The following is a 49,294-nucleotide window of genomic DNA, read 5'->3' on the forward strand; positions in this document are numbered from 1 at the left end:
GGGCCGCTGTGACTGAACGGGATGGGCTGCACGCACCTCCCGAATACGCCTCTGAGTACTGGGTACCGAGTACTGAGTACTGGTGTATTCTGAATCCAGCTCTCCGCGAAGCAGGCCATGGCGCTTTATTCGGATCTTCCCCCAGTCAGTGTCGGCGGACGGAAGTACGTCGGCCGGGTGGTCTTTGCGCTCATGATGCTGGCCGCGGCTGTCCTGGGCGCGGCGGCGGGCCTGCTCATCGTCTACACCACCGACCTGCCCCAGGTCACCGAACTGGAGCGTTACCGCCCCAGCTCCGTGACCGAACTGTACGACGACCAGGGCCGCGTGATCGGCTCGTTCGCGCTCCAGCGGCGCGTCATCGCTTCCTACGAGGATTTTCCCAAGGTCCTGCGCGACGCGGTCATCTCCACCGAAGACAAGGATTTCGAGAAGCACTGGGGCATCAATTTCGGGCGCGTCCTGGGAGCGGCCTACAAGGACATCGTGGCCGGCAGCAAGGCGCAAGGTGCGTCGACGCTGACCATGCAGCTTTCCCGCAACCTGTTCCTCACCGCCGACCGCACCTACGGACGCAAGCTCCAGGAGATCATGCTCTCCATCCAGATCGAGCGGCGCTTCACCAAGCCGCAGATCTTCACTCTGTACTCCAACCAGATCTTCCTCGGGCACGGCGTGTACGGTTTCGAGGCCGGCGCCCAGTACTACTTCAACAAGCACGCCAAGGACCTCAAGCTGGAGGAAGCGGCGATGCTGGCGGCCCTGCCCAAGGCGCCGAGCTACTACTCCCCCATCAACAATCCCGACCGTTGCTTCCGCCGGCGGAACCTGGTGATCGACAACATGGTCGAGGACGGCAAGATCACCAAGCAGGAGGGCGAGCGTGCCAAGAGGGCCCCGCTCAAGCTCAACGTGCAGACGGGTACCAACTGGCTGGCGCCCTACTTCGTCGAGGAAGTCCGCCGGTATCTGGAGAAGAAGTACGGCAGCGACGAGGTGCACAGCGGCGGCCTGCGCGTGTACACGTCACTCAACATGGATCTGCAGAAGGCCGCCAACCAGGCCGTGCTCGACGGCGTAGCCGCCTACGAACGCCGCCACGGATGGAAAAGCCGCCTGAAGAACGTGGTAGCGCTGGGCATCGCACTCGACGCTTACGACAATCCAGACTGGGAACAGCCCATCGAGACCAATGGCTATGTGCACGCGCTCGTCACCGCCGTTAGCGATAAGGCGGCGACGGTGAAGTTGGGACGCTACACCGGCGCCATCACCGCCGCGGAGATGAAGTGGACCGCCCACAAGAGGCCGATCGAGATCCTATCCGTGGGCGACATCGCGTACCTGAAAGTAGTGGCGCTCACGGCGGACGGCGCCGCCAAGGTCCAGTTGGAGCAGGATTCCGGCGCGCAAGGGGCGCTGCTGGCCATCGACAACTCCACCGGCGACATCAAGGCGATGGTCGGCGGGCGCGATTTCGATGAGTCCAAGTTCAACCGCGCCACCCAGGCGCTGCGCCAAGTGGGCTCGTCGTTCAAGCCCTATCTATACACGGCGGTGATGGACAACGGCGGCTCGCCCGACGATGTCGTCCTCGACGCCCCCATCACCTTCTCCACCGCCTCTGGCCCGTACACGCCGCACAACTACGACGGCAAGTTCGAAGGCAACATCACCCTACGGCGCGCCATCGCGTTCTCGCGCAACATTCCCGCGCTGAAGCTGGAGCAAAAGATCGGGATCGACAAGGTCATCGAGTACACACGGCGCTTCGGCATCACCTCACCGCTGCCGCCGGTGCTGCCGCTGGCGCTGGGCGCCGCCGACATCACCTTGTACGAGCAGACCGCCGCCTTCAGCACCTTTCCCAACGACGGCGTCCGCGTCACCCCGCGCTACCTCCGCAAGGTCACCGATTACGACGGGCGCGTGCTGGAGGAGGACTATCCTGAGGTAAAGGACGTCATCAGCGCCCAGACCGCGCGCGTGATGGTGTCGCTGCTGGAGGGGGTGGTGCAGCACGGCACCGGGTACGCGGCCACAGCGCTGAAGCATCCCCTGGGTGGCAAGACGGGCACCACCAACGATTTCACCGACGCTTGGTTCATCGGCTTCTCGCCTTCGATCACCTGCGGCGTATGGGTGGGCTTCGACGAGAAGAAAACGCTGGGCAACAGGGAGACGGGCGCGATGGCCGCGCTGCCCATCTGGATGCAGTTCATGAAGGTCGCCCTGGTCGGCCACGACAAGGAAGACTTCGCCCGGCCGCCGGAGATCCCGCGCAACATCTCCGTCAAGCTCGACACGCCGGATGTTTCTCCCGGAGACGGCGAAGCGCACTGAGTGCGCACCTCACCCTTCACCAGCCGGCCATGCCAACATGTCTGACTAGCGTGCGCCGGCAGTCGCCGGTTCCACCTTGGCGGCAGCCTTCGAACGAGCTGCCTCGACCGCGGCGAATGCCTGGTCGAGCATCCGGTGGGCTTCGTCCACGTCGCCCTTGGTGATGTTCAGCGGCGGCGACATGCGGATGACGTTGCCGTAGAGCCCGCCTTTGCCCACCAGCAGGCCCGCTTTGCGGCACTCCTCGAGCACCGCGTTCGTGCCCGCCGGCGAAGGCTGCTTGGTGTCGCGGTCTTCGACCAGTTCCAGCGCCTGCATCAGCCCCATGCCGCGCACCTCGCCGATGAGCTTGTGTTTCTCCTGGAGTTCTTCCAGTTTCTGGCGGAAGTAGCCGCCGACGATGGCCGCATTGGTGCGCAGGTCGTCCTCTTCCATGACCTCGATCACCGCCTTCGCGGTGGCGCACGTGACCGGGTTTCCGCCGAAGGTGGAGATGGTCAGGCCCTGGAAGGAGTCGGCGATCTCCGGCCGCGCCATGGTCAGGCCGACCGGGTGCCCGTTGGCCAGGCCCTTGGCCGAGGTGAGGATATCGGGCTCGACCTCCCAGTGCTCGATGCCCCACCACTTGTGGCCGGTGCGGCCCCAGGCGGTCTGCACCTCGTCGGCGATGAAGTCGCCGCCGTACTGCTTCACGATGTTGAAGACGATCTTGAAATACTCCTTCGGCGGAGTGATGAACCCGGCCACACCCTGGATGGGCTCGGCCAGGAAGCCCGCGATGCGTCCCGTGGTGGAGGTCTGGATGACGTTCTCCACGTCCTTGGCGCAGGCCACGCCGCAGTCGGGATACTTCAGCCCCATGGGGCAGCGGTAGCAGTACGGGTTCATGGCGTGCACGATGCCGACCTCGAGCGTCGCCTTGCGCCAGGTGTTCATGCCGGTCATGGCGCGCGCCACCGAGGAGCGGCCGCTGTAGCCGTGGCGCAGCACCACCAGCTCGTAGTTGCCGGTGTGCATGCGCGCGATCTGGACGGCGGTCTCGTTGGCTTCGGTGCCGCTGTTGGTGAAGTACGACTTCTTGATGCCGCGGGGAGCGATGGAGGCCAGCTTTTCCGCCAGCGCCACCATCGGCTCGGTGACGAAGCTGGTGGAGACGTGCTGCAGCTTGTCCACCTGCGCCTTCAGCTTGGAAGTGACCCGTGGGTTGCAGTGGCCGACGCTCACGGTCACGATGCCGCCGAAAAAGTCCAGGTACTCCCGGCCGTCGATGTCCCACACGTGCTGCATGTTCCCGCGGTCGAGCACCAGCGGCTCGGAATAAAAGGTCGAGACCGAGGGAAAGATGAATTCCTTCTGCTTGCGGATGAGTTCTTCGCGCTTCGACATGTGAGTGCGTCCTTTCGGCGGCAGGCCGCCGTTGCTGGCAAAGCCTATATGTTAAACCCTGGGTGCGGGCACTGTGGTTAAATCAGAGCGATGCGACGCTTCTTCCGCTACGTGCTGATGGCGCTGGTGCTGCTGACGGTGATGCTGGTGTCGGCCATGACTGCCATGCGCCTGGCCATCCATGGGCGTGAGGTTGCGGTTCCCAAGCTGGTTGGTTTGAGCGTGGAGCAGGCGGAGCGCATCACCTCCGCGAACGGTCTGCTTTTGGAGGCCGAGAGCCGCTTCTACAGCAACACCGTACCGGAGGGGCACATCGTTTCGCAGTTGCCGGCGACGGGCATCCACGTGCGCCGCGGCTGGAAGATGCGCGTCGCGGTCAGCCTGGGGCCGCAGCGCGCCGTGATCCCCGACCTGGTCGGGCAAAGCCCACGCGCCGCCGAGATCAACGTTCGCCGGCGCGGCCTGGACGTGGGCGAGGTCGCGATGGCGCACATCCCCCAGGCCCTGGCGGACGTGGTTGTCGCCCAGTCGCCTCCGCCCAACGCCGCCACCGTCACGTCGCCGAAAATCAACCTGCTGGTCGGCGTGCCCGAGCAAGCCCAAGCCTACGTGATGCCCAACCTTGTCGGCCGGCGTCTGGCCGAGGCGGCGCAGGCCATCCAGCAGGCAGGGCTGAAGCTGGGTACAGTGACTGGCGCCGCGAACGGCGGTGTGCCCACCACCATCCTGAAACAATCGCCTCCGCCCGGACAGCGGGTCACGCCAGGGATGGCGGTCAGCCTCGAAGTGGCGAAGTAGGGGCTTAACCGCCGAGCCGCTCGCCTGGGTTCAGGTGGTATCCGTGAATGAAGTCTTGCGCCGACATGCGCTTCTTGCCCTCGAGTTGAAGCTCGACGATCTCGAGCACCGTACCCGCCCCGCAGCCCACCAGCAGCCGAGCCCGTTCGACATGCAGCTCGCCCGGCGGCACGGGCTTTTCCTGGGCAGCATGCGCCGTGTGCACCACCAGGTTCTTGCCCCGGAAGCTGTTGTAGGCGCCCGGCCAGGGCTGGAAGCCACGCAGCCGGTTCACGATCTCGGCCGCCGGACGCTGGAAATCGATGACCCCGTCCTCTTTCTTCAGGATCGGCGCCAAGGTCGCGCTCGAATCGTCTTGCGGCCGGGGCTGGATGCGTCCGGCCTCGAGGCCGCGCAGCGTCTCCACCACCAACCGGGCGCCGGCGCCGGCCAGCCGGGGCGCCAGCGTGAGGGCAGTGTCCCCAGGCGCGATGGGCATTTCCTCCTGGAGCAGGATGTCCCCTGTGTCCAGGCCCTCGTTGATGCGCATGGTGGTATTGCCGGTCACCGTCTCACCGGAAGCGATGGCCCACTGGATGGGCGCGGCTCCGCGATACTTGGGCAGCAGAGAGGCGTGCAGGTTGATGTTGCCCAGCGGCGGCAGCTCGATCATCCACGTGGGAATGATCCGGCCGTAGCCGACCACTATGATCGCGCGCGGCGCAAGCTGCGCCAATTGAGCCCGGAATTCCTCGTTGTTCTTGATCTTGTCGGGTTGGATCACCGGCAGGCCGAGAGACTGGGCCATCCGCTTGACGGCCGGGGCGGCGATTTCCTGCCCGCGCCCGCTCGGCCGGTCGGGTTGGGTAACGACCAAGCGGACGCGGAATCCTTCCCGGACCAGCGCTTCGAGCGTTGGCACCGCGAACTGCGGTGTGCCGCAAAACACCAGGTCCATCGCCTGCCCGCCGTTTCTACCGGAGTCGAAGGATCACCACTCTCCTGCGCGGACCAGCTTGCGGATCTTGCGCTTCATCAGGTCACGTTTCAAGGCGCTGATGTGCGAGATGTAGAGCCGTCCGTTCAAATGGTCGGTCTCATGTTGAAAGGCCCGTGCCAGCAAGTCCTCGCCCGACCTCTCGAACCAATTGCCTTCCGCGTCCTGCGCTCGAACCGTGGCTCGCCGGGCCCGCGTGACCTGCTCGCGGAACTCGGGAATGCTGAGGCAGCCTTCCTGGCCACGCTGCTTGCCCTCCAGGTGGACGATCTCCGGGTTGACCAGTACGAGTTTAGCGCTTGGATCCTCCTTGAATGTGACGTCGATCACCACCAGGCGCTTCGAGACCCCGATCTGGGGAGCCGCCAGGCCGACGCCGTGCGCCGCGTACATGGATTCGAACATGTCGTCCACCAGCTTGCGCAACTGGTCATCAAAGACGGTGATCGGTTCAGACGGCTTTTCCAGCACCGGATCGCCGAGTTTCACGATGGGGTAGATCATCCTGTTCGATGCTCTGGCTTCCTGCCCAGGTGGTCCCGCGGAGCGCCGGCCGTTTTGCCGGCTTCCGCACCCGGGAATCCAACCCTCCAAACTAAAGCATGCGCCGGAACCATGGCAATGGCGTCGTGAGCCGCTGAGGTGTTCCGGCCCGGGCGCCCGGATGCTACGCTCATGGGGATGAGCGAGGTGTTCTATGCACGCTACGGGTCGCCCATCGGGCCGCTGATCGTGGGCGCGACCTCGCGCGGGCTGGCCGCGCTCGAGTTCGAGCGCGGGCGCCTGCAGCCGCGCCGCCGCCCGGGGGATACCTGGGTGCGATCCAGGAACGAGGTTGAAGCGGCGATCGGCGAGCTGGACGAGTATTTCGCCGGGCGCCGCCGCCGCTTCACCGTGCCCCTGGACCTGCACGGAACCGATTTCCAGCTGCGCTGCTGGCGCGCGCTGCGGGAGATCCCCTACGGCGAAACCATCACCTACGCCGAACTGGCGCGCCGGGTGGGGAGCCCGCGCGGCTTCCGGGCTGTGGGCATGGCGAACCACGACAATCCCGTGGCCATCGTCGTGCCCTGTCATCGCGTGCTGGCCTCGGACGGCTCCCTCGGAGGCTACGGCGGCGGCCTCGACGTCAAGCGCGCCCTGCTCCAGTTGGAAGGCGCCCTGCCTCGCACCCTCGATCTCCTTCCTCCCTGAAGAGAAAGGGCGGCCGAAGCCACCCGCTGCCGGCCACCGGTTGATGCCGAATGGCCGTGAAAGTACACTGGCGTCATGCACGCGCATGCGCATGCCAACCAGGGGACGTCGCGCATCTTGCGTGTCGCGCTGCTGCTCACCTTCGCGTACATCGTGCTGCTGGTCGTCACCGGCATCCGCGCGCATTCCCTGGCGCTGCTGTCCGAGGCCGGACACAATCTCTCCGACTTTCTCGCGCTGCTCCTCTCCTGGGTGGCGCTGTTCTTTCAGGGCCGCCCGCCCAGTTCGACCAAGACCTACGGCTATCAGCGGACGGGGGTGCTGGCGGCGTTCATCAACGCGCTGTCGCTGGTGGTGATCGCGTTCCTTATCTTCTACGAGGCCGGGCGGCGGCTTTACCAGCCTGCGCCGGTGCACGCCAACGTCATGATGGTGGTCGCCGCCGTCGGCATCGCGCTCAACGGCGTGATCGCCGCGCTGCTGTTTCGCAGCCGCGGTGACGTGAACATCCGCAGCTCCTTCATCCATATGCTCGGCGACACGCTATCCACCGCCGCCGTCCTGGTCGGCGGCTGGGCCATCCTGTTGACCGGTCAGAGCTGGATCGACCCGGCGCTTTCCTTCGGCATCGGTGCGCTGATCGTGTGGTCGTCGTTCGGCATCATCAGCGAGACCCTCAACATCCTGCTGGAAGGCACGCCGCGCGGGATGGAAATGGACCACATCGCCCAGGAGATCCGCGCCATCCCCGGCGTGCTCGACGTGCACGACTTGCACGCCTGGAGCCTGGGCTCGGAGAGCCACGCCCTCTCCTGCCACATCCAGATCGCCGACATCCCTCCCTCGGAGAGCGAGAGCATCCTCCGCCAGGTGAACGAGCGCCTGGCGCAAGCTTTCCACATCTTCCATACCACCATCCAGTTCGAGCACGCCGTGTGCGATGTGGCGCACGGCTGCGTCGTGCCTGTCATTGGAGAAGAGCACACCCACTGATCACAGCGCCGGGCTATGTCCCGCATGGACGGCTGAGGCCACCCGACTAAAATGGAATCCCATGAAACGTCTGCTCGCTGCGTTCGCGATCTCCGCGGTCCTCCTGAATGGTTGTAACCAGGAACGACGCGCCGAAAAGAAGCCTTCTGCGAGCGGCGTGATCCTTTCCACCACGGTGGCGCCTGGTTCCGCCTTCCAGATGTCGGTCTCCTTCGATCCGGCCCAGCCCCGGATGTCGACGAAAACAAAGTTCCGCATCACGCTGCTGGACCCCGCGGGCGCGCCGGTTTCCGGTGCGCAGGTGCAAGCCTCCCTGGTCATGCCGCTCATGGATATGGGCAAGAACGGTTTCCCGCTGCCGCAGGCCGGGATCGGCGAGTACGAGGGGACGGGGCAGTTCACCATGTCCGGCGAATGGGAGGCAGTGTTCATCGCGACCGCCGCAGGCAAGACCGGGAAGACGACTTTTAACGTCCGCGTCGAGGACTAGTCACCACAGGACATGTCCAGCAGTAGTACGCCGGTAATGTTCATTTGGCCGTCCGGGTGTCGTACTCTGAGAAGAGCATGGCGTTGAGCACCCTGGTCGTGAGCTGCGATCCGCAGCTCCTTCAGAAGATCATCCCCGTCTTCGAACTGGCCGGGATTGACACCGAAGTGTGCACGCGGGCCGAAGACGCCCAGCGCAAGATCGCAAGCACGCGCTATGACGCCACTGTCATCGACTGCGCCAGCCTTCCCGGGGCGCGTGGCGTGCTCGACGGGGTACGCCGCAGCTCCAACCGTTCCGCCGTGACCTTCGCCATCGTCAGCGAGATCACCAGCCCACGCGACGCCGCCATGCTCGGCGCCAGCTTCGTGCTGGAAAAAAGCTTCACCCAGGACTGGTTGCTGCATAATCTGCGCGCCGCGCAGGGGCTCATGGCTTCGGAGAACCGGCGCTACTACCGCCATCCTGCGGACTTCATCGCTTGGGTGCAGCGCCCCGGCGACCGCAGCGGCGAGATCCCGGTCTCGGCAGAGAACGTGAGCCAGGGAGGCCTGGGCATCCAGACCACAGCGTCGCTCACCGAGCACAGCCTGGTCGAGTTGCGCTTCACCTTGCCAGGAGACTCGTCGGTCGATGCCCAGGCGGAAGTCCTCTGGGCGCGTGACGGCCGCGCCGGCTTGCAGTTCACCCGCATGTCCAGCAAGTCGCGCGCCCGGCTGGTGGCCTGGCTCATGGAACAGTACGATCGCACTCAGCCCCCGCTCCCCTCTCTCCCGCCATCCATGGGTTCCGCGCCGCGGACGGAGTCGTTCGGGCCTCAGGGACGCAGGCTCATGTGCCACGCCTTCGCCCAGAACCTTCCCATCGCCTGGAAGTGCAGTGGCTGCGGCTGGCGCCACTCCATCAAGCTGGAAGAGACGCGCTGGCGCTACGCCAATGAGCCGCCCGAGCCGGTGGTGTCGGCCTTCGAGACCCACGAGTGCGTCCAACACCCCGCCGGGTCCGTCTTCCGCAGCTAGGCAGCGAGTTCGTTTCCCGCTACCGTCTGCCTATGGGAATGGTTTTCGATTCCTGTTGCGTCGCCGATGCCGCCTGCGCCTTTTCCGCCGGGCTCACGATCCCCAGCTTCTTGCGAACGTCAGCTTCGACCTTCGCCAGCACGTCCTTGTTTTCCTTGAGGAATTGCTTGGCGTTCTCGCGGCCCTGCCCGATGCGCTCGCCCTTGTAGCTGAACCAGGCGCCCGACTTCTCGACGATGTCGTTGTTCGCCGCCAGGTCGAGCACGTCGCCTTCCCGCGAGATGCCCTCGCCGTACATGATGTCGAATTCGGCCTCGCGGAACGGCGCCGCCACCTTGTTCTTCACCACTTTCACTCGCGTGCGCGAGCCCAGCACCACGTCGCCTTCCTTGATGGCCGCGATGCGCCGGATGTCGATGCGCACCGAGGAATAGAATTTCAGCGCCCGCCCGCCCGTCGTGGTTTCCGGATTGCCGAACATCACGCCGATCTTCTCCCGGATCTGGTTGATGAAGATCAGGCAGGTGCGCGATTTCGACACCGTGCCGGTCAGCTTGCGCAGCGCCTGCGACATCAGCCGCGCCTGCAATCCGACATGGCTGTCGCCCATCTCGCCGTCCAACTCCGCCTTGGGTACCAGCGCCGCCACCGAGTCCACTACCAGCACGTCGATCGCGCCCGAGCGCACCAGCGCTTCCGTGATCTCCAGCGCCTGCTCCCCGTAGTCCGGCTGCGAGATCAGCAGGTTGTCGGTGTCAACGCCCAGCTTATTGGCGTACTGCGGGTCGAGTGCGTGCTCGGCATCCACGAACGCGGCCATGCCCCCTGTCTTCTGCGCCTCCGCGATCACCTGGAGTGCGATGGTGGTCTTGCCGCTTGCCTCCGGTCCAAAGATCTCCACCACCCGCCCGCGCGGAAAGCCGCCCACGCCCAGCGCCGCATCGAACGAGATCGCCCCCGTCGGGATCACCGCGATGGGCACGATCGCTTCCTTCGTCCCCAGGCGCATGATCGAGCCCTTGCCGAACTGCTTTTCGATCTGCGCTAGCGCCAGATCGATCGCTTTTGCCTTATCGTCTGCCATGATTGCCTCTCCTGCTGAAGTGACGCGCGCCAGTCACCGCTTCGGGGGCGTGCTGACTCGATGATCTGATCACCCGATCACTCGATTATGATCGACGGGCTAGAGTACACGCTTCATCGCCCCGCGTCAGTGTCGTCCCCCGACAAAAATGCAGTATACATGGAAATCTGGAGAAGGCGAACAAAAAGCGAATCTCTGTTGACTTGTGTGGGACAGCCGCCTCGGCTGTCTGCGACCCAGTACAAGGGCCTGTGGGACACCAGCCTCGGCTGTCTTTGACACAGCACCAAGATGTGTGGGACAGCTGCCTCGGCTGTCATTTACCGCCCCGGCCTCTCGGCGCAATACTTCTCCAGGTTCCCCAGGGCCATGGCCCACGCCTTCTGGAAATAAGCGAACGACTCGTCCCACTTCCCGCCCTTGCCGAAGCCATATTCCGCGAGATGCACCGTCGTGCCACCCCCGGCAGCATCCAGCTTCAACTCAACCCAGGTAGCCAGCGGTTTCGCATTACGCTCGGCCGCCGGCAAGGCAGGAGGTCCCCCACTATGAGGCTTGCCGTCATCCAGCGTGAACGAGATCCACTCGAACGCCAGTTCGCGATTGGGCTGGAACTTCAACACACGCGCACCGCCCGTGCCGAATGATCTCGCCTCCGGGTCGGTGTCGGGCGCGAACAGGATCTCGTACCGTCCGCCCGGCCAGGGGTCGATGCGTGCTCCCTCGCTGAAAAAGTGTTTCACACCGTCTGCGCTCGTCCACAGTCTGAATGTGGCCGCCGGATCGCACGCCACCGTCTTCTCCAGTACGATCGAGCGGTCCGTCTTCTCCTTGCCCTTCATCAAGTCTGTGCCGGGTGTCTGGGGAGCGAAATGCTTCACCAGTTGTTGCAGTTCCCACTCGTTTCCCCGCTTAAAGAAGTCGTAGGACGCGTCCCATACCGGCCCGTCGCCCCATCCGACCATGGTCACGGTCACGCGCGTCTCCTGTGGTGACATCGGCTCGAATCGATACACCACCCAGGTTGCCTGTGCCAGTTGGGCGGACAACGGCGCGCCTTCCGGAGCGGTAAACCGGGTCGTCAGCATGCGCTCCGGCTCATAGCTGAGGATGTGGTGCACGATCGTCCCGGCATCGCCGATCCTGGCTTGCGGGTTGTAATTCGTCTTTAGCGTCCCGCCGACGCGCAGTTCGATCTCCGCCACCGGCACCATCCACGACTGCACCCCTTCCTTGGTCGTGAACGCCTTCCAGACTTCCCCGACCGGCGCGCGCACTACCGCCTCGGTCCGGAGGATGCGCTCCTCGGAAAAACCCCTGCCGGACAGCAAAACCGATGCGGCGAGAACGAACAGGACTCTCCGGAATTGGCTGGACATACTCCTCCTCCCACTCTCTCACTTGCGATAGATCAGCGCGGTAGCCATCCCTGCCGCGGCCATCCACACGAACTCGTAACCCATCTGCTTCACCACCAGGTCGCCCTGCCACGGCTGCACCGCGTAGTTGATGAGGTAGTGGTTCACGCTCTCCACCAGCCACATCACCATCCCGTAGAACAGTCCAGCACGTAACGGAGAGCTGTATGCGGGTACCCATACCGCCCAGACCAGCACGAACGCGAAGGCGAATACCGCGAAGGCCGCCAGCAGGAACACCGCATGCTGGTTCGCGTCGGTCTCTGTGCGAAGCAGGTTCGGATACTGCGAATAATCGGCGTGCAGCAGCATGCCGTGGATGACGAAGCTTGTGATCGCCGTCAGCACGAATACCGCCACGAACGCCAGTACGAACCGTTTCCAATTCATCGTTTTCTCCTGAAGTGACGTTGACATCGGGGCCTGAATTCAACGGCGCCGCGGCCTGTCCAGCTCTGCCTGCGCCACCAGCCGCGCCAGATAGTCGCGCAGCACCTCCACGGCGGCATCGAACGGCTCCAGGCTGCGATGCGCCCGCGCCTGCATCACCGCGCCCTCCATGACGGTCAGGACGAAGCGCGCCAGGGCCGCGCGGTCCACCTCCGGCGGGAGGTGCTCCGCGGCCTCATCCAGGCATTTCTTCACCCAGCCCACCCAGCCGTTGAAGTTGGCGGCGATCTTCTGGCGCGCGCTGGGCAGGGCGTCGCCCACCTCCAGCGCCAGGTTGCCGATCGGGCAACCGTGCTTGAAATCGCTCGCCACCAGCCCCTGCCGGTACCCTTCCAGGATGGCGAAGATGCGCACCATGGGGTCGTCCACCGCCTTGAATGCCGGCTCCACCACCCGCGGCCACAGCAGCTCGGTATAACGGTCCAGGACGGCCAGCAGCAGCTCCTCCTTGGTCTTGAAGAAGTAGTAGAGGCTTCCGGGATTGGCCTTGGCCCGTTTAACTACCTCGCCTAGGCTGGTGGCCTCGTAGCCCTTCTCCCAGAAGAGCTCGCGCGCCGCCTCCACCAAGCGCTCCCGTGTAGCCGTCTTTGCCGCAACGCCTGCCATATCAAGTGTTAGTTGGTTAACTACCTAAGATATTTTCCACGCGACAATTGGTCTCGTCAAGTCATTTTTTCCAGGATTCTTTCAGTCGGCCTTGGTCCTGTGCGAGCAGGGTTCTTGGTACTGAGTGTTAAGGCAGAAAGGCTGGCGTTGCCGCCAGCCTTTGGAGGGACTCTAAGTGCGGGTCAGTTTCCGCCCTGGAGGGTCGCTCCCAGCATGCGGGCCGTCTGCACCGACGGCGCGTAATCCCGGGTATAGATGTCCACCACCGCCCGTCCCACGATGCGCGTCTTGGCCACTGAGTGCATGTGCACCGGGAGGGTGAACTCGTTGAAGTCGGCGTAGTCCTGGACGAAGTCGATGTTCTTGATGAAGAACGACGGGTTCTTCACCAGCGTGCCCTCGGCGCGGCGCAGGCTACCGCTGGCCACGTCCACGTAGATCTTCCCCTTGAAGAGCCCGGGGCGCTTCTGCCGCGGCTTGACGGCGTAGACGTGCACCGGGCGGCCGTCGATCTCCTGCACGCCCTTGTAGCTGAACTTGTAATTCGCCGCGGTGATGGCGGTCTGCGCGCCTTCCTGCTTCTCCACGTGCGTGACCTCCGACTGCAGCATGCGCAGGATGACGTTGCTCTTCACGAACTTGTCGCCGGTGAAGCGGATGGCGGTGAACTGCAGCGTCCTGGGAGCGACGTAGTGGCGCGTCAGCTCGTACTCTCCGTGCTGGGAGGTGTCGGGAAGCTGGGCCTGGACGGTGGTGCTGGCGGTGTACCCAGCCAGCAGCTCCGCCTGCCGGGCAGAGCGTTGCTCATAGGTCTCCAGCGCCAGATCCGGCGCCATGCGGGGCGCGGCCGAAACCGGCGACAACGACAGGTCGGGCGCGTGCCGGCTCAGCGCGATGTCCGGAGCGTCCGGGTTCGGCCCGGAAGCCAGGAACGACTGTCCCCACAGCGGGGCCGCCGCCACAACAACCAAGATTGCGAAGATGGCATTGCGAAATCGCATATCGAACAATTCTAAGAGTTTACCCTGTTCTGCCCCGGGCGTGAAGTTACCCCGGTAACATCGGACACCGGGAAGTGCCAAAAGATTCAACACCTTGGATATGCGCCAGCGCCCTGCCGCCGGTTCCGTTCACCTCCGTCCTGCTGGACAACCGGCGATTTTCTGAACGGCCCCAGCGGGGTTTACGTACCCCCGTCTGCTGCTTAGAATTGCAGCGCTCTGCAGGAGGAGTTATGCAACGTAGGTATTTGCCAGTGCTGATCGTTCTCGTACTTTTCCTTGCCCCGGTGATTTGGGCCGGGAGTGAGTCGTCCACCGCTCTGATCCCGCGGCAAATCCTGTTCGGCAACCCCGAGCGGACCAGCCCGCGCATCTCGCCCGATGGCACCCGCCTGGCGTATCTCGCTCCCGACGACAAAGGCGTGCTCAACGTCTGGGTGCGCACCATCGGCAAGACCGACGACCAGGTGGTCACCGCCGACAAGAAACGCGGCATCCGCTTTTTTCTCTGGCAGTTCGACTCCCAGCACGTCCTCTACATCCAGGACCGTGACGGCGATGAGAACTTCCACCTCTACCAGACCAACCTCAAGACCAAGGAAACGCGCGACCTGACTCCCTTCGAGGGTATCCAGGCGCGGCCGGGAGAATACTTCCCCCAGCTTCCCGACACCATGCTGGTCTACATGAACGTGCGCGATAAGCGCTTCCACGACGTCTATCGCGTGGATCTTAAGACCGGCAAGGCCGAGCTCGATACAGAGAATCCGGGCGACGTCGCCGGCTGGACCGCCGACAACAGCCTCCAGGTCCGGGCCGCCGACGTCACCACGCCGGACGGCGGCAACATCATCCGGGTGCGCGATTCGGCGAAATCGCCCTGGCGTGAGCTGATCAAGTGGGGCCCCGACGAGAGCCTCGGAGGCAGCATCGCTTTTTCTCCTGACAACAAGAGTCTCTGGGTCGGCACCAGCGTGGGCGGCAATGCCAAGCGCCTGGTCGAGATCGACCTGGCCACGGGCAAACAAAAAATCGTCGCCGAGGACCCGCAGTACGACGCCGAGGACGTGCTCATCAATCCCAAGACCCACGCGCTGGAAGCGGTCGAGTTCGTCCGCGCCCGCACCGACTGGCAGGTCGTGGATCCCGCCATCAAGGCGGATTTTGCCGCCCTCCACAAGGTCCGGAATGCCGACATCCGCGTGGTCAGCCGCGATCTCGCCGACCGGCACTGGATCGTGGCCTACTCCGCCGATGATGCGCCGATCTACTTCTACGTTTACGACCGCAACACCAAGCAGGCCACGGTGATCTTCAGCGACCGGCCAAAGCTCGAGGGCTACAAGCTGTCCCCCATGAAGCCGATCTCCTTCAAGGCCCGCGACGGCATGGAGATCTACGGCTACCTCACGCTGCCCGCCGGCGCCGAGCCCAAGAATCTGCCCATGGTCGAGTTCGTCCATGGCGGGCCGTGGGGACGAGACGTCTGGGGTTTCAACCGCTACGCGCAATGGCTCTCCAACCGCGGCTATGCCGTCCTCCAGGTGAACTTCCGCGCCTCCACCGGATACGGCAAGCAATACCTCAACGCCGGCGACCGCGAGTGGGGCGGCAAGATGCACACCGATCTGCTCGACGGCAAGCAGTGGGTCCTTCAGCAGGGCTACGTCGATCCCAAGAAAGTCTGCATCATGGGCGGCAGCTACGGCGGATACGCGACTCTCGCCGCAGTGACCTTCACCCCCGACGAGTTCTCCTGCGGCGTGGACATCGTCGGGCCCTCGAACCTGAACACGCTGCTGAAGACCATCCCACCCTACTGGACCACCGTCAAAGCCATCTTCGACAAGCGCATGGGCACGGGAGAAGAGTTCCTCAACTCGCGTTCGCCGCTGTTCAAGGCCGACCAGATCAAGGCCACGCTGCTGATCGGTCAGGGGAAGAACGATCCTCGGGTCAACAAGGCGGAGAGCGACCAGATCGTCGCCGCCATGAAGAAGAACAACAAGCCGGTCGAGTACATCGTCTTCCCGGACGAGGGACACGGTTTTGCCCGCCCGGAGAACAACATGGCCTTCAACGCCGCCACCGAAGGCTTCCTGGCCAAGACCTTGGGCGGGCGGGTCGAACCTCCCTCCGAGGCGGAGGCCAAGCTGCTCACCGAGGTCACGCAGAAGTAGCACTCACGCACCCGGGCGGAGGGCGCGTCCAGCGTCCTCCGCTTTTTCCTGCGCGTTTTCCACGCGCCCTTGCGGTAATCTTCTCTCCGTATGTCCAACGACGGTTCCCCGGGGCCGACCATCGAGGTCTTCGCCGTGTACGGCGTCGAGCCCGAAGTGCAGGCCTACGCCATGGCCAAGTACTCGCGCTCGGCGCTCTCCATGAAGGAATCGCTGAAGCAGATCAGCGAGCAGAAGGCCGAGCAGTTCCTCAATACCTTCTACTTCCAGTACGGACACCGCTCGATCGCCGACCTGGCGCACATCGCGCTGGCCATCGAAAAACTTTCGATTCTGGCTGCCATCGCCGTGGTGGATGAGCAGCGCTGGGACGGCCAGGAGCGCTCCACTCGCTACCAGGACTTCAAGAAAAGCGGCTACCACACGCCCGGCTTCGCCGACGCCGCGGCCGAAAAACTCTACCGCGAGACCTCGGACTTCCTCTTCTCCGAGTACGAATCCTTCTCCCAGGAGATGTTCCGCTACCTGGTCGAGCGCACGCCGCGCCCCGGCGAGATGAAGCAGGCCGACTACGACCGCACGCTGAAGGCGCGGGCGTTCGATCTTTCGCGCTACCTGCTGCCGCTGGCCACCAATACCTCGCTCGGACAGATCGTGAACGCGCGCACCCTGGAGACGCAGATCTCGCGCCTGCTCTCGCACACGCATCCCGAGGTGCGGCGCCTGGGCGAGCTGCTGAAGCAGGCGGCTCGCCAGCCCGCGTACAACGTGGGCGCCGAGGCTGCGCGGCAACTGGTCGAGGACATCCGCAAGGCCGACCCGGCGCTGGGCGAGCGCGCAGCGCAACTCCTGCTGAAAGACGTGAAGGCCGCGCCCACGCTGGTCAAGTACGCCGAGCCCAACCCCTACGAGATCGAGACCCGGCGCGAGCTGCGCCAGGCCGCGGCCGAGCTGCTGCGCGACATCCCGCCCGCCGCGGCCAAGACCGTCGAGCTGTGCGACTACGATCCCTTCGAGGTGGAGCTGGCGGCCACGCTGCTCTATCCGCACTGCCACCACTCCTACCGCCAGATCTCGGCGCTGGTGGACTCGCTCGCGGAGCCACGCCGCCGCGAGATCATCGAGCTGGGCATGCGCCACCGCGGCAAGCACGACGAGCTGCCCCGCGAGTTCGCCGCCGGGCAGCGCTTCCGCTTCGACATCCTGATGGACATCGGCGGCTTCCGCGACATGCACCGCCACCGCCGCTGCGTGCAGATCATGCAGGGCTTCACCACCCAGCACGGCTTCGACACGCCCGACGACATCGCCGCCGCGGGAATGGAGCCGCGCTACACCAGGACCATGCAGCGCGCCGCCGCCGTTTGCGCGAACCTGGCCGCCGCCCCCGGCGAAGACTCCGCCGAGATCGCGCAGTACGTCATCCCGCTCGGCTACCGCAAGCGCACCCTGTTCAAGATGGATTTCGCCGAGGTGGTGTACATCACCGAGCTGCGCACCGGCGTGGCCGGCCACTTCTCCTACCGCAACGTCGCCTGGCAGATGTACGAGGCCGTGGCCAAGCGCTTTCCCGCCCTGGCCAAGTACTTCCGCGTCACCGACGTCCGCGAGCCAGTGGATCTGCTCAAGCGGTAAGAGCTTTACCGCAGAGATCGCAGAGAACGCAGAGAAACGAATTGTCAAAGAGCGATGTGTGGGACAGCCGCCTCGGCTGTCCTGTTGTTATTGCTCCGGCTGCGGCTCGGGGCCGAGCTGGAGGTGTTTCAGGTTCCAGCTTGCGATCTGGAGGCCGTAGAGCAGCAAGGCTGCCTTCTTGTAGTTGAGGTTCCCGCGATACAGACCGTCCATGACGATCATGACGGCGACCTGAATCGCGTTGGCATCCTCGAGAACGGGAAGACGGATGGGGCGCTCGTCGGCGAGCGCCTTGTCGTGGAAGTAGCAGAGGTCCGTGCCGGAAACCGCGGGAGAGCCGCAGCGCTCGCCGTTGGACTTGAGGTGGGCGCAGCGGAGCGCCTGGCGGGCGTTGACGGTGCGGGCGTGGTTGCCGGCAATGGCAGGGACAGATTGCATGGGGGTACCCCCTCCCCCTCGATATGTCGTTCCAAAAGACTTACGAGGGGAGATATGTGAGATATGTGAGGAGGATGGGCGACGACATACTCCTACTTCCAGCATAGCAAGTCGAGAGCATGCAGGGGGCAGGAGGCGGGCGGAGAAGCCATTGCGGATCAGCGGGTTACAGGAGCCGAAAATATTGTTCTTGACATAGCTTAAAGATATACAAATCCAGATTTTGCGCGGTGGTTTGTTTTCAAGCGGTTAGAGGGGCCTCACGCAGTGGACACAATTTCCCGTCTGTCATCCTGAGCGACGTGCGCCCCGGTTTTGGGCACACGAGCGAAGGATCTCGCCGGTGTGGGCATCCACGACGCCAGTCAATCGGTTTCTCCGGAAACCCAGACAGATTGACATCGCGGCTGCCCGAGACTCGCGAGATCGTTTGGGGAGACCTCGGGCTGAAGCCCGGGGCCAAACTCTTACGCCCGCTTCGCGGGCTGGACAGCCGAGGGCGGCTGTCCCACGCCGGGGCTAAAGCCCCGGTTCTTTTTTGCGCTCTGAACCCCGGCCTAAAGGCCGGGGCTTCCACCGGCCCTTCGTTTTTACGCCTGTTGAAGCGGGCTGGACAGCCGAGGGCGGCTGTCCCACACCGGGGCTAAAGCCCCGGTTCCTTGTTGCGCTCTAAACCCCGGCCTAAAGGCCGGGGCTTCCACCGGCCCTTCGTTCTTACGCCTGCTGAAGCGGGCTGTTCCTCGACTGAATGCCCCACCCCTTGTTCGCGGACTGAAGTCCGCGAATCCCGGGTCGCGGAGCGAGTCAGGGCTAAAGCCCTGACCTACCGAGCCCGGGCCCACCGCCCGAGGCTAAGTTCTTACGCGCGCTTCGCGGGCTAGACAGCCGAGGCGGCTGTCCCACACCGGGGCTAAAGCCCCGGTTTCTGTTTGCGCTCTGAACCGCGGCCTAAAGGCCGGGGCTTCCACCGGCCCTTCGCTCTTACGCCCGCTGAAGCGGGCTGTACAGCCGAGGGCGGCTGTCCCACACCGGGGCTAAAGCCCCGGTTCTTTTTTGCGCTCTGAACCCCGGCCTAAAGGCCGGGGCTTCCACCGGCCCTTCGTTTTTACGCCTGTTGAAGCGGGCTGGACAGCCGAGGGCGGCTGTCCCACACCGGGGCTAAAGCCCCGGTTCTTTCTTGCGCTCTGAACCCCGGCCTAAAGGCCGGGGCTTCCACCGGCCCTTCGTTCTTACGCCTGCTGAAGCGGGCTCGACAGCCGAGGGCGGCTGTCCCACACGAGCAAGACGCGGCCGAGGGCGGCCGCGCTACAAGTTCGTTATACGAAGTTTTTCTCGGCGCACTCGGCGATCTCGGCGGTGAAATCCGTCAGCGCCTGAAATCCCAGCGGCATCCGATTTGCAAGGCGGCGCGAGGGCTTTGACCGTAAAATCCGAGTCTCACGGATCTCGCGTATGACGCACACGGCGGAACCATTCTTGCTCGAGCTGTTCTTCATCTTCGTCTGGGCGAAGGTGGCGGGGGAGATTTTCGAGCGGCTGGGCCTGCCCGCGGTGGTGGGCGAGATCCTGGCGGGTGTCGTCCTCGGCCCCTACGCGACCAGGCTGCTGGACCCGAGCGCGACCACGCTCTCCATCGCCGAGATCGGGGCCATCTTCCTGCTGTTCACGGTGGGACTGGAGACCAGCCCCAAGGAGCTGGTCCGGGTGGGGCGCGTATCGCTGAGCGTGGCGGCCGCCGGCATCGTTGCGCCGTTCGTCCTGGGGTTCGCGTACATGCGCTTCCTGCGCGGCCACCCGGCGCACGAGGCGACCTTCGTGGCCGCCGCCATGGTGGCCACCAGCGTGGGCATCACGGCGCGCGTGCTGGGCGACCTGCACGTGCTGCAAACACGGGTCGCGAAGATCATCCTCGGGGCCGCCGTCTTCGACGACATCCTGGGCATGATCCTGCTGGCGGTGGTGGCCGGGGTGGCTTCCAGGGCGGGCGTCCAGTGGACGCAACTGGGGGTCGTGACCGCCGAGGCCGTGATCTTTGCCGTGTTCATGATCTTCCTCGCGCCCCGCCTCGTAGGGCACATCCGGCCGAGCGTGGAGCGCATGTCCACGCGGAACGCGCCGCTGATCCTGTCCCTGGCCCTTTGTCTGGGACTGTCGGTGGCGGCAGAGCGCATCGGGATGGCGGCCATCGTGGGAGCGTTCTTCGCCGGGCTGGCCTTCGCGGAATATTCCCCGGAGTGGAACCTGCAGCCGCGGGTGAATGCGATCAACGAGCTGCTGGCGCCATTCTTCTTTTTCACCATGGGCTCGCGGCTGGACCTGCGGGTGTTCGACGGGAGCATCCTCGTGGCATCGGTGATCGTCACGGCACTGGCCATCGCGGCCAAGCTGGTCGGCTGCGGGTTGCCGGTCCTGAAAGAAGGCTGGCCCAGCGCGCTGAAGGTGGGTGTGGGCATGACGCCGCGCGGGGAAGTGGCCCTGATCGTGGCCCTGATCGGATTGCAGATGAACATGATCTCGCAGCAGGTGTACGGCATCGTGATCTTCATGACGGCGGCGACCACGCTGCTGGCGCCGCCGCTGCTGCGCTACCTGTTCAAGCGCGACCTGGCGAAAGTGCCGGCGCCGGAAGAGGTCGTCACCGAGTAGCGCTGGCTCTATAATCGCGGTTCCATCGAGGAGAGTGAAGATGTCCGACCTGAAAGGGCGAGTGGCGCTGGTGACGGGCGCGTCGCAGGGGATCGGGCGAGCGTGTGCGCTCACGCTGGCGCAGGCGGGCGCGACGGTGGCGCTGGCCGCGCGCAACGAGGCGAAGACCGCCGCCGTCATGAAAGAGATCGCCGGCGCGGGCGGCGCCGCGCGCGCCTTCAAGCTCGACGTGGCCAACGAAGACGAGGTGAAGTCCGTCGTCAAGGCAGTGGTCGAGCAGTACGGGAAGGTCGACATCCTGGTGAACAATGCGGGCATCACCCGCGACCAGCTCGCCATGCGCATGAAGCGCGCCGACTGGGACGCCGTGCTCAACACCAACCTGACCGGGGCCTTCCTCTGCACCCAGGCAGTGATCGCGCCCATGCTGAAACAAAGGTGGGGCAGGATCATCAATATCAGCAGCGTGTTCGGGCGGATGGGGCAGGCGGGGCAGGCGAACTATGCCGCGTCGAAGGCGGGGCTGATCGGGCTGACCATGGCGATGGCGCGCGAGCTGGCGTCGCGCAACATCACGGTCAATGCGGTCGCGCCCGGATTCATCGAGACGGCCATGACCGAGGGCCTGACGCCCGAGTTCCGGGCGGAAGCGCTCAAGCTGATCCCGCTGGGACGCGTGGGGAGCGACATGGACGTGGCCCACGCGGTGCGCTTCCTGGCCTCGGAGGAAGCGGGATACATCACCGGTCACGTGCTGAACGTGAACGGCGGGATGCTGATGGGATGAAACCATCGCAGATCGCAAGAGTCAGATTGCAGAAGTAAGAAGCGAGGGCGAGGCTCCGGCGCTACGTTGGTATGGCGGAAGCAGCAAAGCAGACTGCGATCTCCATCGTTGAGGCAAGCACGCCGGAGCAAGTCGAGCAGGCGCGGGCGCTGTTCCTGGAGTACGCCGACTCGCTGGGGTTCAGCCTGTGCTTCCAATCGTTCGACCAGGAACTGGCGGAGCTGCCGGGGAAGTACGCGCGGCCGGAAGGACGATTGCTGCTTGCGTTTCAGGGCGGGCGGATCGCGGGATGCGTCGCGATGCGCAGACTCGAGGGCGACATCTGCGAGATGAAGCGGCTGTATGTGCGCCCGGACTTCCGCGGGACCGGGGCGGGCCGGACGCTTGCGCAGCGCATCATCGCGGAAGCGAAAGCCGCGGGATACCGGCGGATGCGGTTGGATACCATCACCGGCAAGATGGATCGGGCCATCGCGTTATATCGCGCGCTGGGATTCCGCGAGATCCCGCCCTACGGGATACACCCGATTTCGGGAACATTATTCATGGAATTGACCCTGTAGCAGCAGATCTTCGGGCGCTGCGGCATCGCCCGAGGCCGGCCTCAGGAGAAAAAGATTCTTCTTGCAAGGCGCACCCACTCTGATTACTATGCGGGCACTCCCCAGGACAATATTGCTGTTTTTTTCATTATGAACATCGGCGAAACTATCCGGAATTTCCGCCTCAACAAAGGCATGTCGCAGGGCGACATCGAGAAGCGCACCGGGCTTCTGCGGTGTTACCTGTCCCGGGTAGAGAACGGGCACACCATCCCGTCGCTGGACACGCTGGCCAAGATCGCTTCCGCCATGGAATTGCCGCTGGCGCAATTCTTCACCGATGCCGCCCACGACAACGGGCAGCCCGGGAAGCCCGTCCCGCAGCTCTCGGACGACGAGGTGCGGTTCCTGTCGCAGATCCGGCGCTACTCCGGCAGCTTGAACGACAGCGACCGCAAGCTGGTGCTGGCCATGGTCAAGAAGATGGCCGCCAGCGCCGCGCGGTAGCTGCCAGCCAGTAGCTCCTGACTCTGAGTTCCTCCACTGCCGGCCGAAGTACCTTTGGGAGGACAACCTTAGTGACCTCCCCGGCTTCGTCCGGGAAGGAAAAGCTTGTGCTATATTCCGGCCAAGGGGAGCCCGACCTTGTTTCCCGCGATGGGGGAACCCCGGGCTGCACGAGGTGACCGGTGACGGTCGACGAAGAACTCAATCAGCTCGACGATGCCCTGCGCCGGCTGAAGATCGAATACGACATCTATTTCGGGGGCGGGTCGAAGAAGCCTCCCACCGACCTGGAATGGCGTGTGCAGTCGCTGCTCAAGAAGTACTCCGACAGCCAGAAGATGAGTTTCCCCCAGCGCTTCCGCTACAACACCATCAGCCAGCGCCACGCCCTGTTCAGCGACCTGTGGCGGCAGAAGATGAAGATCAAGGAAGAGGGCTACCGGCGTCCGAGCGACGCGCTGCTGGGGGTGCAGGGAGTGCGCACCGCGGAGGAGCGCGCCGCCGAAGAAGCGCTGGCCGGGGAGCAGCCGGCCGCGGCCGCGGCCGAAGCCAAGCCTTTCACCGTGCACTGTTCGGACGCCGAGGCCGAGCACGACAAGGTGCAGTCGCTGTTCAACGCCATGGTCGAAGCCCGCAAGGCGGCCGGCGATGCCGGCGCGACGAGCGCCAATTTCGACTCCTTCAAGGCCTTCGTCAAGAAAAAGACGGACCAGATCCGCAAGGACTACGGCTGCCATTCCGTGGAGTACTCGGTCGAGCTGGAAGCCGGGCAGGTCCGGCTGAAGGCCAAGGCGAAGACATAGCTGTCAGCCATCAGCTATCAGCCATCAGGAACTTCCCCGACCCATCGCCTATAATCTCTGGTTCGTTTCAACTTCATTGTCGCAACCGAGGCGAGAGTGTCGAAGATCCAGCGGGCGATCATCAGCGTGACCGACAAACGGGGCGTGGAGGAGTTTGCGCGGCGACTGGCGCGGCTGGGCGTGGAGCTGGTCTCCACCGGGGGCACGGCCAAGCTGCTGCGCGACCGTGGCATCAAGGTCCGGGACATCTCCGAGCTCACGGGGTTTCCCGAGATGCTGGATGGGCGGGTGAAGACCCTTCATCCCAAGGTGCACGGCGGCATCCTGCACATGCGCGACAAGGCGGAGCACCTGAGCTCGGTCGCCCAGCATGGCATCCAGCCCATCGACCTGGTGGTGGTCAACCTGTACGCCTTCGAGAAGACCGCGGCCAAAACCGGCGTGCAGTTCGACGAGATCATCGAGAACATCGACATCGGCGGGCCCTCGATGATCCGTTCGGCGGCCAAGAACTTCAAGGACGTTGCCGTGGTGACGTCGCCCGGGGATTACAGCGCGGTCGCCGACGAGATGGAACGCAGCGGCGGTGAGCTTTCGCTGGAGACCAAGTGGCGGCTGGCGCAGAAAGCGTTCGCCACCACGTCGGCGTACGATTCCGCGATCGCTTCCACGCTGGAAGGGATCAGCCTGAGCGGCGGCAGCTTCGAACTGCATGCTGCAGGATTCCCGCAGGACCTGCGGCTGGCCTACCGCAAGGCGATGGACCTGCGCTACGGCGAGAACCCGCACCAGAAGGCCGCCATGTACTCCGACGGCTCGGGCGCGGGCATCGCCAACGGGAAGCAGCTCCAGGGCAAGGAGCTTTCCTACAACAACATCGTCGATCTGCAGGCGGCGTGGGACCTGACTCAGGAGTTCGAAGAGCCTTTTTGCGGCATCATCAAGCACACCAACCCGTGCGGCAGCGCGGTGGGGAAGGACCTGATCGAGGCCTTCCAGCGGGCGTTCGAGTGCGATCCGGTGTCGGCGTTCGGGGGCGTGATCGCGCTGAACCGGGCGGTGGACGGGCCGACCGCGGAGGCCATCGCGGGTCTGCGGCACAACGGAGTGGCGCTGTTCATCGAGTGCATCATCGCCTCCTCGTTCGACGAGGCGGCGCGGGCGCGCTTCGCCAAGCGCAAGGACCTGCGCGTGGTCGAGATCGTGCCGGCGGCGATGAAGTGGGTGATCAAGGCGGTCTCGGGCGGCGTGCTGCTGCAGGATGCGGACGCGCACAAGCTGGGGCCGTCGAATCTGACCGTGGTGACCGAACGGCAGCCCACCGAGGCCGAGATGCGGGACCTGCTGTTCGCGTGGAAGGTGTGCAAGCACGTGAAGTCGAACGCCATCCTCTATGCGAAGGACGGGCGCGGCATCGGCGTGGGCGCGGGGCAGATGAGCCGGGTGGACTCGGCCAGGATCGGCGCCATGAAGGCGGTGCTGCCGCTCCAGGGCAGCGTGGCCGGCTCCGATGCTTTTTTTCCGTTCTCCGACGGGGTCGAGGTGGTGGCCAAGGCGGGTGCGACCGCCATCATCCAGCCGGGCGGCTCGGTGAGGGACCAGGAAGTCATTGATACGGCGAACCGGCTGGGGCTGGCCATGGTGTTCACCGGGGTGCGGCACTTCAGACACTAGATCGCCGGGAGCGGAGTCCCGCAGCGGCAATAGCCCAGTCCTGCTGCGGCGCCTGAGCGCCGAGCTCAATGCCCGCACTCCCTCAGAAAATACGCAACAATACGGAAATGAGGTGTTCTATGTTGTGTGTACGGGCGCGGTCCTCTGTTTCCGTTCGTGTTTATCGCTGACGGCTGGAGGCTGACTGCCCAGGGGTAAAATAGAGAGCACCACGCACCTACCGTCCGGCATCCAATCGGGCGGGAAAGTGGCTAGGATCAGTTCTCAATGAGAATCCGCATCGTCGTGCTGCTGCTGGCCGCGGCGGTTACCGCATGGGCACAGCAAAACGCTCCGTCCGAAATCCCGCCCGACACCAAGGCGGAGGCGCCCGCGCAGCAGAGCGCGTCGCCGGGGACCGAGGCGCAGCCGAGTGAACCGGTTACACCGAACCGGGCGTCCGCGTACTACCACTACACCTTGGCGCACATGTACCAGGAGCTGGTGGCCGTCTATGGGCGCGCCGACTTCGCGACCAAAGCCATCCAGGAGTACCGGCTGGCGATCGAGTACGATCCCAAGTCGGACTTCCTGAAATCGGGGCTCGCCGAGCTGTACGTAAGCGTGGGGCGCATCCGAGACGCGGTCGAAGAAGCGCAGGACATCATCAAAGGCGATCCCAACAACCTGGATGCGCGGAAGCTGCTGGGCCGAATCTACCTGCGCTCGCTGGGCGACGTGCAAGCGGGGACGCAATCGCGGGAGATGCTGGGCCTGGCCATCGAACAATTCGAGCAGATCGTTCGCATCGATCCCAGCAACGTCGAAAGCCACCTCCTGCTGGGGCGCCTGTACCGCCTGAACAACGAACTGGTCAAAGCGGAGAACGAGTTCAAGACCGCGGTCGGGCTGCAGCCTACCTCAGAGGAAGCGGTGACGACCCTGGCCTACCTGTACAACGAGGAGGGCGACTCCAAGCGCGCCGCCGAGGTGCTGGCCGGGGTGCCCGAGGCCGGGCGCACGGCCAAGCTGTACTCGGCGCTGGGCTTCACCTACGAGCAGCAGAAGGTTTACAAGAAAGCGGTCGAGGCCTACAAGAAGGCGGTCGAGCTGGACAAGGACAACCTCGACGCCTTGCGCGGCCTGGCGCAAAACCTGCTGAATGACGGCCAGAGCGACGCGGCCCTGGAGCAGTACAAGCAGATCGCCGAGGCCGACCCGCAGGACGCACAGGCGTTCCTGCGCATGGCCGAGATCCACCGTCGGCAGGGCAAATACGACAAAGCTCTCGACAACCTGAACAAGGCCGAAGCGCTGGTCCAGGATTCGCTGGAAGTCCCCTATAACCGGGCGCTGATCTACGAAGTGCAGGGCAGGTTCGAAGAAGCCGCCAAGATCCTGGAAGGACTGCTGCAAAAGGGCGAGAAGCGGGAGGGCGCCTACGCGGCTGGCGAAGCCAACAACCGCGCCGTCTTCCTGGAACGGCTGGGCAATGTCTACCGCGAGCAGGGGAAGACGCAGCAGGCGGTGGAGACCTTCCGCAAGGCGCTCGCGCTGGGCCCGGACAACGCCAGCCGCAGCTACCAGCAGATCATCGACACGTATCGCGAGGCCAAGATGTGGCCGCAGGCCACCGAGGCCGCGCGCGAAGCGGTGGAGAAGGTGCCCGAGGACCGCGGCCTGAAGCTGGTCCTCGCCGGCCAGCTCGCGGATACGCCGGGCGAGGCCGATGCCGCCATCGCCCAGGTCAAGAGCCTGCTCAAGGGCGCGCCCGAGGACCGCGAGGTGTACATCGCGCTGGCGCAGATCGAGAGCCGCTTGAAGCTCTACAAGGACGCGGAAGAGGCCATCGCGCAGGCGGAGAAGCTCTCCCCCAAGCCGGAGGAGAGGAACTACGCCCTGTTCGTGGCGGGGTCGATATTCGAGCGGCAAAAGAAGTACGAGGCGGCGGAAGAAGCGTTCAAGAAGGTGCTCGCCGACGAACCGAACAACGCGGTCGCGCTCAACTACCTGGGCTACATGCTGGCGGACCGCGGGGTGCGCCTCGAGGAAGCCCTGAACTACATCAAGAAAGCGGTGGAGCTCGATCCGCAGAATGGGGCGTACCTGGATTCGCTGGGCTGGGCGTACTTCAAACTGGGCAATTACGACCTGGCGGAAGAGAACCTGGGCAAGGCGGTGGCGCGGGTCTCGAACGATGCGACCATCCACCAGCATCTCGGCGACCTCTACCAGAAGACGGGGCGATTGAAGCTGGCCGCCGCGCACTGGGAGCGGGCGCTGGACGAGTGGAACAAGACCGTCGCCGCCGAGGTTGACCAGTCCGACGTGAACCAGGTGGCGAAGAAGCTAGAGGCGGCCAAGGTCAGGCTGGCGCAGCAGGCGCCGGTCCGCAAGTAAGCCCGCAGGACGCAGGTGTTGATCCTGCAACCTGCCTCCTGCCTCCTTTACAATCCCAGCATGCTGGCCGAGTATGCCGTCCGCGTGGAGAACTCGCGCGGGCGACGGTATCCTGAGCCGCCGCATCCTTACCGCAACCCGTTCCAGCGGGACCGCGACCGCGTCATCCACTCGCGCGCTTTCCGGCGGCTGGAGGACAAGACGCAGGTCTTCACCCGGCGCTACTCCGATCACTTCCGCAACCGGCTGACGCACACCATCGAGGTGTCGCAGATCGCGCGCACCATCGCCGCCCAACTGAAGCTGAACCAGGACGTGAGCGAGGCGCTGGCGCTGGTGCACGACATCGGGCATCCGCCCTTCGGACATGCAGGGGAGAAGTCGCTGGACCAGGCCATGCGCGCGCACGGGGAATCCTTCGACCACAACCTGCACGCGCTGCGCATCGTAGAGGACTTCGAGCTGCGTTACGCCGAGTTCAGAGGCTTGAACCTGACCTTCGAGGTGCGCGAGGGCATCATCAAGCACTCGCACGCCTACCGCGCCGCGGACTACCCACAAGTCTCCGAGTACCTGCTGGAGCTGCGCCCGCCGCTGGAGGCGCAGCTCATCGACCTGGCCGACGAGATCGCGTACAACACCGCCGATCTCGACGACGGGTACGAAGCGCGCCTGCTCACGCTGGAGGAGATCTGCGGGCGGGTCGGCATCTTCGAGCGCTGCTACCGCGAGGTGGAGAAGCTCTATCCCACGGCGCTGGAGAAGCTGAAATTCAATGAGGCGCTGAAGCGCATGCTCAACCGAATGGCCACCGACCTCATCCACAATACGGAGTCGCGGGTCAACGAAGCCGGGGTGCGCAGCCTGGACGAAGTACGAGCCTGGCCGGAGCGCCTCACCGCGTTCAGCCGCGCAGTGGAGCAGGAGCGGGCGGAATCGAAAGCGTTCCTGTACGAAAGACTCTACCTCAGTCCCGCGCTCCAGCCGGAAAAGGACGCCGCCGAGCGCGTGATCATGGAGCTGTTCGAGTTCTGGATCGCGCACCCGGAGGCACTGCCCGCCAGTTACCAGGAGAAAGCGCGGCAGGAGAGTCTGCCACGCGTGGTGTGCGATTACATCGCCGGCATGACTGACACCTTCATCCTGGACCAGTACGAAAGCCACTGCCATGGTGGCGCGTCGGAGGTCATCCGGCGGGGAAACGCGGGATAATCGTCAACGCGCGGCGACTTCGGCGACCACGTCGTAGAGCACTCGCGGGGCGCGCCGCACCTGCTCCACGCGCACGCGCTCGTCGTTGCCATGCTCCGTATCGCTTTCCGCCTCGGTCGAAGAATAGGGCGTGAAGCCGTAGGCGACGATCCCCACCTCGCGATAGCGCTGGCACTCGTCGTAGCCGCTGGTCAGCCGAGGAGAGACCGGGGCGCCGTTGAAGTATCGCCCCGCGGCCTTCTCGATAGCGCGGAACAGCGCGGTGCCGGTGGGCGACGAGTTCGCCTGGCGGAAAGTCCCGATGGGTTCGACGGAGATGTTCGGGTCGTTGATGACTTTCTTGAGTTCGGCCTGGAAGCGCGCCGGGTCTTCGTCGGGGAGAAGGCGCACGTCGAGGTTGGCCCAGGCGGCGGGCGGGATCACGTTGGTCTGCTGCGATCCGCCCAGCATAGTGAGCGACACGGTATTGCGAAACATGTATGCCAGATCGGGATCGCTGTTGAGGTAGGCGCGAAACTTGGGGTCTTTCATCGCCCGGCGCGGATCACGGAACCAGGCAGCGCGCTGGCCGGTCTCCAGCAAGGCCTGGCGCTGGAGGAACATCTCGACCGAGGGCAGCAGTTGGAGCGGGGTTTCCCACGCGATCACGCGGTTGAGCGCGCGCGTGAGCCGGTTCGGCGCCGAATCCGGCAGTGGACGCGAGCCGTGTCCCGGCGTCCCGTGGGCCACGAGGCGCACCCAGTACGGAGCTTTTTCCGCCACATCCAGCCCGACGTAGAGCACGCGGCCGTTCTCCTCGCGGTTCTCTCCGCCTTCGTTGATCAGGAACTCGGCGTTCTCCAGCAGGGCGGTATGCTGCATCATCCAGTCGACACCGATACCATTGGCCTCCTCGTCGGCGGTGGCGAGGAAGATCACGTCGCGGTCCAGGGGCAGTTTCTCGCGCTTGAGCATGACCATTACGACGAGCTGCGCCAAGCCCTCGTTCTTCATGTCCTGCGCGCCGCGGCCGTAGATGGCGCCGTGGTCCACGGCGCCGCTGAAGGGTGGATGGGTCCAGTGCGCGGGATCGCTGGTGACCACGTCGGTGTGATTCAGCAGAATGATCGGCCGCTTTCCGGGAGCGACCGTCGCCGGCAGCTTGGCCCACAGGTTCGCCCGGCCGGGGGCGATCTCGAACACGCGATTCTCGATGCCTTCGGCGTCAAGGATCTTCTTCATCCAGGCGGTGGCGCGCGCCTCGTTGCCCGGGGGATTGGTGGTGTCCACGCGCAGGTACTCCTGCATCCAGCGTTCGGCCAGATCGGAGTAGTGCTTCATTCGGTCGGGAGGAATACGGTCGGAGGCGAACTGCGGAGCAGCCTGCGCCAGGACGGTCGCGGAAAGAAAAAGGATTAGGAGGCAGGCGAGGGTCGGGTTCCTGGAAGATTGCATATGTGTTCGCGCAGTCGACTCTAGTTCAGAATTTTCTTACCTGTTCGCAGTAGCCGCGGAAGTTGCGCAGAACTTCTTCCATGGAATCGCCGCCGAATTTTTCGCGGGCGGCGCGGGCCAGGGTGAGCGCGACCATGGCCTCGCCGGCCACCCCGGCGGCCGGCACCACGCAAACATCACTGCGCTCGTAGGCGGCCTTGACCGGCTCGCGCGACTTGAAGTCCACGGATTCCAGCGGGCGGCGCAGCGTGGAGATGGGCTTCAGGTAGCCGCGGACGATGATGTCCTCGCCGTTGGAGACGCCGCCCTCGATCCCGCCGGCGCGGTTGGAGCGGCGCAGGAACTTGTGGCCGGACTTGTCATAGGCGATGACGTCCTGTACCGCGGACCCGGGCAGGGAAGCGTTGGCGATGCCGCTGCCGATCTCCACCGCCTTCACCGCCTGCAAGGACATGACGGCGGCCGCAAGTTGGGTGTCGAGGCGCTCGTCCCAGTTGATGTAGGAGCCCAGCCCCGGCGGTATGCTGTGCGCCACGACTTCAAAGACGCCGCCCACGGAGTCGCCGGTCCTGAGGGCGTTGTCCACCTCGGCTTGCATGCGCGGCTCAGCCTCCGGGTCGGCACAGTTGAGCAGGACCTCATCGCGGGCGCTCAGCTCGCACAGCTTCTCCCACGCGATCTCGGCGTCGCCGACCGTGGCGTTGCCCACCGAAAGCACGTGGCTGAGGACGTTCGCGCCCAGCGCATGCAGGAACAGCTTGGCGAGGGCGCCGACGGCGACGCGCGCCGCCGATTCCCGCGCCGACGCGCGCTCCAGCACGTACCGCGCTTCGGGAAAATTGAACTTGAGCGCGCCCGCCAGGTCTGCGTGCCCCGGGCGCGGCGAGGTCACCGGCTTGTGCTTGGCCGGATCTCCGGCGCCGACGGGCAGGGATTCTTCCCAGTTCTTCCAGTCCTTGTTCTCCAGCAGGATGGCGACGGGAGAGCCGATGGTCTGGCCATGGCGCACGCCGGAAACGATGTGCGCGGTGTCGCGCTCGATCTTCTGCCGGCCGCCGCGGCCGTAGCCCTGCTGGCGCCGCCACAGCTCGCGGTCGAGAAACGCCTGGTCGATCTTCAGCCCGGCGGGCAGCCCGGAGAGCCATGCCACCAGCGTCTCTCCATGCGACTCGCCCGCGGTCCAGAATCGGAGCATGGCCACTGATTTAACCACAGAGGGCGCTGAGGGCACAGGGGAGATCGCCGGATTGGGACGGAGGGTTCAGGCCTTGGGCACCGCCAGGTCCGCCAGCGTCTTCAGGTCCGGCACCTCGAGGTCGGGGACCGCAGTGCCCTTGCCGGAAGCCGACGGCCCTGGCCGGGTCGCGTGCCGATTCACCCAGACGTTGGCGATCCCCAATTGACGCGCCGGAGCAATGTCGTGGCGCCGGCTTTCGGCGCAGTGCAGGATAGCCTCCGAACCGAGTCCGATGCGCTCGATCGCCGTCCTGAAGTTGTTCAGCGACGGCTTGTAGCTGCGGCACTGCTGCGCCGTGATCACCTGGTCGAAGCGTACCTCGAGCCGCTGGGCGGTGTGGGCGAACAGGTCGTCGTCGATGTTGGAGAGGATGACCAGCTTATAGCGCGTCTTCAGGCGCCGCAGCGCTTCCACCGTGTCGGGGAAGGGAGGCCATTCGCGGATGGACTCCGGAAGTGAAGCTGCTTCCTGGGCGCTGGGCGAGAAATCCAGCCGCCGCCCCAGCCGCCGCACGATCTTTTCCAGGATATGGCGGTAAGGCCTGTACTCGCCCGCCTCCTCTTCGCTTTCCAACTCCCCGTAGATCTCCAGCAGTTGCTCATCCGGCAGACTCTTGCCGTATTTCTGGAGGATGGGCTTGATCGCGCCCAGCAAACCGCTCTCCCAGTCCACCAGCGTGCCGTAGCAGTCGAAGGTCAGGACCTTGAACCGTGCGAAGTCCATGGCTTGACTTTACCAGAACCACCCCGCTCGAAAAAAAGCGCGGCTGTGCGCCGCGCTTGCTTCTATACCGAAAAACCCGGAGCTACATCTTCACTTGGAGCGGCTGAGTCATCTTGAAACTCAAGCTGGTCTCGGCCCGCAGGGTGATGTTCTTGTTGCCGGTGAAGGCGGCTCCGGCGGTGCCGGCGCCTGCGCCCGCCACAGCGCCGATGGCCGCACCCTTGCCGCCACCCGCCAGCGCACCGATGAGCGCACCCGCGCCCGCGCCGCCGCCGATCATGACCGCCGTCCGCTTGCCCTTACCCTTGGCGGACTGGGCAACGCCCGTGGTCTGGACGTCATATTTTTTCCCGTTGATGGTCACGGAGTTGAGCGTGAGAGCGAGCTTGGCGCCGCCCTTGAAGCGACCCAACGGCGCCGCTTCGGTGACCGTGCCACCCGCTTCGGATCCCTTGGGGATCACTACCTTGTCGCCGACTTGCACCGGCTCGACGACCGTGGCCGAAAAGGGGTCGCCGCTGTTGCTGATCTTGGACCCGACCGCCTGGTTGAGCCGCACGGTCAGGACCGTACCTTCGGGAACGGTAACAGGCTTCGCTTCCAGACGTTCCAGCAGCCCGGGCTTCTTGGCTTCGCCCGTCGCTGGGGTGGCACCTGGTGCCGCACCTGTGGCTGAAGTCTCCGACGCCGGGGGCTTGCTGCCGCACGCCAGCAGCGCCAGCGACGCTGCCAGCAGGACCACTGACGCCGCTATCCGTATACGCATAAACACCTCCCTTATGAGAGCGACGCCGTTTTACCAGAACGCCGGGTGTGACGCAACGCACCAAGGCAGATCGGTCGTTGTCCTTTAGTCGTTGGCCTTTGGCCGTTGGTAGCAGCCGATCAGGGAGAATGAGCTACCGACAAAGACCTAGAGCAGGGAATCGTCGATCCGGCTGGGAGCGAAGGTGCTCCCGGAAGCGGCGGCGCGCTGCTTCTTCGCCGGGCGGCGCGTCACCGTGCGCGGCGACGCATGCGAAGGCTCCTTCCCGCGGAAGCGCGCGACATAGCTGACGAGCGCCTCACAGTCGTTCTCGAACAGGTTGACCAGCAGGCGCGCGACCGCCTCCTGGCGCGCGCTCTCCACGTCCAGGACCGGCGAGTACGAATACGCGCGGCCGTTCTTCCGCCGGTCGACCACGCCCTTGGCGCTCATGCGGTCGAGGACCGTCATCACGGTGGTGTAGGCCAGCGGCCGGCCCAGCGCGGCGCGCACTTCGGCGACGCTGGCTCCAGGGTGCTTCCACAGCACGCGCAGGCAATCCAGTTCGAGTTGCGGCAGGCGGGTTTTGGCGGCAGCGATCACTTCTTTTCGGACGCGGCGGCCGCGCCCGCTTTCTCTTCCTCGGCGCGCTTGGCGAGGAATTTCTTCACGTCGAGCAGGGGGCGTCCCAGCGACGCGTTATACGCCGTCCATTCGCCGTCCAGCTCCGCCTCGCGCTCGTAGTGCGCGCGCATCGCCTCCATCTTCGAATCAAGGTCGTCCAGATAGTGCAGCATGAGCGCCTCGGGGAACATGGGCAGCTTGGGCGAGCCGAACTCGTACTGGCCGTGGTGGCTGATGATCAAGTGCTCGATCAGCGTCGTCAACTCGGCAGGGAAGCCGGGGACCTGCGCGATCTTGTCGTGCAACATCTCCAGTTCGATGATCATATGCCCCAGCAGCTGCCCGCGCGTGGTGTAGGCGAAGGAGCGATTGAAGCTGAGCTCGTGGATCTTGCCGATGTCGTGCAGGAAGGCGCCGGTCAGCAGCAGGTCGCGGTCGATCTGCGGGTAGTTGCGGCACACCAGGTCGCAGGAGCGGAAGAGCGACACCACGTGGTCAAGCAGGCCCCCGATGTAGGCATGGTGCAGGGTCTTGGCCGCGGGCGCAGTCTTGTAAGCCGCGGCGATCTCCGGGTCGGCCATGAAAGCCTCGAGCAGCGCCTTCAGCCGCGGGTCCTTGAAGGTCGCCACGAACTCGCTCACCGTCCGCCACAGCTCTTCTACGTCCCTGGTGGTCTTGGGCATGTAGTCGGAGAAATCGATCTCGGACTCCTCCATTCGCCGCACCTTGTGCAAGGTGAGCTGCCAGCGGTTGTTGTACTTGTTGATCAGGCCCTTGATCTTGAGGAAATCATCCTGCTCGAAGGCGTTGAGAGCTTCGGCGACGTTGTCCCACATCTTGGCCTGGATCTGGCCGCTGCGGTCGGCCAGCAGCAGGTCCAGGTAGGGCTCGCCCGTCTTCTTGTTCTTGACCTGCTTGGAGGCGACGACGAAGGAGGAGGTGATGACCTTGTTCTCGTTGGCGGCGCAATCGCGGACGTAAAAGTCCTTCATAAGAGATCCCGATCCAGGGGCAGGCGCTATTCTGACACAAGTGCGGAGTGCCGAACACCGTGTTGCGAGTCATGAGAAAGCGCGGCGTTGGCCGCGCTTCTCACACCCCGGGATTCGCGACCCACAGCTAGAAGATCAGGAATTTCTTCTTTTTCTTCTTCGCCTGCTGCGCCTGCTCCGCCGCCGACGCCGTGATGACGGGCTTGGTCTGGTTCGGGCTGGCGCCCGAGTCCACGAATCCTTCCTTGATGTCGATGAAGGCTTCCTCGCGCAGCTTGGTCAGGTAGGCGCGCAGCGCCGGCTGGAGCCTCTTGTAATACATCGCGTCGCCGATCTTCTGCTCGGCTTCCTTATAGGAAGGCATGCCAGCGGCGGTGTGCTCCGTGACTTTCAGGATCACGAAGCCCTGCTTGGTGCGGATGACGTCGGAGACCTCGTCGGCCTTGATGGCGAAGGTCATGTCTTCCAGTTCCTTGGCCAGCATGCCGCGCTTGAAGAGACCGAGGTCGCCACCCTGTGCCGAGGTCGGGCCCTGGGACGAGCGTTTCGCCACCTCGTCGAACTTGGCTCCTCCGCGGATCTGCTTCAACAGGTCGTCCGCCTTGGACTGGGCTGCGGCGATCTGTTCCGGGGAGGCGTCCTTCTCCACCGTGACCAGGATCTCGCTCAGCCGGATCTGCTCCGGCTGTTCCAGTTCTTTCTTGTGCTCTTCATAGAACTGTTTGCCCTCTTCGGGGGTGATGCGGATCTTGCGCCCGACTTCCTGCCCGATCACCTGCTGGGTGATGATGCTGTTGCGCAACTGCTGCTTGAAGTCCTCGAAGCTGATGCCCTGCGAGGTTGCCGCCTTCTCCATGTCTTCCATGCTGGCCAGGTTGTTCTGCTTGCGGATCTCGTCCAGGCGCTTGACCAGTTCGGTGTCGGCAGTGATGCCCAACTCCTTCCCCTTGTCCAGCAGCAGTTGCTGGTCGATCAGGTCGCGTAGCACGTCCTTCTCACGCTGCTTGAACTGTGGTTCCGCCTCCGCACCGAACTCCTGCCTCACGTCGTTCATGAGCTGCTCGCGGCCCTTCTGGTAGTCGGTGCGGGTGATGACCTCGCCGTTCACGCGGGCGACGATCTCCTCGACGATGGTGTCCGCGAACAGCGCCGCGGGCAGGAGGAGACCCAGGGTGACAAGGAAAAGGGGGACTCTCTTCATAATAGAAACTCAGGACTTACGGGACGACGTACTGCTTTCCAGTTCATGCGGGTGCGATGCCCGTTATTCTAACCTTCCGCCGGGGTCGAACACCAGCCGGCCAGGGGCGCGGGTCGCGCCCCAACATCCTGCTCCCAGCCGCCTTTATTTTGTGCTACTGTACTGCCGCCTCCCCCGGTCCCAGATGAAAATACCTTTCTACAGCTCCGCGCCGAAACGCGAATTGCGGCACCCCGCTCCCGCGGTGGTTCCCACGCTGCCGAATTCGTCGCTCGCCGCGCTCTACCGAGCCGCGCGCATCGGGGGCGACTTCTATGATTTCGTCGTGACCCCGGCGGGGCGGCTGGTCTTCATGCTCGCCGACATCGCCGGGCGACGCGACGAGGCCCTGCACATCGCCGCCAGCGCCCAGGAGGTCTTCCGCAAGAAGGTGGAGGAGAACTTCTCCGGGGAATACTTCAACGAACACGACGCGATGACCGACCTGCTCATCGACGTGAACCGGGCCATCATGACGGCGGCCGACGGGGTGCGCAACTCGCCCGCCTTCATCGGCTGCTATGAGGAGCGCCTGGGGACGCTGGCCTATATCAATGCCGGGCACCCGCCTGCCCTGCTGCGTGATTCCACGGGCGTCACGCTGCTGCCCGCAAACGGCTTCCCGATGGGACTGTTCTCCCACGCGGCCCACGACACGCAGCTTTCGGTGCTCCAACCGGGGGCCGCGCTTCTGATCGTCTCCAAGGGGCTGGTGGAAAGCAAGCATAAGTCGAAGGAATTCGGCATGGAGCGCCTGTCCGAGGTGTTCGAAGCGACGATGTTCGCGGATGCGCACGACCTCTGCACGCGCATCCTGCAATCGGTCGAAGAGTTCACCCGTAACGGCCGCAAGCCGGGAGTGGCGGAGAACGACATCACCGCGCTCGCTCTCGTCCGCTCCGCGGCCGGCATGTCCGCTTCCGCCTGACGCGTTAGGAGGTTGCCATGAAACGCAAAGGCCTTCTCATCGCCGGCATCATCGTCGTGGTTCTCGTGGTGATCGTTGTCCTGCTGCCGGTCCTGGTAGACGCCAATAAGTTCCGGCCGATGATCGAGTCCGAGCTGCAGAAGTCCCTCGACCGCCAGGTGCACATCGGCAACCTCAAGCTTTCGCTGCTGGCGGGCGGCGTCGTTGCCGAGGACATCTCGATCAGCGACGACCCCGGCTTCAGCCGCGAGCCCTTCGTAAAAGCCAAGGGCCTCGACGTCGGCGTGGAGATGATGCCGCTGATCTTCTCCCGCGCGCTGCACGTGCGCTCGCTCACCGTGCGCGAGCCCGAGATCCAGCTATTGCGCACCGCATCCGGCAAGTGGAACTACTCCAGCATGGGAGCGAAGGGCGCTAAGAATGCCCCGTCCGCTCCGCAGGCCGATTTCTCCGTCGGAGAACTGAAGGTCGAGAAGGGCCGCATCGTGGTGGGAACCGTGCCCGCACGCGGCAAGACCCGCGTATACGAGGACGTGCAGCTCAAGATCAAGGACCTCTCCACCACCTTAGTCATGCCCATCACGCTCGCAGCCAAGACGCCGGGCGGAGGGTCCATGAAGGTCGAGGGCGAAGTAGGGCCGCTCAACCAGACCGACATGGCGGAAACGCCGCTCAAAGCCGACGTCAAGGTCGAGCACATCGACATGGCCAGCACCGGCTTCGTCGATCCCGCTTCAGGCATCGCCGGCGTGCTGGACTACACCGGCAAGGTGGATTCCGACGGCAAAACGGCGCACTCCCAGGGAAAGGCCACCATCGACAAGCTGCGCGTGGTGAAGAGCGGTGCGGCCGCGCGCCATCCCGTCTCGCTCGACTATGCGACGGAGTACGACCACAAGCGCCAGGCCGGTTCCCTGACCCGCGGCGACATCCTCATCGGCAAGAGCGCCGCCAAGCTTTCCGGCACCTACGACACTCGCGGCGAAACTCCCGTCGTGCACATGAAGCTAAACGCCTCGCACCTGCCGGTGGACGACGTCGAGGGCCTGCTGCCCGCTTTCGGAGTGATGCTTCCGTCGGGCGCGTCGCTGCGCGGAGGCACCGCGGACGCGAACCTCGCCCTCGACGGTCCTCTCGACCGGCTGGTGACCAGCGGCCCCGTCAACGTCTCGAACACCACTCTGACCGGCTACAACCTTTCTTCGAAGATGTCGGCCATATCCGCCCTGGCCGGCCTCAAGGGTGGCTCCGACACCGTGATCCAGACGCTCAGCTCCAACCTGCGGGTCTCGCCGGAAGGCATCCGCACCGACAACCTGAACGTGGTGGTGCCCTCCATCGGCACGGTGACGGGCTCAGGCACCATCGGCGCCAACAACTCGCTGAATTACAAGATGAGCGCCAAGCTGGTCAGCGGCGGCATGCTCGGCGGCGTGACCCAGATCACCAGCTTCGGACAGTCGAAAGGCGCCGTGCCCTTCCTCATCCAGGGCACGACCTCGAATCCCATCTTCATCCCCGACGTCGCTGGAGCGGTGGGCAACACCGTCCTCGCGCCGGCCGAGGGTGTTGGCGGAATGTTGGGCGGGCTCTTTGGAAAGAAGAAACAGAAATAAGCGGAGCTACTTTTTCGTGCTCGCGTAGTCGAGGATATTGAGCCGGTCGGGCAGACGCAGGTTCAGGAACTCGACGCCGAAGAGGATGTTCCCCTCGACGTGCCGCACCACCGCTTTCACCTTCACCCACTCTTCTTCGGGATTCAAGCGATAGCGGACATCGATCTCCGTTTCCGGGTCGTAGCGCATGTCGCCGGTGAAAGCCATGCCGCCTTCGCCGATCTCCACGCCCTGTCCCGGCCAACTGTCTTTTCCCAGGCCGTAGCGCACTTCGAACGGCATCTCCCAGCGGGGGAACGCGCGGCGATTCTGTCCACGACGTTCGGGCTGGCGAGACTCGGGCTTCTTTCGTCGGTCCGGCACGGGCGGCAGAATACCCCCACCCGCGCTCCGAGTAAATCCCGTTGCGCAGATGGTTACTTTTTCGCCTTACCGGGAACCGCTGTAGGCGCGCCGGGTGGCGGCGGCGAGATCTGGTTCGCGGTCACGAACACCGGTTCGATGTCCGTAGGCAGGTCCGCCAGCTTGTCCAGCACCTTCTTCGTCTGCTGGCGGATGACGCCCATCTCCGTCAGCATCTTCTTCGCTCCTGCGTAGTCGCCGGTGGCCTCCAGCGTCAGCAGCTCATGATCGAGGTCCCGCACCGCGTCCTTGATCTTGTGGAAGTCCACTTCGTACCGCCCGTCGGGACGCGCGACGAACCCGCCTTTGTCGAAGATGTAGTTGAACTGCACCGCCATGCCTTTGCCGTGGGCGTCACTGCTGCCGAATCGCAGGCTGCGGAACGCCGAGGCAAGATATGTCGTGTAGAGTTGCCGCTCCTCGCCGCTGGTCTGCCCGCCCGCGGTGCGTTTGCCCTTCATCTGCTTGTCCATCAGGTGCTGGAGCATGAACAGCCCGGTGACGTCGGCCTTGGCTTCCTCGATGGCGCCGAACAGCTCCTTCAATTCCTGGCGGGCCGTCGTGGCCCGCCCGCCCACCTTGATCTGCTGCGGCCCGATGCCGTGCGTCATCTCGTGTGCCAGGATGTGGGTGAAGAAGCTCTCGAAGTTCACATCTTTCTGCGCCTCGGGCACGAGCAGCCGCTGGGCGATGGGCACCAGGATCTTGCCGAATTTCGCCTCCTGGACGTTCTTCAGCATCACCCGCTTCGTGCCCTTCTCCGTGGTGACCTTTTCGTCGTTGGGCAGGTTGTAAGCGGCGGTCTGGATGCCGTGATTGCCGTCGCCGGCGCCGAACACCTCGTTCACCACGCGGATGGGCGCCAAAGCCCCGAGCCTGGGATTCTTGTACTTGTCCTCGATGGGCAGATTGTTCTCGATCTCCTGCATGCGCGCGGAGAACGACTGAACCTTCTCCGTCTCCACGTCGTCGCGCAGGTTGACGAACGCCTCGAACGACGCCTTATACCCGAACAGCTCGTCGTTGTAGGTCTCATAGGGCCCGATGGTGAGGTCGATGGACGCGTCCAAGTCCATCCACGCCAGGTCGCTCTCGTAGTAGCCGTTCGACAGGAACGCCGCCGCGCGCGTGGTCAGGAACTTCTTGAGCGTGGCGTTGTCGGTCAGTTCTGCGGCCTCACGCAGCAACATCGCCGCGCGGTCCAGGTCCGACCCGTAGGCGTCGTTGTACGGCCACAGTGTGGGCTTCTTCGTCTCCGGATCCCGCTGCACGACGGTGAAGAATCCGATCGCCTGCTTATTCTGATCGGCCGGGAGCGCTTTCACCCACGCCTCGAACTCTTCCTTGGTCATGTCCTCGGGATAGAAATTCGCCCCCGGCAGCTTTTTGGCCGGCACGCCGGGCACGAAGGCTTTGAACTCGTCGAGCTCCGACCACGGTCCCTTGTTGATCCAGAAGTAGTGCAGGCGCGCCCATCCCAGCGGAGACCTGTCGGCCTGCAGTTTCTTGTAGAGGTCGTGGTTGCCGGCCCAGTACTGCGTGAGGAAGATGTCATCGATCACCCGCGCGGCCTCCACCAGCCTGGCCAGCGCTTTGCGGTCGCCCGCCGAGAGCTTCGACAGTTCCACCTTCATCTCCGTCGGCACGAACCGCGCCGCCATCGTCTTCAACCCAGCGAGGTCCGGCGTGGCAGTAGGCTTCTCCCCGGCGGTGGCGGCCGGGGCAAGCATCAGCAGCAGTATCAGGAGAGCGGAGAGCAGCTTCATAAAGTCACTCGCAAATGGATTCGTACAAACCACGATTGTAACGCGCACAAAAGAACGACGCGGACGCTCGCCGGTCCGCGTCCTTCACTGAGCCGGAGTCTGCTGCCGGCTAACGACTACCGGCTGACGACTTATCTTTCACGTACTTATCCAGGAATTCCGCGATTGCCGAGTATCCCTTGATACGGTTGATGCGCTTGGCCATGCCGTGGCCCTCGTCGGGGAAGGCGATGTACTCCACCGGAACGCCCTTGGCCTTGACCTTGGCCACCATCTGGTCGGCTTCCTCTTTGGGCACGCGCGGGTCGTTCGCGCCCGCGATGACGAACAGCGGGGCGCGGATCTTGTCCACGAAGTTGATGGGCGAGATGGAATCCATGAACCCCGGATCTTTCTCCGGATCGCCGTACTCAGTGGCGCGGTTGGCGCGCCGCCACGCGCCCGTGTTCTGGAAGAAGGTGCGCCAGTTGGCGATGCCTACGATGTCGACCGCGGCCGCCCACAGTTCCGGATGCATGGTCGCCTGCGCCAGGGTCATGAAGCCGCCGTAGCTGCCGCCCATGATCACCAGCTTGTCCGGGTCGGCGTACCCGGTCGATCTCAGGTATGCCGCGGCCTGGGCCACGTCCTCGATCGCGTCCTTGCGTTTCTTGTAGTCGTCCATGTGCAGGTACTTGGTGCCGAAGCCGGCGCTGCCGCGGATGTTCGGGGCCAGCACCGCATACCCGCGATTAAGGAAGTACTGGTACACGGGGTTGAAGCCGGCACGCTCTTGCGCCTCCGGCCCGCCGTGCACGCTGACGATCGTAGGAAGCCTGCCTTCCTTAGCCGCGCCTTTCGGCAGGTAGAGGAACGCGGGGATCATGGTCCCGTCGAACGACGGGTACGAAACTACCTGCGGCTCCACGAAGCTGGGGATCCCGCTGCGCGTCGAGTGGGTCACCTGCCAGGCCTTGTTCTGCACCACGTCCCACACCCAGACGTCGCCATTGATGGCCGGCGAACTGTAGGCGAACGCCAGACGGCTGCCATCGCCGTTGAACGATCCCTTGCCGATCACGCCCTTGGGCAGCCCGCGGAACTCCTGCACCCGCCCGCTCTTCAGGTCGCGCAGCTTCGCCAGCGACGTCCCGTTGTTGTTCCAGGCGTAGAACAGGGTCGTGCCCTGGCGGTCGATGGCGATGCCGGTCGCTTCGTCGAGCTCCATGGGAGCGTCTTCGACGTAGCGCAAGTTGCGCGCATGGACGTCCAGGAACGCCAGGTTCGCTTTGTCGCGGCCTTCGTTCGACGCCAGGTAGAAGCCGCTGCCGTCGGGCAGCCACGCCATATCGCGGTACATCGCTTCGCCCGCGTGCGGCGTGAGGTGCACGACGCTCTCGCTCCGCGTGTCCACCAGGAACAGGTCGTTGTCGGCATTGGTGTTCTCGCGGCTGACCAGCACGTGCCGCCCATCGGGAGAGAATGAGTGCGCGTAGTAATTCACTTCGCCGGAGAGCAGCCGCCGCGCCCGGCGCATGCCCAGGTCCATCACGTACACGTCGAAGTAGCGCTCGTTGCGTTCGTTCGAGGAGTAGCAGATCCTCGCCCCGTCGCGCGAGAACTCGCCGAACTGGAAGATCGCCTTCGGCGAGCTGGTCAGCTCCTCGATAGTCTCGGCGTCGGGGTCCATCAGGTAGAGTTGCGCCCGCTCGTTGCCGCCCTGGTCCTTGGTGAACAGCACCACGTCGCCGCGCGGCGACCATTTCACGCGCAGCACGCGGTCGTCGAAAAACGTCAGTTGCTCCGCGTATCCACCGTGCCCGGGATTCTTCCACACCTGGTTCGTCCCCGTGGTGTTGGTGAGGTAGATGATGTCATCCGAAGTGGGCGAGTAGCTGGGGCTCGACGCCGAGCGGATGTTCAGGTACCGCGCGATGTCGTACTTGCCGCTGGAGTGCAGGACGCCGGAGGCGACGGAGGTCGCCGGCCGACGTTCCAGGTTTTGCGCGAAGGACGATCCGGAAAGGGAGCACAGGAAAAGAGAAAGACAGAGGAACAAGGCCCAACGTCGCATGGCATGCCTCCGATGGGAAGCGCCATGATAAACGAGTGGAAGCATTCGACGATGTGATAAGAACCGGCGACCCCGCCAGGCCGGCTGCGATCAGAGAATCTCCAACGTTGGCCCGATCACCCGATCCGTTCACTCCCCATAGGTCTTCTTCAGGTAGTCCCCGACTTCTCCCTGGAACGAATTGTACCCGGAATGGATCACCGAGCGCAGCGCGCTCTCGGACGAGGAGCCTTCGCCGATCCGTTGCAGGATGCGGACCGCGTCGCTCATGCCGTAGGTGTGCACGATGAATTCCACCGCGGCTAGAGACTCGGCGTACGCGACCTCCGCCGTGCGCGTGTCGAAGCCGGTGAAGCTGCCCTCCAACAGGTTCAGTGGGACCTCGGCGCTGCGCGCGAACATCGTCGCCAGCGCATGCCCGTGGCGCGCGGAGGTTTTCGGTTCCACCGCCTGCGCGATGCCTTCGTTCAACCACATCGGGCAGCGGTTGCGAGTGATCTGAGCGATGAACGCGTGCGCCAGTTCGTGCTTCAGTACCCGCGACAGCTCCGGAGTCACTGCACCCAGCCCTTCGACGGGGATGCGCAATTTGCCGTCGTACTCGGCGCCCGACCACGACGGCGCCTGGGTGACGTCGAAGTAGGCCTGTCCGGTATAGAGCGACACGACGATGTTTTGCCGCGGCGCGATCCCGAACTCGCGCACCAGGTCGTCGTAGTGCACTTCCAGTGTGCTGACGATCGCCCGCCGTAATGCCGCCGGCGCCTGCTCACCCTCGTAGCGGATCGTGAAGTGCCCGGTTTCCTGCTCTCCGAACCGCGCTTCGGCGCTAGCTTCGCGCTCCGCTTTGTCCAGCAGCGCTTGGATCGAGGGGTCGGCTCGCAGTTCGACGGAGCGCTTGAACTCGGCGATCGCTTCCTTCGTCTTCTCCGAGGCGAAGTAGGCGTAGCCCAACAGAGCGTGCGCATCGGCGGAATTCGGCGCCAACCGCGCCGCCTGCACGGCATGCGGGAGCGCCTCCGCGAAGCGGTGCATCTCCAGCAGCACGGCCACGAACTGCATCAGGATGACCGGATTGTTGGGCATCAGTCCCAGGGCACGCTGCAGGTAGAGCCGGGCCTTGTCGGGATTGCCGTGCGCCTGCTCGAACTTGCCGGCCACGAAATTGGCCGCGGCAGCGATCTCGGGATCGCCCTGGCGCTCGGCGGCCGACAGGGCGTCCAGGTCCACACGCCCATCCTTCACGATGCGCGACATCATGGTCTCGGCGCCCTTCACCGTGCCGCTGGGCACGATCGACGGCATCTCCGGCTCGGCCGCCGCGCCTGCCGAACTCGATCGCGGAGGGGCTACTCCGCCGCTGTCGATCCGTTCCACCGATGACTTGGGGATGGCGAAGGTGTTGTCGCCGACCTCGTATTCGATCTTGCCGTCAACTTCACGGGTTTGGTCGGCATAGATGGTGCGGCCGTTCTTCAGGCGGATAGTGTCGGCCGCGGCCGTGCTGGCGGCGAGAAGGAGCGTGATAAGAAGTATGCGGCTGGCAGGCACAATGCGCCGCATTCTAGCAACGAACCTCGTCTTGGGGGAGTAACGAAAGTGTGCCCGCCGTAGCCCGGCTCTGGCTCCAGCGTCCCACCGTCACGGTGGCGGAATCGCGTTCTTTCTTAATTCTTCGATTGCTTTCCTCCGTGTTCCTCTGCGTCCTCTGTGGTTAAATCTTTTCGCCAAGACCGCTCCCAACGTCCGCTCCCGGTGTCTATTGCGGCAGGGGCCCTTATGTCCACGTTCCGGCTGATGCTCTGTCTGCTGCTTTTGGCGCCTGCCGCCCTCGCCCAATCCGGCGACGCGCTCCAGCTCTATCGCGCCCTGCGCAGCAACGGCCTGGACCGCACGCGCGTCTTCCGCGTACGCGACGCCAACGTGGACGTCGAAGACATCCATCTCACTCTCACCGACGGTGTCATCGCGTTGATGGAGCCCGTCGCCGGCCACACCACCGGCGCCTTCTTTTCCGGCGACGGCGAAGTACTGGTCGTGCCGCCCACCCAGCGGGAGCGCGAGTCGCTGGCCCTGCACACCGGCGCAGCCGTGCTCGAGGAGCGTTTCACGACCGCGTTCTTCCGTCTCAGTGCCGCTTTCACCGACCGTCTTATGGCCGCCACCCGCGGCCCCGCCGACGACCCGCAGTCCTTCGTGGACAAGTGGGGCCCCGCGGTGCGCAGCCTCGCCGAGGCCGATGCGCTCCATCTCCTCGCGGTGCTCACCCGCGCGCCGGGACACGACGCTGGCAGCCAGCGCGTCTTTCACGCCCGGCTCGCCGGAACGCGCCTGGGAACCTTCGACGTTTACCTCGATACCGCCTACGAAGAGCAGGTCTTCCTGGGGCAGCCCAACCTGGCCGATGGCGCGCACTACTACGACATCTGGGCGGCCTTCCCCATGCGCTCCGCGCGCGGCATACGCACCGCCGCGCAGACCTCGGAGCAGCCCGCCACCGAACTCGGCCAGAAAGACATCGCCATACGCCGCTACGCCATCGACGCGCGCATCGAGCCGCCGCACCAGCTCGAGGGTGACGCCACCCTTGACATCGACGTCCTCGAGGGGGGAGACCGTACGCTCCTTTTCCAACTTTCGCGCTACTTGCAGGTCAGCACCGTCTCCAGCGGCGGCAGCGCCCTGGATTTCATCCAGAACGAAGCGCTCCAGGGCGGAGAACTTGCCCGCCGCGGCAATGATGTGATCGCCGTCGTCTTCCCCCAGCCGCTTCAGGACGGGCAAAAGGTCCAACTCCGCTTCCGCTACGCCGGCCCGGTCATGACCGAGGCCGGCGGCGGGCTGATGTACGTCGGAGCTCGCGGTGTCTGGTATCCCAACCGGGGCATGGCCATGGCTGACTTCGACCTGCGGCTCACCTATCCGGCGCCCTGGACGCTGCTGGCCACCGGCAAGAAGATCTCCGAGCAGGAGTCGGGCGGGCAGAAAGAGTCACACTGGGTGTCGGAACGACCCATCCCCGTGGCCGGTTTCAATCTCGGCGAGTACATTGCCAGCGCCGCGAAGGCCGGCGAGACCTTGGTCCAGAGCTTCGCCGGCCGCGGCATGGAGAGCGCTTTCCCCACGCGGGTTCGCATCGCGCCCGGCTTTCCCGTTGCCCCCAAAGCTGGCGCGCCGCCGGTGCTGATCGTCGAGCCTCGCCCGCAACCGGCCGCCCACGCTCCGCTGGTCGCCGAGGATGCGGCGCGCGCCATCGCATTCGTCTCCCAGCGGCTCGCTCCTTTTCCCTACAGTTCGCTGGCCCTCACCCAGGTGCCTGGCCAGAACAGCATGGGGTGGCCGGGCTTGATCTTTCTCTCCGGGTACGTCTACCTGTCGCCCGAGGAGCGCCGCGGACTGACACTCGATCCCGACTCTGAAATCATGTATAGCCGCCTGATGGTGGTGCACGAGGTCGCACACGAGTGGTGGGGCGACGCCGTGATTCCCCAGGGATATCGCGACGACTGGTTGATGGAAGGTCTAGCCAATTACTACGCTCTGATGCTGTTGGAGAGCGGCCGCCCCGATGACTTCCGTCTTGTGCTTGAGCACTATCGCGACCGTCTGTTGAACAAGGCTTCAACCGGACGGCTGATCAAGGATGCCGGGCCCGTCACCCTGGGTACCCGCTTGTTCTCCTCACGCGTGCCTGCGGCCTACGCCACCGTTCTCTACGGCCGCGGCACCTGGCTCATCCACATGCTTCGACACCTGCTGCGCGACGAATCCGCGGCCCCCGGGGCCGATCCCGACTCGCGGTTCCTGGGGATGCTGCGCTCCCTGTACCAGGCGCATCGCGGGCGGGAGATTTCCACGTCCGACCTCCAGAAAGCGGCCGAGGAGGCTCTGCCGCGCTCGGCTTGGTTCGAAGGACGCCGCTCGCTGGACTGGTTCTCCGCCGGCTGGGTAAACGGCATCGCGATCCCGCGGCTCGAGCTCGCGTCGGTGCGCATCAGCGGCCGCTCGGGAAAGCCGGTTGCCACCGGCACGGTCACCCAGGACGACGCGCCCGCGCGCCTGGTCACCGCCGTTCCTGTCTATGCCAGGGTCATCTCCCGCCCGCGTCCCGCCGCTCAAGAAGAAGAAAAGCTGGTGTACGTCGGCCGCATCTTCGCCGACGGCCCCGAAACCGCGTTCCGTTTCCCTGTCCCTGCCGGCACGCGCAAGCTGGCGCTCGATCCTTACCACACCGTCCTGCGCCAGCCATGATTTATAATCCCAGCAGCGCACCTGCCTACCGCGGAGAGATGGCCGAGTGGCTGAAGGCGGCGGTTTGCTAAACCGTTGTACGGGCTAACACCTGTACCGGGGGTTCGAATCCCCCTCTCTCCGCCATATCAATCAGTTGCGAGCAAGTCCCCGGCTTGGAACTGGACCGCTTTTTCGGTCGATGTGGGGACTTTTGTGGGGACCCCTTTGAGTCCGGTCGGGCGGAAACTTGCTGCGCGTTAAAATCCTCCAGTTTCCGCATCGCATCCCGCTTGTGCTCTGGCGTCGGATGAACGTATCTCATGGTCGTTGAGATATGCGAGTGGCCCATCAACTCCCTGAGAGTTGCTAGGTCAACTCCAGCCATCGCCAAACGTGACCCAAAGGTGTGTCGGAGATCGTAGATTCGAAACTTTGGTTGGATTTCAGCCCGTTTCATCGCGGCCTCGTGCTGCTTCTGCAATGACACAAGTGGTCTGTTTGGGTCATCGCTGTACGGAAACAGGTAAGCTCCGAGCGCAGTCTTCGACCTATGCGTGAGGACTTGAACTGCCGCATCGGTCAACGGGACATTCCGCCGAGCGAATCTCGTTTTTCCGTTCGGTACGAATATGTAACGCCGGTCGAGATGAACGTTTTTCGGTTCTGTCCTGTAAACCTCATCCGGACGCATTCCCGTCTCCAGAATCAGCACGGCTACATCCCGCAGCAGCGGATTGGCTGCTGCTAAGTACTTCTGCTGCTCCTCGTGCGAGACCACCCTCATGCAGCCTGGACCTTCGGGCAGGAACTTCACCCCTGAAACGGGATTTCGTTCGATGTATCCCTGCCGGATTGCGAGATTCAGCATGACACGTAGTGCTGCTAAATCCCGATTGGTCCCTGCTGACGAGATTTCGCTGGCACGCACCAGTTTGAATTTCTCCACGTGTCCGGAGGATATTCCGTCAAGCGGCACCTTTCCAAAGAACGCAATGAGCGGTTTCGAGCTGACCGTGTAACGCTTATGCGTCTTCGGGTGTGCCTCATGCTGCTTTTCCGACCAGGGGAGAAACTCATCCGTCACGAAACGCTCGAAAGTGGGGCAAGGTTTGCGTTGCGCGATCCCCGCCCTTCCTTCCGCCAGTTCCGCCCTGCGAATCGCCTCCGCGCGAAGCGCAACAGTTTTGTTGTTGAATCCAGTGGATTGTCTGAAGCGTTGTCCTCGGAACCAAAACTCATACCAGTAGACTCCGCCTCGTTTGTAGACGCTCATTCGTGTCTCCTTTCTTGTGGATCGGAGACAGAAACCCTGCAACCCCGCAGGTACTGCTGAACGTCAGCTGGATCATAGCGGACGGCCCTACCGATCTTCAAATACGGAACACCTCGGCGCTGGGAGCGCCACTGCGCAAGGGTTTCTCGCGACAGTCCGGTAATGCTGGCGACCTGCTCTGCGGTTAGCAACTCTTGCAAGCCCATCTGTGAACTCGGATCTGTCAGCGGAGGCTTCACGCTGGCACCGCCGAAGCCTGATGAGGAATAGCCCGCCGCACCCGCGAAACGGGCACGCCAAGCTCATTTGCAATCTTGCGGAGCGACTTGCCCTCGCCGCGAAGCGCAATCACCCTTTCAGCATCAATGCGGGCGCGCGGTCTTCCGATTCGCTTCCCGATGGCGCGGGCGTGGGCAATTCCAGCGCGCACTCGCTCCGCAATCAGGTCCCTCTCAAACTGTGCCACTGCTCCCATAATGTGGAAGAGGAGCTGACCGCTTGGAGTGGTGGTATCGACACCTTCGGTGTAGCTGATGAAATCGATGCCGAGAGCGTGGAATTCATCCAGGCTATCGACGAGGTGTTTCACCGACCGCGCGAATCGATCGAACTTCCAAACCAGAACCACGTCGAAGCGCCGCTTGCGCGCATCGTGTATCAGGGCGTCGAGCTGCGGGCGACGACGCTGGGCTCCACTGACGCCCACGTCGACGTACTCATGCATTTGTCCGAAACGCTGGGTTGCGTAACGGCGGAGGTCATCTAGCTGCGGACCGCAGTTCTGCTCCAGCGTGCTGACACGGGCATACAGGGCCACGGTCCTGGCACGTGGCACCGAGTTCTGTTCCCGATTTCCGTGAAACGACATCGGGTCTCCGTCCTTAAGAGTAACCCCGAGTTCGCGAAACCTCCCGTCTGGACGGCTTGTGAACAAAGAAATGGGGGCAGCGGCTTTCCGCATAATTGCGCGCAATTCATGCAGTACTTCACGTAAAATTGAACCCTCAGAATGCGAAAACTTGACGCAAAAATGGCAAATCGGAAAAAAGTAACTTCGGGACCGAAAAAAGATGTTGACAGCCTCTCGCCGAAGAGGCCCCCCGGACGCCCGGGCATTCACCGCTCCCGCGTTCGAAATAACGCCGACCACTATCGAATGCTGCTTGGAAAACACTGGAAGGTCGTGGGAGAACCCTTACTTCAGGCGAATACACCGGAGGAGGTTACGGCGGCCTTCAGGGCGGTTCCCGAGATCCAAAGGGTGCACTTCGTGCCTTCTCTGGCGAAACTAATCCTTCAGGTCCGGCGGGAGCCGCACTTTCCCAAGACCCGCAATGCCCAGATTGGATTCTTGGCCGATTCCTTAGGGGCAAGAGGGAAGAGGAGTCCCCGACGTTCCAGGGACATCTGTGTGGAAGAAAGAAAAAACGTAGTCCACTGGATTATCCGGCGCGAGTTTTACATTGA

42 protein-coding genes, 1 tRNA gene and 1 pseudogene are annotated in these 49,294 nt (G+C 64.2%); 21 read left to right on the plus strand and 23 right to left on the minus strand.

The window, feature by feature from the left end; genetic code table 11:
* Window positions 1-117: 117 nt before the first annotated feature.
* A complete protein-coding gene (locus tag LAN37_13255; protein MBZ5648177.1) occupies window positions 118-2,343 on the plus strand; it encodes a PBP1A family penicillin-binding protein in 2,226 nt (741 codons plus the stop codon).
* Between the two features lie 45 nt (window positions 2,344-2,388).
* Here the strand turns inward: LAN37_13255 and LAN37_13260 are convergent, their stop codons facing one another.
* Window positions 2,389-3,729 (minus strand): aspartate aminotransferase family protein, encoded by a 1,341-nt coding sequence (locus LAN37_13260; protein MBZ5648178.1) that lies wholly within the window; start codon window positions 3,727-3,729, stop codon window positions 2,389-2,391.
* A gap of 90 nt (window positions 3,730-3,819) precedes the next feature.
* Between LAN37_13260 and LAN37_13265 the strand changes: the two genes are divergently transcribed.
* On the plus strand, window positions 3,820-4,527 hold the full coding sequence (locus LAN37_13265; GenBank protein MBZ5648179.1) for a PASTA domain-containing protein: 708 nt from the start codon (window positions 3,820-3,822) through the stop codon (window positions 4,525-4,527).
* A 4-nt stretch (window positions 4,528-4,531) separates the two neighbouring features.
* On the opposite strand, the gene fmt is transcribed toward LAN37_13265, so the two are convergent.
* Both fmt and def read right to left on the minus strand, forming a co-directional pair.
* Complete coding sequence (fmt, locus tag LAN37_13270; GenBank protein MBZ5648180.1) at window positions 4,532-5,464, minus strand: methionyl-tRNA formyltransferase; 933 nt, start codon at window positions 5,462-5,464, stop codon at window positions 4,532-4,534.
* A gap of 33 nt (window positions 5,465-5,497) precedes the next feature.
* Window positions 5,498-6,007, minus strand: coding sequence for a peptide deformylase (def, locus tag LAN37_13275; GenBank protein ID MBZ5648181.1), 510 nt, complete (start codon window positions 6,005-6,007; stop codon window positions 5,498-5,500).
* Between the two features lie 177 nt (window positions 6,008-6,184).
* On the opposite strand from def, the gene LAN37_13280 reads away from it, so the two are divergent.
* The 4 genes from LAN37_13280 (at window position 6,185) to LAN37_13295 (ending at window position 9,199) form a co-directional block, all read left to right on the plus strand.
* Entirely contained in the window at window positions 6,185-6,697 is a 513-nt protein-coding gene (locus LAN37_13280; protein ID MBZ5648182.1) for a methylated-DNA--[protein]-cysteine S-methyltransferase, read from the plus strand.
* Window positions 6,698-6,772: 75 nt separating this feature from the next.
* A complete protein-coding gene (locus LAN37_13285) occupies window positions 6,773-7,690 on the plus strand; it encodes a cation diffusion facilitator family transporter (protein ID MBZ5648183.1) in 918 nt (305 codons plus the stop codon).
* Between the two features lie 61 nt (window positions 7,691-7,751).
* Window positions 7,752-8,180, plus strand: a complete 429-nt coding sequence (locus tag LAN37_13290) for a FixH family protein (GenBank protein ID MBZ5648184.1) — start codon at window positions 7,752-7,754, stop codon at window positions 8,178-8,180.
* A 77-nt stretch (window positions 8,181-8,257) separates the two neighbouring features.
* On the plus strand, window positions 8,258-9,199 hold the full coding sequence (locus tag LAN37_13295; protein MBZ5648185.1) for a PilZ domain-containing protein: 942 nt from the start codon (window positions 8,258-8,260) through the stop codon (window positions 9,197-9,199).
* A 19-nt stretch (window positions 9,200-9,218) separates the two neighbouring features.
* Here LAN37_13295 and recA read toward each other — a convergent pair whose 3' ends face one another.
* The 5 genes from recA to LAN37_13320 form a co-directional block, all read right to left on the minus strand.
* Window positions 9,219-10,283: a recombinase RecA gene (gene recA / locus LAN37_13300; protein ID MBZ5648186.1), complete on the minus strand. Its 1,065-nt coding sequence runs from the start codon at window positions 10,281-10,283 to the stop codon at window positions 9,219-9,221.
* Between the two features lie 320 nt (window positions 10,284-10,603).
* On the minus strand, window positions 10,604-11,662 hold the full coding sequence (locus tag LAN37_13305; protein ID MBZ5648187.1) for an SRPBCC domain-containing protein: 1,059 nt from the start codon (window positions 11,660-11,662) through the stop codon (window positions 10,604-10,606).
* A gap of 18 nt (window positions 11,663-11,680) precedes the next feature.
* Entirely contained in the window at window positions 11,681-12,091 is a 411-nt protein-coding gene (locus LAN37_13310) for a hypothetical protein (protein ID MBZ5648188.1), read from the minus strand.
* A gap of 39 nt (window positions 12,092-12,130) precedes the next feature.
* A complete protein-coding gene (locus LAN37_13315; protein MBZ5648189.1) occupies window positions 12,131-12,757 on the minus strand; it encodes a TetR/AcrR family transcriptional regulator in 627 nt (208 codons plus the stop codon).
* A 182-nt stretch (window positions 12,758-12,939) separates the two neighbouring features.
* Complete coding sequence (locus LAN37_13320) at window positions 12,940-13,758, minus strand: hypothetical protein (GenBank protein MBZ5648190.1); 819 nt, start codon at window positions 13,756-13,758, stop codon at window positions 12,940-12,942.
* A gap of 233 nt (window positions 13,759-13,991) precedes the next feature.
* On the opposite strand from LAN37_13320, the gene LAN37_13325 reads away from it, so the two are divergent.
* Together LAN37_13325 and LAN37_13330 are read left to right on the plus strand one after the other, a co-directional pair.
* Window positions 13,992-15,938, plus strand: coding sequence for a S9 family peptidase (locus tag LAN37_13325; protein MBZ5648191.1), 1,947 nt, complete (start codon window positions 13,992-13,994; stop codon window positions 15,936-15,938).
* A gap of 90 nt (window positions 15,939-16,028) precedes the next feature.
* Complete coding sequence (locus LAN37_13330; protein MBZ5648192.1) at window positions 16,029-17,573, plus strand: FAD-dependent thymidylate synthase; 1,545 nt, start codon at window positions 16,029-16,031, stop codon at window positions 17,571-17,573.
* 87 nt (window positions 17,574-17,660) lie between these two features.
* Here the strand turns inward: LAN37_13330 and LAN37_13335 are convergent, their stop codons facing one another.
* A complete protein-coding gene (locus LAN37_13335) occupies window positions 17,661-18,011 on the minus strand; it encodes a hypothetical protein (protein ID MBZ5648193.1) in 351 nt (116 codons plus the stop codon).
* Between the two features lie 1,452 nt (window positions 18,012-19,463).
* Between LAN37_13335 and LAN37_13340 the strand changes: the two genes are divergently transcribed.
* From LAN37_13340 to LAN37_13375, 8 genes are all read left to right on the plus strand, one after another.
* Window positions 19,464-20,657, plus strand: coding sequence for a cation:proton antiporter (locus LAN37_13340; GenBank protein MBZ5648194.1), 1,194 nt, complete (start codon window positions 19,464-19,466; stop codon window positions 20,655-20,657).
* A gap of 40 nt (window positions 20,658-20,697) precedes the next feature.
* Window positions 20,698-21,444, plus strand: a complete 747-nt coding sequence (gene fabG / locus LAN37_13345) for a 3-oxoacyl-[acyl-carrier-protein] reductase (GenBank protein MBZ5648195.1) — start codon at window positions 20,698-20,700, stop codon at window positions 21,442-21,444.
* Between the two features lie 71 nt (window positions 21,445-21,515).
* Window positions 21,516-22,007 carry a GNAT family N-acetyltransferase gene (locus LAN37_13350; protein MBZ5648196.1) on the plus strand — a complete coding sequence of 164 codons (492 nt, stop codon included), beginning with the start codon at window positions 21,516-21,518 and terminating at the stop codon, window positions 22,005-22,007.
* A 129-nt stretch (window positions 22,008-22,136) separates the two neighbouring features.
* Window positions 22,137-22,493 carry a helix-turn-helix domain-containing protein gene (locus LAN37_13355; protein MBZ5648197.1) on the plus strand — a complete coding sequence of 119 codons (357 nt, stop codon included), beginning with the start codon at window positions 22,137-22,139 and terminating at the stop codon, window positions 22,491-22,493.
* A gap of 182 nt (window positions 22,494-22,675) precedes the next feature.
* On the plus strand, window positions 22,676-23,296 hold the full coding sequence (locus LAN37_13360) for a hypothetical protein (protein ID MBZ5648198.1): 621 nt from the start codon (window positions 22,676-22,678) through the stop codon (window positions 23,294-23,296).
* A 96-nt stretch (window positions 23,297-23,392) separates the two neighbouring features.
* Window positions 23,393-24,970: a bifunctional phosphoribosylaminoimidazolecarboxamide formyltransferase/IMP cyclohydrolase gene (gene purH / locus LAN37_13365; protein ID MBZ5648199.1), complete on the plus strand. Its 1,578-nt coding sequence runs from the start codon at window positions 23,393-23,395 to the stop codon at window positions 24,968-24,970.
* Between the two features lie 267 nt (window positions 24,971-25,237).
* A complete protein-coding gene (locus LAN37_13370) occupies window positions 25,238-27,349 on the plus strand; it encodes a tetratricopeptide repeat protein (GenBank protein ID MBZ5648200.1) in 2,112 nt (703 codons plus the stop codon).
* Window positions 27,350-27,409: 60 nt separating this feature from the next.
* The gene (locus LAN37_13375) at window positions 27,410-28,561 is read left to right on the plus strand and encodes a deoxyguanosinetriphosphate triphosphohydrolase (GenBank protein MBZ5648201.1); all 1,152 of its coding nucleotides are present in this window, start codon (window positions 27,410-27,412) and stop codon (window positions 28,559-28,561) included.
* Window positions 28,562-28,564: 3 nt separating this feature from the next.
* Here the strand turns inward: LAN37_13375 and LAN37_13380 are convergent, their stop codons facing one another.
* The 7 genes from LAN37_13380 to LAN37_13410 all read right to left on the minus strand — a co-directional run bounded on the left by LAN37_13380 (window position 28,565) and on the right by LAN37_13410 (window position 35,517).
* The gene (locus tag LAN37_13380; protein MBZ5648202.1) at window positions 28,565-29,995 is read right to left on the minus strand and encodes a M20/M25/M40 family metallo-hydrolase; all 1,431 of its coding nucleotides are present in this window, start codon (window positions 29,993-29,995) and stop codon (window positions 28,565-28,567) included.
* 25 nt (window positions 29,996-30,020) lie between these two features.
* A complete protein-coding gene (gene aroC, locus LAN37_13385) occupies window positions 30,021-31,190 on the minus strand; it encodes a chorismate synthase (GenBank protein ID MBZ5648203.1) in 1,170 nt (389 codons plus the stop codon).
* Window positions 31,191-31,256: 66 nt separating this feature from the next.
* Window positions 31,257-31,955 (minus strand): haloacid dehalogenase type II, encoded by a 699-nt coding sequence (locus tag LAN37_13390; GenBank protein ID MBZ5648204.1) that lies wholly within the window; start codon window positions 31,953-31,955, stop codon window positions 31,257-31,259.
* 82 nt (window positions 31,956-32,037) lie between these two features.
* Window positions 32,038-32,721: a hypothetical protein gene (locus tag LAN37_13395; GenBank protein ID MBZ5648205.1), complete on the minus strand. Its 684-nt coding sequence runs from the start codon at window positions 32,719-32,721 to the stop codon at window positions 32,038-32,040.
* A gap of 147 nt (window positions 32,722-32,868) precedes the next feature.
* Window positions 32,869-33,303, minus strand: coding sequence for a BlaI/MecI/CopY family transcriptional regulator (locus LAN37_13400; protein ID MBZ5648206.1), 435 nt, complete (start codon window positions 33,301-33,303; stop codon window positions 32,869-32,871).
* Window positions 33,300-34,316 (minus strand): HD domain-containing protein, encoded by a 1,017-nt coding sequence (locus LAN37_13405; GenBank protein ID MBZ5648207.1) that lies wholly within the window; start codon window positions 34,314-34,316, stop codon window positions 33,300-33,302. Before LAN37_13405 ends, LAN37_13400 begins: the two co-directional genes overlap by 4 nt.
* Before the next feature lie 127 nt (window positions 34,317-34,443).
* Window positions 34,444-35,517 (minus strand): peptidylprolyl isomerase, encoded by a 1,074-nt coding sequence (locus LAN37_13410; GenBank protein MBZ5648208.1) that lies wholly within the window; start codon window positions 35,515-35,517, stop codon window positions 34,444-34,446.
* 184 nt (window positions 35,518-35,701) lie between these two features.
* Between LAN37_13410 and LAN37_13415 the strand changes: the two genes are divergently transcribed.
* Together LAN37_13415 and LAN37_13420 are read left to right on the plus strand one after the other, a co-directional pair.
* Window positions 35,702-36,484 (plus strand): SpoIIE family protein phosphatase, encoded by a 783-nt coding sequence (locus LAN37_13415; GenBank protein ID MBZ5648209.1) that lies wholly within the window; start codon window positions 35,702-35,704, stop codon window positions 36,482-36,484.
* A 17-nt stretch (window positions 36,485-36,501) separates the two neighbouring features.
* Window positions 36,502-38,100 (plus strand): AsmA family protein, encoded by a 1,599-nt coding sequence (locus tag LAN37_13420; protein MBZ5648210.1) that lies wholly within the window; start codon window positions 36,502-36,504, stop codon window positions 38,098-38,100.
* A gap of 6 nt (window positions 38,101-38,106) precedes the next feature.
* Here the strand turns inward: LAN37_13420 and LAN37_13425 are convergent, their stop codons facing one another.
* From LAN37_13425 to LAN37_13440, 4 genes are all read right to left on the minus strand, one after another.
* Entirely contained in the window at window positions 38,107-38,382 is a 276-nt protein-coding gene (locus LAN37_13425; protein ID MBZ5648211.1) for a PilZ domain-containing protein, read from the minus strand.
* Between the two features lie 134 nt (window positions 38,383-38,516).
* Window positions 38,517-40,163 (minus strand): hypothetical protein, encoded by a 1,647-nt coding sequence (locus tag LAN37_13430; protein MBZ5648212.1) that lies wholly within the window; start codon window positions 40,161-40,163, stop codon window positions 38,517-38,519.
* Window positions 40,164-40,377: 214 nt separating this feature from the next.
* Window positions 40,378-42,321, minus strand: coding sequence for a S9 family peptidase (locus LAN37_13435; GenBank protein MBZ5648213.1), 1,944 nt, complete (start codon window positions 42,319-42,321; stop codon window positions 40,378-40,380).
* Between the two features lie 129 nt (window positions 42,322-42,450).
* Window positions 42,451-43,872, minus strand: a complete 1,422-nt coding sequence (locus LAN37_13440) for a tetratricopeptide repeat protein (GenBank protein ID MBZ5648214.1) — start codon at window positions 43,870-43,872, stop codon at window positions 42,451-42,453.
* A 228-nt stretch (window positions 43,873-44,100) separates the two neighbouring features.
* Here LAN37_13440 and LAN37_13445 point away from each other — a divergent pair, with 228 nt between their 5' ends.
* Both LAN37_13445 and LAN37_13450 read left to right on the plus strand, forming a co-directional pair.
* A complete protein-coding gene (locus LAN37_13445) occupies window positions 44,101-46,572 on the plus strand; it encodes a hypothetical protein (protein MBZ5648215.1) in 2,472 nt (823 codons plus the stop codon).
* A 32-nt stretch (window positions 46,573-46,604) separates the two neighbouring features.
* Window positions 46,605-46,698: transfer RNA gene (locus LAN37_13450), tRNA-Ser, on the plus strand.
* A 157-nt stretch (window positions 46,699-46,855) separates the two neighbouring features.
* Here LAN37_13450 and LAN37_13455 read toward each other — a convergent pair.
* The 3 genes and pseudogenes from LAN37_13455 to LAN37_13465 form a co-directional block, all read right to left on the minus strand.
* Window positions 46,856-47,422: pseudogene (locus LAN37_13455) on the minus strand (site-specific integrase).
* Between the two features lie 401 nt (window positions 47,423-47,823).
* The gene (locus tag LAN37_13460; protein MBZ5648216.1) at window positions 47,824-48,033 is read right to left on the minus strand and encodes a helix-turn-helix domain-containing protein; all 210 of its coding nucleotides are present in this window, start codon (window positions 48,031-48,033) and stop codon (window positions 47,824-47,826) included.
* A gap of 29 nt (window positions 48,034-48,062) precedes the next feature.
* Complete coding sequence (locus LAN37_13465) at window positions 48,063-48,695, minus strand: recombinase family protein (GenBank protein MBZ5648217.1); 633 nt, start codon at window positions 48,693-48,695, stop codon at window positions 48,063-48,065.
* A 141-nt stretch (window positions 48,696-48,836) separates the two neighbouring features.
* On the opposite strand from LAN37_13465, the gene LAN37_13470 reads away from it, so the two are divergent.
* On the plus strand, window positions 48,837-49,294 hold a 458-nt coding region (locus tag LAN37_13470), incomplete at its 3' end, for a hypothetical protein (protein MBZ5648218.1).

This window comes from Terriglobia bacterium (assembly GCA_020073495.1).
GTDB lineage: Bacteria > Acidobacteriota > Terriglobia > Terriglobales > Acidobacteriaceae > JAIQFD01.

Coding starts and splice junctions, on each gene's coding strand:
- LAN37_13380 (MBZ5648202.1), bottom strand. CDS start 29,995: ATGCAATCTTCCAGGAACCCGACCCTCGCCTGCCTCCTAATCCTTTTT.
- LAN37_13435 (MBZ5648213.1), bottom strand. CDS start 42,321: ATGCGACGTTGGGCCTTGTTCCTCTGTCTTTCTCTTTTCCTGTGCTCC.
- LAN37_13410 (MBZ5648208.1), bottom strand. CDS start 35,517: ATGAAGAGAGTCCCCCTTTTCCTTGTCACCCTGGGTCTCCTCCTGCCC.
- aroC (MBZ5648203.1), bottom strand. CDS start 31,190: ATGCTCCGATTCTGGACCGCGGGCGAGTCGCATGGAGAGACGCTGGTG.
- def (MBZ5648181.1), bottom strand. CDS start 6,007: ATGATCTACCCCATCGTGAAACTCGGCGATCCGGTGCTGGAAAAGCCG.
- LAN37_13415 (MBZ5648209.1), top strand. CDS start 35,702: ATGAAAATACCTTTCTACAGCTCCGCGCCGAAACGCGAATTGCGGCAC.
- LAN37_13375 (MBZ5648201.1), top strand. CDS start 27,410: ATGCTGGCCGAGTATGCCGTCCGCGTGGAGAACTCGCGCGGGCGACGG.
- LAN37_13390 (MBZ5648204.1), bottom strand. CDS start 31,955: ATGGACTTCGCACGGTTCAAGGTCCTGACCTTCGACTGCTACGGCACG.
- LAN37_13445 (MBZ5648215.1), top strand. CDS start 44,101: ATGTCCACGTTCCGGCTGATGCTCTGTCTGCTGCTTTTGGCGCCTGCC.
- LAN37_13335 (MBZ5648193.1), bottom strand. CDS start 18,011: ATGCAATCTGTCCCTGCCATTGCCGGCAACCACGCCCGCACCGTCAAC.
- LAN37_13460 (MBZ5648216.1), bottom strand. CDS start 48,033: ATGGGCTTGCAAGAGTTGCTAACCGCAGAGCAGGTCGCCAGCATTACC.
- LAN37_13315 (MBZ5648189.1), bottom strand. CDS start 12,757: ATGGCAGGCGTTGCGGCAAAGACGGCTACACGGGAGCGCTTGGTGGAG.
- fabG (MBZ5648195.1), top strand. CDS start 20,698: ATGTCCGACCTGAAAGGGCGAGTGGCGCTGGTGACGGGCGCGTCGCAG.
- LAN37_13425 (MBZ5648211.1), bottom strand. CDS start 38,382: ATGCCGTTCGAAGTGCGCTACGGCCTGGGAAAAGACAGTTGGCCGGGA.
- LAN37_13405 (MBZ5648207.1), bottom strand. CDS start 34,316: ATGAAGGACTTTTACGTCCGCGATTGCGCCGCCAACGAGAACAAGGTC.
- LAN37_13310 (MBZ5648188.1), bottom strand. CDS start 12,091: ATGAATTGGAAACGGTTCGTACTGGCGTTCGTGGCGGTATTCGTGCTG.
- LAN37_13420 (MBZ5648210.1), top strand. CDS start 36,502: ATGAAACGCAAAGGCCTTCTCATCGCCGGCATCATCGTCGTGGTTCTC.
- LAN37_13295 (MBZ5648185.1), top strand. CDS start 8,258: ATGGCGTTGAGCACCCTGGTCGTGAGCTGCGATCCGCAGCTCCTTCAG.
- LAN37_13255 (MBZ5648177.1), top strand. CDS start 118: ATGGCGCTTTATTCGGATCTTCCCCCAGTCAGTGTCGGCGGACGGAAG.
- LAN37_13280 (MBZ5648182.1), top strand. CDS start 6,185: ATGAGCGAGGTGTTCTATGCACGCTACGGGTCGCCCATCGGGCCGCTG.
- LAN37_13350 (MBZ5648196.1), top strand. CDS start 21,516: ATGGCGGAAGCAGCAAAGCAGACTGCGATCTCCATCGTTGAGGCAAGC.
- LAN37_13260 (MBZ5648178.1), bottom strand. CDS start 3,729: ATGTCGAAGCGCGAAGAACTCATCCGCAAGCAGAAGGAATTCATCTTT.
- LAN37_13265 (MBZ5648179.1), top strand. CDS start 3,820: ATGCGACGCTTCTTCCGCTACGTGCTGATGGCGCTGGTGCTGCTGACG.
- LAN37_13395 (MBZ5648205.1), bottom strand. CDS start 32,721: ATGCGTATACGGATAGCGGCGTCAGTGGTCCTGCTGGCAGCGTCGCTG.
- LAN37_13330 (MBZ5648192.1), top strand. CDS start 16,029: ATGTCCAACGACGGTTCCCCGGGGCCGACCATCGAGGTCTTCGCCGTG.
- LAN37_13285 (MBZ5648183.1), top strand. CDS start 6,773: ATGCACGCGCATGCGCATGCCAACCAGGGGACGTCGCGCATCTTGCGT.
- LAN37_13340 (MBZ5648194.1), top strand. CDS start 19,464: ATGACGCACACGGCGGAACCATTCTTGCTCGAGCTGTTCTTCATCTTC.
- LAN37_13355 (MBZ5648197.1), top strand. CDS start 22,137: ATGAACATCGGCGAAACTATCCGGAATTTCCGCCTCAACAAAGGCATG.
- recA (MBZ5648186.1), bottom strand. CDS start 10,283: ATGGCAGACGATAAGGCAAAAGCGATCGATCTGGCGCTAGCGCAGATC.
- LAN37_13325 (MBZ5648191.1), top strand. CDS start 13,992: ATGCAACGTAGGTATTTGCCAGTGCTGATCGTTCTCGTACTTTTCCTT.
- LAN37_13290 (MBZ5648184.1), top strand. CDS start 7,752: ATGAAACGTCTGCTCGCTGCGTTCGCGATCTCCGCGGTCCTCCTGAAT.
- LAN37_13320 (MBZ5648190.1), bottom strand. CDS start 13,758: ATGCGATTTCGCAATGCCATCTTCGCAATCTTGGTTGTTGTGGCGGCG.
- LAN37_13305 (MBZ5648187.1), bottom strand. CDS start 11,662: ATGTCCAGCCAATTCCGGAGAGTCCTGTTCGTTCTCGCCGCATCGGTT.
- LAN37_13465 (MBZ5648217.1), bottom strand. CDS start 48,695: ATGTCGTTTCACGGAAATCGGGAACAGAACTCGGTGCCACGTGCCAGG.
- LAN37_13430 (MBZ5648212.1), bottom strand. CDS start 40,163: ATGGCGGCGCGGTTCGTGCCGACGGAGATGAAGGTGGAACTGTCGAAG.
- LAN37_13370 (MBZ5648200.1), top strand. CDS start 25,238: ATGAGAATCCGCATCGTCGTGCTGCTGCTGGCCGCGGCGGTTACCGCA.
- fmt (MBZ5648180.1), bottom strand. CDS start 5,464: ATGGACCTGGTGTTTTGCGGCACACCGCAGTTCGCGGTGCCAACGCTC.